At 63.0% G+C, this 57,671-nt stretch carries 45 protein-coding genes, 1 tRNA gene, 2 rRNA genes and 1 pseudogene (1 of these 49 running past the window's edge); 11 read left to right on the top strand and 38 right to left on the bottom strand.

Annotation, left to right across the window (positions count from 1 at the left end):
- On the bottom strand, positions 1–1,153 hold the beginning of the coding sequence (locus E4634_RS03230; RefSeq protein WP_167854753.1) for a putative bifunctional diguanylate cyclase/phosphodiesterase. 1,178 nt of this gene lie to the left of the window's left edge; the window shows 1,153 of its 2,331 coding nt (coding positions 1–1,153); it begins with the start codon at positions 1,151–1,153; its stop codon lies beyond the left edge, outside the window.
- Positions 1,143–1,787, bottom strand: coding sequence for a methylamine utilization protein (locus E4634_RS21425; protein ID WP_167854752.1), 645 nt, complete (start codon positions 1,785–1,787; stop codon positions 1,143–1,145). Before E4634_RS21425 ends, E4634_RS03230 begins: the two co-directional genes overlap by 11 nt.
- Before the next feature lie 326 nt (positions 1,788–2,113).
- Between E4634_RS21425 and E4634_RS03225 the strand changes: the two genes are divergently transcribed.
- Entirely contained in the window at positions 2,114–3,745 is a 1,632-nt protein-coding gene (locus E4634_RS03225) for a DUF5050 domain-containing protein (protein WP_167854751.1), read from the top strand.
- A 432-nt stretch (positions 3,746–4,177) separates the two neighbouring features.
- Positions 4,178–5,593, top strand: coding sequence for a hypothetical protein (locus E4634_RS03220; RefSeq protein ID WP_135441173.1), 1,416 nt, complete (start codon positions 4,178–4,180; stop codon positions 5,591–5,593).
- Between the two features lie 10 nt (positions 5,594–5,603).
- Here the strand turns inward: E4634_RS03220 and E4634_RS03215 are convergent, their stop codons facing one another.
- The 8 genes from E4634_RS03215 to E4634_RS03180 all read right to left on the bottom strand — a co-directional run bounded on the left by E4634_RS03215 (position 5,604) and on the right by E4634_RS03180 (position 20,854).
- Positions 5,604–6,428 (bottom strand): CheR family methyltransferase, encoded by an 825-nt coding sequence (locus tag E4634_RS03215; protein WP_135441172.1) that lies wholly within the window; start codon positions 6,426–6,428, stop codon positions 5,604–5,606.
- A 2-nt stretch (positions 6,429–6,430) separates the two neighbouring features.
- On the bottom strand, positions 6,431–7,525 hold the full coding sequence (locus tag E4634_RS03210) for a protein-glutamate methylesterase/protein-glutamine glutaminase (protein ID WP_135441171.1): 1,095 nt from the start codon (positions 7,523–7,525) through the stop codon (positions 6,431–6,433).
- A gap of 17 nt (positions 7,526–7,542) precedes the next feature.
- Positions 7,543–9,663, bottom strand: coding sequence for a methyl-accepting chemotaxis protein (locus E4634_RS03205; RefSeq protein ID WP_135441170.1), 2,121 nt, complete (start codon positions 9,661–9,663; stop codon positions 7,543–7,545).
- A 58-nt stretch (positions 9,664–9,721) separates the two neighbouring features.
- The gene (locus tag E4634_RS03200; protein WP_135441169.1) at positions 9,722–10,198 is read right to left on the bottom strand and encodes a chemotaxis protein CheW; all 477 of its coding nucleotides are present in this window, start codon (positions 10,196–10,198) and stop codon (positions 9,722–9,724) included.
- 12 nt (positions 10,199–10,210) lie between these two features.
- Positions 10,211–13,453 carry a hybrid sensor histidine kinase/response regulator gene (locus E4634_RS03195; protein WP_135441168.1) on the bottom strand — a complete coding sequence of 1,081 codons (3,243 nt, stop codon included), beginning with the start codon at positions 13,451–13,453 and terminating at the stop codon, positions 10,211–10,213.
- Between the two features lie 331 nt (positions 13,454–13,784).
- Complete coding sequence (locus tag E4634_RS03190; RefSeq protein WP_135441167.1) at positions 13,785–14,177, bottom strand: bacteriohemerythrin; 393 nt, start codon at positions 14,175–14,177, stop codon at positions 13,785–13,787.
- 210 nt (positions 14,178–14,387) lie between these two features.
- Positions 14,388–17,903: an ATP-binding protein gene (locus E4634_RS03185; protein WP_167854750.1), complete on the bottom strand. Its 3,516-nt coding sequence runs from the start codon at positions 17,901–17,903 to the stop codon at positions 14,388–14,390.
- 59 nt (positions 17,904–17,962) lie between these two features.
- Positions 17,963–20,854: a GGDEF/EAL domain-containing response regulator gene (locus E4634_RS03180; RefSeq protein WP_135441165.1), complete on the bottom strand. Its 2,892-nt coding sequence runs from the start codon at positions 20,852–20,854 to the stop codon at positions 17,963–17,965.
- Between the two features lie 447 nt (positions 20,855–21,301).
- Between E4634_RS03180 and E4634_RS03175 the strand changes: the two genes are divergently transcribed.
- Positions 21,302–21,880, top strand: a complete 579-nt coding sequence (locus E4634_RS03175) for a DUF3617 domain-containing protein (RefSeq protein ID WP_167854749.1) — start codon at positions 21,302–21,304, stop codon at positions 21,878–21,880.
- Between the two features lie 53 nt (positions 21,881–21,933).
- Here E4634_RS03175 and E4634_RS03170 read toward each other — a convergent pair whose 3' ends face one another.
- Positions 21,934–23,544, bottom strand: coding sequence for a bifunctional AfsR/SARP family transcriptional regulator/alpha/beta hydrolase (locus E4634_RS03170; RefSeq protein ID WP_135441163.1), 1,611 nt, complete (start codon positions 23,542–23,544; stop codon positions 21,934–21,936).
- A gap of 147 nt (positions 23,545–23,691) precedes the next feature.
- Between E4634_RS03170 and E4634_RS03165 the strand changes: the two genes are divergently transcribed.
- A complete protein-coding gene (locus tag E4634_RS03165; RefSeq protein WP_135441162.1) occupies positions 23,692–23,985 on the top strand; it encodes a hypothetical protein in 294 nt (97 codons plus the stop codon).
- Positions 23,986–24,130: 145 nt separating this feature from the next.
- Here the strand turns inward: E4634_RS03165 and E4634_RS03160 are convergent.
- The 17 genes from E4634_RS03160 to E4634_RS03080 form a co-directional block, all read right to left on the bottom strand.
- Positions 24,131–24,206 (bottom strand) — tRNA-Lys (locus E4634_RS03160).
- Positions 24,207–24,298: 92 nt separating this feature from the next.
- Positions 24,299–24,985: a 7-cyano-7-deazaguanine synthase QueC gene (gene queC, locus E4634_RS03155; RefSeq protein ID WP_135441161.1), complete on the bottom strand. Its 687-nt coding sequence runs from the start codon at positions 24,983–24,985 to the stop codon at positions 24,299–24,301.
- Positions 24,986–25,654: a 7-carboxy-7-deazaguanine synthase QueE gene (gene queE / locus E4634_RS03150; RefSeq protein WP_135441160.1), complete on the bottom strand. Its 669-nt coding sequence runs from the start codon at positions 25,652–25,654 to the stop codon at positions 24,986–24,988.
- Between the two features lie 21 nt (positions 25,655–25,675).
- Positions 25,676–26,653 (bottom strand): tol-pal system protein YbgF, encoded by a 978-nt coding sequence (gene ybgF / locus E4634_RS03145; RefSeq protein WP_135441159.1) that lies wholly within the window; start codon positions 26,651–26,653, stop codon positions 25,676–25,678.
- Between the two features lie 7 nt (positions 26,654–26,660).
- Entirely contained in the window at positions 26,661–27,182 is a 522-nt protein-coding gene (gene pal, locus E4634_RS03140; protein WP_135441158.1) for a peptidoglycan-associated lipoprotein Pal, read from the bottom strand.
- A gap of 53 nt (positions 27,183–27,235) precedes the next feature.
- Positions 27,236–28,537, bottom strand: coding sequence for a Tol-Pal system beta propeller repeat protein TolB (tolB, locus tag E4634_RS03135; protein ID WP_135441157.1), 1,302 nt, complete (start codon positions 28,535–28,537; stop codon positions 27,236–27,238).
- Positions 28,537–29,295: an energy transducer TonB gene (locus tag E4634_RS03130; RefSeq protein WP_135441156.1), complete on the bottom strand. Its 759-nt coding sequence runs from the start codon at positions 29,293–29,295 to the stop codon at positions 28,537–28,539. Before E4634_RS03130 ends, tolB begins: the two co-directional genes overlap by 1 nt.
- Positions 29,292–29,681 carry a protein TolR gene (tolR, locus tag E4634_RS03125; protein WP_135441197.1) on the bottom strand — a complete coding sequence of 130 codons (390 nt, stop codon included), beginning with the start codon at positions 29,679–29,681 and terminating at the stop codon, positions 29,292–29,294. The genes E4634_RS03130 and tolR overlap by 4 nt, the downstream gene beginning before the upstream one ends.
- A gap of 35 nt (positions 29,682–29,716) precedes the next feature.
- On the bottom strand, positions 29,717–30,427 hold the full coding sequence (tolQ, locus tag E4634_RS03120; protein ID WP_135441155.1) for a protein TolQ: 711 nt from the start codon (positions 30,425–30,427) through the stop codon (positions 29,717–29,719).
- Between the two features lie 3 nt (positions 30,428–30,430).
- A complete protein-coding gene (gene ybgC, locus E4634_RS03115) occupies positions 30,431–30,880 on the bottom strand; it encodes a tol-pal system-associated acyl-CoA thioesterase (RefSeq protein WP_135441154.1) in 450 nt (149 codons plus the stop codon).
- The gene (gene ruvB, locus E4634_RS03110; RefSeq protein WP_135441153.1) at positions 30,880–31,935 is read right to left on the bottom strand and encodes a Holliday junction branch migration DNA helicase RuvB; all 1,056 of its coding nucleotides are present in this window, start codon (positions 31,933–31,935) and stop codon (positions 30,880–30,882) included. The genes ybgC and ruvB overlap by 1 nt, the downstream gene beginning before the upstream one ends.
- On the bottom strand, positions 31,935–32,549 hold the full coding sequence (gene ruvA / locus E4634_RS03105) for a Holliday junction branch migration protein RuvA (RefSeq protein WP_135441152.1): 615 nt from the start codon (positions 32,547–32,549) through the stop codon (positions 31,935–31,937). Before ruvA ends, ruvB begins: the two co-directional genes overlap by 1 nt.
- A gap of 14 nt (positions 32,550–32,563) precedes the next feature.
- Positions 32,564–33,082, bottom strand: coding sequence for a crossover junction endodeoxyribonuclease RuvC (gene ruvC / locus E4634_RS03100; RefSeq protein WP_135441151.1), 519 nt, complete (start codon positions 33,080–33,082; stop codon positions 32,564–32,566).
- 78 nt (positions 33,083–33,160) lie between these two features.
- On the bottom strand, positions 33,161–33,904 hold the full coding sequence (locus E4634_RS03095; RefSeq protein WP_135441150.1) for a YebC/PmpR family DNA-binding transcriptional regulator: 744 nt from the start codon (positions 33,902–33,904) through the stop codon (positions 33,161–33,163).
- Between the two features lie 60 nt (positions 33,905–33,964).
- Complete coding sequence (aspS, locus tag E4634_RS03090) at positions 33,965–35,755, bottom strand: aspartate--tRNA ligase (RefSeq protein ID WP_135441149.1); 1,791 nt, start codon at positions 35,753–35,755, stop codon at positions 33,965–33,967.
- A gap of 42 nt (positions 35,756–35,797) precedes the next feature.
- Entirely contained in the window at positions 35,798–36,130 is a 333-nt protein-coding gene (locus tag E4634_RS03085; protein ID WP_135441148.1) for an FmdB family zinc ribbon protein, read from the bottom strand.
- A gap of 189 nt (positions 36,131–36,319) precedes the next feature.
- Entirely contained in the window at positions 36,320–36,775 is a 456-nt protein-coding gene (locus tag E4634_RS03080; RefSeq protein ID WP_135441147.1) for an HU family DNA-binding protein, read from the bottom strand.
- Positions 36,776–37,062: 287 nt separating this feature from the next.
- On the opposite strand from E4634_RS03080, the gene E4634_RS03075 reads away from it, so the two are divergent.
- The 5 genes from E4634_RS03075 (at position 37,063) to E4634_RS03055 (ending at position 41,609) form a co-directional block, all read left to right on the top strand.
- On the top strand, positions 37,063–38,772 hold the full coding sequence (locus tag E4634_RS03075) for a proline--tRNA ligase (protein WP_135441146.1): 1,710 nt from the start codon (positions 37,063–37,065) through the stop codon (positions 38,770–38,772).
- A 5-nt stretch (positions 38,773–38,777) separates the two neighbouring features.
- Complete coding sequence (locus E4634_RS03070; protein WP_434783493.1) at positions 38,778–39,371, top strand: lytic transglycosylase domain-containing protein; 594 nt, start codon at positions 38,778–38,780, stop codon at positions 39,369–39,371.
- A gap of 87 nt (positions 39,372–39,458) precedes the next feature.
- The gene (locus tag E4634_RS03065) at positions 39,459–40,304 is read left to right on the top strand and encodes a helix-turn-helix transcriptional regulator (RefSeq protein ID WP_135441145.1); all 846 of its coding nucleotides are present in this window, start codon (positions 39,459–39,461) and stop codon (positions 40,302–40,304) included.
- Between the two features lie 110 nt (positions 40,305–40,414).
- A complete protein-coding gene (locus E4634_RS03060) occupies positions 40,415–41,245 on the top strand; it encodes an endonuclease/exonuclease/phosphatase family protein (RefSeq protein ID WP_167854748.1) in 831 nt (276 codons plus the stop codon).
- Positions 41,246–41,255: 10 nt separating this feature from the next.
- On the top strand, positions 41,256–41,609 hold the full coding sequence (locus tag E4634_RS03055) for a DUF5329 family protein (RefSeq protein ID WP_135441143.1): 354 nt from the start codon (positions 41,256–41,258) through the stop codon (positions 41,607–41,609).
- An 11-nt stretch (positions 41,610–41,620) separates the two neighbouring features.
- On the opposite strand, the gene E4634_RS03050 is transcribed toward E4634_RS03055, so the two are convergent.
- Positions 41,621–43,012, bottom strand: coding sequence for an MATE family efflux transporter (locus E4634_RS03050; RefSeq protein WP_135441142.1), 1,392 nt, complete (start codon positions 43,010–43,012; stop codon positions 41,621–41,623).
- Positions 43,013–43,191: 179 nt separating this feature from the next.
- Here E4634_RS03050 and E4634_RS03045 point away from each other — a divergent pair, with 179 nt between their 5' ends.
- Together E4634_RS03045 and E4634_RS03040 are read left to right on the top strand one after the other, a co-directional pair.
- A complete protein-coding gene (locus E4634_RS03045) occupies positions 43,192–44,364 on the top strand; it encodes an acyl-CoA desaturase (protein WP_135441141.1) in 1,173 nt (390 codons plus the stop codon).
- Positions 44,365–44,461: 97 nt separating this feature from the next.
- A complete protein-coding gene (locus tag E4634_RS03040; RefSeq protein WP_135441140.1) occupies positions 44,462–44,947 on the top strand; it encodes a glutathione peroxidase in 486 nt (161 codons plus the stop codon).
- A gap of 253 nt (positions 44,948–45,200) precedes the next feature.
- Here E4634_RS03040 and E4634_RS03035 read toward each other — a convergent pair.
- From E4634_RS03035 to E4634_RS02995, 9 genes and pseudogenes are all read right to left on the bottom strand, one after another.
- A pseudogene (locus E4634_RS03035) lies at positions 45,201–46,146 on the bottom strand (GTP-binding protein).
- A gap of 114 nt (positions 46,147–46,260) precedes the next feature.
- The gene (fusA, locus tag E4634_RS03030; protein WP_135441139.1) at positions 46,261–48,372 is read right to left on the bottom strand and encodes an elongation factor G; all 2,112 of its coding nucleotides are present in this window, start codon (positions 48,370–48,372) and stop codon (positions 46,261–46,263) included.
- 36 nt (positions 48,373–48,408) lie between these two features.
- The gene (gene rpsG / locus E4634_RS03025) at positions 48,409–48,879 is read right to left on the bottom strand and encodes a 30S ribosomal protein S7 (RefSeq protein WP_135441138.1); all 471 of its coding nucleotides are present in this window, start codon (positions 48,877–48,879) and stop codon (positions 48,409–48,411) included.
- 115 nt (positions 48,880–48,994) lie between these two features.
- A complete protein-coding gene (gene rpsL / locus E4634_RS03020; RefSeq protein ID WP_135441137.1) occupies positions 48,995–49,366 on the bottom strand; it encodes a 30S ribosomal protein S12 in 372 nt (123 codons plus the stop codon).
- A 237-nt stretch (positions 49,367–49,603) separates the two neighbouring features.
- Positions 49,604–51,748, bottom strand: a complete 2,145-nt coding sequence (locus E4634_RS03015; RefSeq protein ID WP_135441136.1) for a thrombospondin type 3 repeat-containing protein — start codon at positions 51,746–51,748, stop codon at positions 49,604–49,606.
- Positions 51,749–51,970: 222 nt separating this feature from the next.
- Positions 51,971–52,564 carry a cohesin domain-containing protein gene (locus E4634_RS03010; protein WP_135441135.1) on the bottom strand — a complete coding sequence of 198 codons (594 nt, stop codon included), beginning with the start codon at positions 52,562–52,564 and terminating at the stop codon, positions 51,971–51,973.
- 446 nt (positions 52,565–53,010) lie between these two features.
- Positions 53,011–53,784: a VPLPA-CTERM sorting domain-containing protein gene (locus tag E4634_RS03005; protein ID WP_135441134.1), complete on the bottom strand. Its 774-nt coding sequence runs from the start codon at positions 53,782–53,784 to the stop codon at positions 53,011–53,013.
- 340 nt (positions 53,785–54,124) lie between these two features.
- A 5S ribosomal RNA gene (rrf, locus tag E4634_RS03000) occupies positions 54,125–54,240 on the bottom strand.
- 213 nt (positions 54,241–54,453) lie between these two features.
- Positions 54,454–57,360 (bottom strand): 23S ribosomal RNA (locus E4634_RS02995).
- Between the last annotated feature and the right edge of the window lie 311 nt (positions 57,361–57,671).

Genomic DNA, 57,671 nt, shown 5'->3' with positions numbered 1-57,671 from the left:
GAAAGCGCAGGATATTCACGCCCAGCAGCAGTAGAGTCTGGCCGGCGTGCAGCGCATCGTCCAGGCGCGCCAGCAGGGTGTTGCGGCCGAGCGCCCCGGTGAGCAGGTCGTGCTCGGCCTGGTAGATGATCTCGTTCTCGCGCCGCTCGATTTCGCCGCCCATCCTGAGAAAGGCCTGGTTGAGCTCGCGAAACTCCGCCGCCGCGGGTGCGGTGGAGGCCTGCAGGTTGAAATCGCCCTGTGCCACCTGCCGGGTCAGCCCGACCAGGTGGTGCAGTGGCCGGGTGATGCCGCGCAGGATGACCTGCGAAAAAAGCAGCGACAGCGCCAGGATGCCGCCGCCGATCAGCGCGATGGACGCCAGCAGCCGGTTGAACCCGGCGCGGGCCTCCGCCAGGCTCGCCGAGAGCAGGACGCGCACATTGCCCAGGGTCTCCAGGGTGAAATCGCGATACACATAGCTGGCGCCGCCGAGCAGGCCCGCCGCCTCGCCCGAGCCGGCCTCGGCCAGCGCCCGGCGCATGTCCACCCCGGGTTCGAAAGTAGTGGCCAGCGGATCACCGCCGGGCGCGAGCAGGGTGATGTCCATGCCGGTGAGGCGCTTCAGTTCCTGCAGCGCGGACCGGTCGGCGCGAAAGCCGATGACGGTATAGGCGATTGGCCGCGGCGCCAGCACCGGTAGAGCGAACACCTGATAGAAACCGGCCTCGGTGCGCAGCAATTGGGAGTGTTGCGGACGCAGCGGCAGGGCGCCGATGGCCGCGGCCAGTTCGGGGGCGGCGAGCGCGTGGCCGCCGGCGCTGGCCGAGAGAATCGCACCGTCCAACCCGGTAAGCACCATGAGGTCGGCATCGATACGCTCGCCGTGGTTGAGCAGCACGCTGTTGATGGTCTCCGTGTCCAGCGTCGCCACCGCCTGCTTGAAGCCGAAATCCGCGGTGAGCACACGGGCGGCGGTCACCAGGAGTTTCTCGCGGGAAAGCAGGTACTGCTCCAGCACGCTCTGTGCGCTGTCCATACGGTGCTCGATCTGCTGCCGGGTGTAATCGCCGGTGCGCACCCAGTAGGCGGCCAGCAGGGCGATCACCGTCGCCAGGATCAGGCCGCTGGCGAGCAGCGTGATCTGCGCGCGCAGGCTGCGGTCAGTCAGCATGGCGGAACAGGTCCTCGAAGGTGTCGCGCGGACTCGGCTCGGTGGTGTCCAGGCGCACCTCGACCACCTCGTCTGGCGCATCGCCGGCGGGCGCCAGTTCGACCCTGGCATCCGGCCCGGCGGCAAGTTCCGGGTGCCAGACCGCGATGGAGGTCACCGCGCCGGGCAGTTCGGAGAAGCTGGCGCGGCCATCCGCACCGGTGATCGCGGTGTAGGGGCTGTCGGCCACATAGATGTAGCCGACCATGGCGTCGTGGATGTTGCAGCCAAGCACTACCACGCCGGGCTGCGGGAAGGCGACCGGGGCCTTCGGCTGGCCCGCGTAGAGCTTGATCTCGAAGACGTTGGCGCGGGAGAAGGAGTACACGTGGTGGCGGATGTCGTCGCTGTTGGGGAAGCTCACCGCGGCGCCGCGCGGCACTACCAGCACCCGCGGCACGAAGGTCTTGTCGACCTGGTCCATGACGAACACGCCGTCCGGCGAGGCCGGCCCCGCCCCGGCCAGGCCGAGTTCGACCACCGCGTCCGCAAGCGGCTGGCCGCGCTGGTCGGTGACCAGGAACTGCGTCTGCGCGCCCAGGCCGCGGGACGCTAGCAGCAGAAGCAAGCCCAGCCACGGGGCAATCTTTGTCATGCGAACACAACCGGGCCGACAGGCGGATCGAGGGGTGGGTGGGCGCGGCGCGGGCGGCGAGGCACCGCTGAGCGCCGGTTATAGGGGTACATACGTCCGATACTGCCACGGCGGGTCTCCGGGAACGACTGGCAGTCCGCGGAAACGGGAGACAGCGCACAGTTTCGCGGGGCTAATATGACAAGCAGGCATGACAAGCGGGCACGACAGGCGGACGCGCAGGGCCAGCGCCGAGGATAAAGAAAAGGTTAGTACTCGAAACTGCCATGATCTGGGCGCACAATAGGAATTGCGATCAATCCGTATCATTCCACAGGAGATCAACCATGCGATTTATGGTTCGCAGTTTCATCCTATGTCTCAGCTTCCTGCTCTTTGCCACCGGCGCCACGGCGGCGCCGGCCGACTCCCGCGGCGTCTACTGGACCGAGTTCGACCGCGTGCGCAGCGCCAACCTCAACGGCAGCAACCCGCAGACCCTGACCAGCGCCATCCTGACCTCCCCGGTCGCGCTGACCCTGGAGCCGGCCAGCGCCAAACTCTACTGGGTGGACGCCACCAGCCGCGAAATCAGCCGCTCCAACCTCGATGGCAGCGACATCGAGTTCGTGTTCAAGCCGGCGCCGCTGCCCGGCGGCGGCGGCCTGCGTGACGTGCAACTGGACGTCGCCGCCGGCCAGTTGTACATCGTCGACATCGGCTACAACCGCATCCAGCGCGCCGACCTGGACGGCAGCAACGTGGTCACCCTGGTGCGCACCCCTGGCGGCAATACCGCGCGCCTCGCCCTGGACTTGCCCGCGGGCAAGATGTACTGGACCAACCACGGCGAGTTCGGCAGCGGCCAGGGCATCTTCCGCGCCAACCTCGACGGCACCGGGGTGGAAGAACTGCCGATTCCCGGCCTCGCCGAGCCCTGGGGCATCGCCCTGGACACCGCCGCGGGGAAAGTCTACTGGACCGACTCCGGCAGCGGCACGATCAACCGCGCCAATCTCGACGGCAGCGGCGCCGAAACCCTGCTCAGCGGGCTCAGCGCTCCCTGGGAACTGGAGCTCGACCTGGCCAATGGCCGCATCTTCTGGGCCGACATCCTGGCCAACAAGATCCAGAGCGCGAATCTCGACGGCAGCGGCCTCACCGACCTGGTCGACACCGGCCTGGTCGACCCCAGCGGCGTGGCCTACGACGCGCAGCAGGACGTCCTGTATTTCTCCGACGGCGACGGCAGCCGCATCTACCAGGTGAAGCCCGACGGCAGCGACCTGGCGGTACTGATCGACGCCGGCGTGTCCTCTCCCTTCCAGGTGGCGGTGGACCCCCTGCGCGAGAAGGTCTACTGGTCCGAGGCCAGCGGCAACATCTGGCGCTCGGACCTCGACGGCAGCGCGGCGGAAATACTGTTTGGGGGTCTCGGCGCAGTCACCGACGTTGAGGTGGACCCGCTGCGCGGCTACCTCTACTGGGGCGGTGTGGGCGGCATCTACCGCGCCCGCCTGGACGGCAGCGGGCAACGGCTGCTGACCCCCGGATTCGACGTATTCGGCATCGGCCTGGATAACGCCAACGGCAAGATCTACTGGACCGAGACCAGCCCGAACCGGGCTGTCGTGAAGCGCGCCAACCTCAATGGCAGCAACCAGGAGGAGTTGTACTCCGAGGTCGGCTTCAGCGCCTTCGCCGGCGACATCGCCGTGGACGGTCGCGGCGGTCGCATCTACTTCAGCAACATCCTGGGCATCCTCAGCGCGGATCTCGACGGCCAGAACGTCAGCACCCTGGTACCCGGACTGCAGGCACCCATCGGCGTGGACCTGGACCTGCGCCGCGGCAAGGTCTACTGGGCGGAGTCCGGCCGCGGCCGCATCGCCCGCGCCAACCTGGATGGCTCCAATGTGACACCGGTTGTCCTGCTGGCGCCGTTCACTATCGGGCTCGACGTCCAGCCCCTGCCCTGACCCCGACCGGCCACTACCTTCGCGCAGGGAACGCGCGATGGGTGGTGGCCGGACCTATTCTCTACCGGCGCTAATCCCTACCGGCGCTCTTAGCCAGCGGTACGCTTCGCAACCAACCCTGTTCTCGACAGGCATTCTTCACGACCAACACCAGCCGCAGCCGTCACCCGGGGCGCCAGCACCCGCCTGGGCGGGCCACATTCGATCGCTGGCCGGCAGGCACACGGGCATCTACACTGACAACCAGCTATACGGCTGCTGTCCGGCGGGAGTAACTGTCCAACCCATCACAAGGACGTGACGTAGATGCAACGACATAACATAGAGCAGGGAATGCCAGCGCCAACCTCACGACTGGCCACTTCTTTTGGCGCGACATATGCCGCCACTATCGCCACCACTCTCGCCACAACAATGGCGTGGGCGTGCCTGTTGGCGAGCACAGCCGCACGCGCGGACTTCGAGGCGTGGCAGGCGGCCAGCGATGCCTTCGAGCAGCGCCTGCAGGCCACTGACGCGGTCGCGGACCACCAGGTTGGCGAGTGGATCACCTTCGACCTCGAAACCTGTTTCGAGACCAACTCCTTCTGCTTCGGTAACAACCCGGAGTCCGGCTATTCCTTCGCCCACCTGCCCTGGCGCAGCCCGGAGCTGATCCGCTACTCCACCGGCTTCATGCTCGACGACAACGAGGCCGTCGTCCTGCTGCTGCAGACGCCGCCGCAGCTGGCCTACTTCGGGTTCACGCCCTACGTACAGGATCGCTGGGTGCCGGAAACGGACAACCAGCGCATCGAGGTCGCCGCCTCCCTGGCGGACTCGATCAACCACTTGCGCCTGGGCGCCTATCCCGCCGCGATACCCGGCGCGGCGCCCTATCCCTTCGAGCGGATCAGCGCGGTTGTCATGAGCGCCAACCAGCGCGCGGTGGCCGCGGTCAGTTCCCTGCTGGTGGCCAGCGGCATACCGGCACGCGCGGTCAATGTTTTCCGTATCCCCACCGGGGCAATCGAGCTGCCACTGGTCACCGGCTACACCGAGCGCTCCGACGAGTTCGCGATCATGGCGCGCTACACCCTGCCCGCGGACCGCGCGACCTTCGAGGCGTGGCTGGCAGCCAACCCGGTCTCGGTCTATCGCATCACGCTGGATACGCCGGAGTTCGAGAGCTTTCCGTTTACCGGCTACCGCGAGCGCGTCACCGGCATCTCCGAATACGACGATGCGGTCATGCCGCAGGTGATGTCACGGCTGGGCAAGGTGGTCGCCGCCCTGGTGCAGCGTCACCCGGAGGCGACGCCGGAAATCTACCTGCGCGGTATCGGGCACGCCGGCCTCGGCCACGAGTGCATCAACGACTACAGCTCCTGCATCTACGATAACCAGGACGCCCTGTACTACCGCCACGAGGTCTCTCCCCCGGTGTATCGCCTGACCTCGGACCCGGGCAACTTCTGGTACGCCGTCGGCGTCGAACACCAGCGCACCAGCAAGGCGCTCTACACCAGTCACTCGGTGTACATGGCGCGCAATGCGGGTGGGGTGGCCAGTATCAACACGGGTACTGCGAGGGGCAGCGTAGAGTTCTACGCCGGCGATTGGCTGGGAAACATGGACATCGGCGACCCCAACGACTTCTACATCTTCCGCATCGCGCGGCAGTGCGGACTCGCCGAACTGGAGCTGGGCTATTGCGTGGAAGTGCCCTACCCCACGCCGCTCAGTCCGGTGGGCGTGGAGGATACCGACCCCCTGACCTTCGTCACCCGCTACTACGTGGAAATGAATTCGGGGGTTGGGCCGGCGCAGAGCGAAATCGCCCCGCCGGTATTCGTCGTCTACGAGTAAGCGCTCCCCGCTAGACGGAGTAGAACACGCTGCGCTGGTAATCGTTGCGCTTGTAGATGCCTTCCATGCCGGGAGGCAGGTTCTCGGTGGAACCGATCACCAGTACGCCGCCGGGCTTGAGCTGGCGCGACAGCTTCGTATACAACAGCTTGCGCACGTCCATATCGAAATAGATCATGACGTTGCGGCAGAAAATGATGTCGTACTTGCCGAGGGCAGTGAGGTCGTCGAGCAGGTTCTGGCGGCGGAACGTCGCCATCGCGCGGTACTGATCGCGCACCTTCCACATGCGCCCTTCCTGGGTGAAATACTTGGCACGCCGATCCGGACTCATGCCGCGGCCCAACTCGAGGTCCGAGTAGTAGGCAGCACTGGCATAGCGGATCGCCGCGTCCGAAATATCGGTGCCCATGATCTTGATATGCCACTGGCTCAGGTTGGGCAGGATCTCGCCCAGCGAGATCGCGATGCTGTACACCTCCTGGCCGGTGGACGACGCCGCGCTCCAGATCGAGATCGGCTGCTTGGCGCCGCCCATGCGATCGACGAGGTCCGGGATGAGCTTGAACTTCAGCAGGTCGAAGGGCGAGGTATCGCGAAAGAACGAGGTCTCGTTGGTGCTGATGGCATCGAGAATATCCAGCCGCAGCTTGCTGTCGAGCTTCGCCTTGTTGCACAGGGCCGAGTAGTTGCGCGCCTCATAGCGCTGCAGCAGCGGGCCGAGGCGACTGGAGATCAGGTAACCCTTGGACGAATCCAGGACGATACCGGAGATGGACCTGACAAAACTGGCGACTTCCGGCAGTTCTGAGTCCTGGACTTGTGGGTAGGTCATTGTCAGTTAACCAGTTCAAGGATCTTGGGAGCTACTTTTTGCAGCGGCAGCACGGCGTCGACGACACCTTTGCTGATCGCCTCCTTGGGCATGCCGAACACGACACTGGTCTCCTCGTCCTGGGCCAGGGAGGTGGCGCCAGCCTGCTTCATCGCGGCCAGGCCATCGGCGCCGTCACTGCCCATGCCGGTCAGGATGACGCCCAGCGCGTTCTGCTTGTAGACCTGCGCCACCGAGCGGAACAGGTAGTTCACCGCGGGCTTGCAAAAGTGCTCCGCGGGGTCGTCGGTGATAACCACCTGGCCTTGCCCGCCCTTGTCGCGCAGCTTCATCTGCTTGCCACCGGGGGCGATGTAGACGTGGCCGGCCTGCAGCGGTTCGCCATCCACCGCTTCGCTGATTTCCAGCGCACAGTTGCGGTTCAGGCTCTTGGCCAGTTCCGCAGTGAACAGCTCCGGCATGTGTTGCACCACGACCACCGGCACGCGCAGGTTGGCGGGCAGTTTGCCCAGCACTTCCGACAGCGCGTTGGGGCCGCCGGTAGAGGTGCCGATGGCAACCAGTTGGATGCGTGCCGACGGCGCCTTGAGCACCCGCGTGGGCACCGCAATCTTGCTGGCCGTCTGCGCCCTGGCCGCCGTCTGCGGGCGCTCCGCAGCCGCCGCGCGGACCTGGTGGCGATGCAACAGCGGACGCAGCTTCTCGCCCAGTTGCTGCACCAGGACTTTCTGGTTCTCGCCGATCGAGCCGGTGTCAGGCTTGCAGATGAAATCCATCGCGCCCTTGCGCAGGGCATCGACCGTCACCGCGGCACCGGCCTTGGTCAGTGAGCTGACCATCAGCACCTGGACCTTGGGAAAACGCTTGCGCATCTCGCCCAGTGCCGCGATGCCATCCATAACCGGCATCTCGACATCCAGGGTTACCACGTCCGGCTGCAGGGACTCGATCATCTCCAGGGCCTGCTTGCCATTGATGGCCTTGCCCACGACGACCGCACCGCCGATGTCGTTGACCACGTGGCCGACGACATCGCGGTACAGCAGCGAGTCGTCGACGACGAGGACTTTCAGGGTTTTGAGGCTTTTAAGTTCCATTTTTCAGCCGCTCGCTCTCAGCCGTTGACCTTGAAGCTGCTGACCAGTTGCTCCAGGTCGTTGCCCATCACCGCTAGCGATTCGGCGTCGGAGGACACGTCGCTCATGGAGGCGCTGATCTCGCGGATCGAGGAGTCGACCACCGAGATATCCTGGGCGATTTCCTGCGACGCATTGCTGGCCTCGCGCACGCTGTTGCCCATGTCATTGATGCCCATGGCTGCCTGGCTGATGTTGCGCGCGATGTCCTGGGTGGTGGCCGACTGCTCTTCCACCGCGGAGGCGATGGTCGAGACGATAGCGCTCACCTCGTCGATGACTTCGCTGATGTTTCCGATCTGGTCCACGGTCTCACCAGTGGAGTTCTGGATCGCCTCGATGCTGTTACGGATCTCCTCGGTAGCCTTGTTGGTCTGCTGGGCCAGTTCCTTGACCTCGGAGGCCACCACCGCGAAGCCCTTGCCCGCCTCGCCGGCGCGCGCCGCCTCGATGGTGGCGTTGAGTGCCAGCAGCTTGGTCTGCTCGGCGATCTCCAGGATCACGTCGATAACGGTATTGATCTTGCGCGAGGCGTCGCTCAGCGTGCTCACCTTGTCCGAAGCTTCGTTCACGTTGTGCACGGCCTTGGTAGTGATACCGCGTGCGCGCTCGGCGTTCTCGGCGATCTCGCGAATGGTCGCGGTCATCTCCTCGGCGGCGGCGGACACGGTGTTGACGTTGGCGCCGGATTCCTCGGCGGCGGTGGAGACGGACATCATGGTCACACTCATCTCTTCCGCCGCGGAGGCCACGTTGCTGGCCCGGGCCGCGGTGTCGTCGGTGCGGGCACGCACGGTGGACGCGGAGGACGACAGCGAGCTGGAGGTGGCGTTCAGGGTACCGGCGTTGCGCGACAGGTTCTCCACCACGCCCTCGAGGCTCTCGGCCATGGTGTTCATGCTCGAGGCCAGCTGGCCCATCTCGTCGCTGGAGCTGTGGTCCACTCGGTGGGACAGGTCGCGCTCGGCGAAGAAGGCCGCCACTTTTGACATCTTGGACAGCGGGCCGCTGAAGCGCCACTGGAAGAATACGGCGCCGATCACCAGGATGACGATGCTGATCCCCGCGCGGATGGCGAAGGACCAGCGCGCGTCGTAGACCTCTGCCAGCGCTTCTTCTGCCGGGTCGCGTACCAGTACCGCCCAGTTCATGCCCGGGTAGCCCATGGCGCCGCGCAGGTGAGCATAACCGGCGACCTGCTCGTTGTCCTTGCGCTCGTTGTGCGAAACGATGGCGCCACTCTTGCCGGCCACTGCCTCGATGGCGGATTCGGCGCCCGACTGCACCAGGTTGAGGCTCATGAAGGCGCTGGTCTTGGTGGCGGTTTCGCTGCCAGTGACCGCGGGATCGAGATCGACGAGCACCAGGCCATCGTCGTTGATGACCGTCAGTTCTGCATCGTGGAGGCCCCAGGCTTTCATCTGCGCGTACTGGGCTTCGAGGATTTCCTCGACAGCGGCCAGGTCGGCCATGTTGTACCAGTAACCCACGGTCTCGCCGTCGCGCTCGATCGGCGTGGCGAATCCGAGGACCGCACCACTGTGTCGCGGATAGACCTTCTTGATCATCGGCTCGATATAGACATCGACAATCACCGTACCATCGGAAACATCATTGCCGGGTGCGGTGTGAGTGCGCCGGGTGGTGTAGCGACCTGCTGCCACATCCTGGAACCAGGATTCCCCGCTTACATTTCTGCCGATCAGTCCTGAGGTATCAATCGACTGCCCCTTGGCGTCCTTGGTATTGGCCGCGACAACCGCGCCATCCGGCGAGGTGATCAGCATGAGCGGGTACAGGCCGTACGCCTTGGCGTAACCATTGAGCGCGGACTCGAGCTCGATGTTGCCCGGGATCAGATCGTCCTCGGAGATGATCGCGCGGTTCAGCGCGAATGCCTGCACGTCGCCATAGCGCTCGAACAGGTTGCGGTCGATCTTGTCGGCCAGCTGGCCGGCGATCAACTCGTAGTAGTGCAGCACCTCTTCCTTCTGGTGTTCAGTACTGCTCCAGATGGTCGTACCAATCAGTACGACCGGGAGCAGTGCGATCACTACCAACAGCCCGGAAAGCTTACTGGTTACGTTGAAGCTACTCATTGTCCAATTCCTCTACCTGTCTTCACTAATCCGTGGAACAGCCGCTTCCAGCCGTTATTCATTGGCGACCCAGTACCTGATCGAGATTGATCAGGCCGGCGACATCGCCATCCTTTTTGTAAATCGCAGTAAAAAATTCGCCGGGTATGCCCGAGAGATTCGCCGGCGGCGGGTGCAGTTCGTCCGGCACCGCATAGACGATGTCATCGACATAATCGACAAGCAGGCCGACTTCCTCGGACGCCGAATGGATCACGATGACCTGGTTGAGGCCGCCCTCTTCGCGCGGCTGGATACCGAACACGACACGCAGGTCGACAACGGTAATGACCTTGCCGCGCAGATTGGCCACGCCCTTCACATGCACCGGCGCCTCGGGGACAGCGGTGATGGAGAGGTTGCGGTTGATCTCCTGCGCCTGGCGGATGTTCAGGGCGCACTTGAGTTCGTCGATCTGGAAGACGACGATCTCGCAGGCGTCTGCCATACCGGCATCGTCTTCGCTCTCGGTGGAACGGGTCTTTCTGTCACTCACGATGTCGCCCTCCTAGGCCTTGGCGGTGACTTTCTTCAAGTGCCGTGACAGGCACTCGAGAATCTGCTCGCGGTCGAGTTTGATCAGGTACTCGTCGATACCCGCGTTCTTGCCGATCTGCTCGTTGAGTTCGCCAGCGATACTGGTACAGGCGATGATCGGCAGGTCTTTGGTGCGCGGGTCCGCGCGCACGGCGCGGGCGAAGGACAAGCCATCCATGTTCGGCATCTCGATGTCGGTGATAATCCCCTCCACCACATCGAGGTTTTCCATCAGCGTGCTCAGGCCCTCCTGGCCATCCTCGGTGGGCAGCACCTTGTAGCCCTCCTCTTCCAGCAGACTGGTCATCTGCGCCAGGAAGAACTTGGAGTCCTCGGCCACCAGCAGGGTGATTGCGTTGTGCTCCTCGATCGACGCCTCGCTGGTCTGGGTGACCCACTCCGGCTCCTGCTGGCGCACGATGCCCAGCGGGTCGAGCAACAGCGTGGTCTGCTCGCGGATGATCGCCGAGCCAAAGATGCCGGGCTGGCTGTAGGTGTCGCGGTCGAATTCCACGGCGATGTTCACCGTGTCGACAATCGACGAGAACAGCAGGCCCACTTCCCGGCGACCGACCTTGAACACCACCACGTAGTAGTGCGAGCTCTCGGGGAGCAGGGCAAACGAGCCGATATCGCTGGTGCGGAACAGCACCAGGCTCTCGCCGTGGTAGGTGATGCTGCAGCGGCTGCCGGTGTAGTCCAGGCGGTCCGCGTTGATTTTCTCGATACGGGTAATAAGCCCCAGCGGTACGGCGAAGGTCTCTTTCTCGCCGCCCTTCACCAGCAGCAGGGAATGGCGATCCCCGGACTGCGTGGCATCGTGGATATCCGGCTTGAGATCGCCCTGCGCCTTGTGGCACTCGTCGATGCGCGCCAGGCGACCGACCTCGACCACGTCCAGGATCATGGCCACGCGGCCATCGCCCTGGATGGTCGCGCCGGCGTAGATGTTGCTGTGCTGCAGGTGCTTGCCCAGCGGCTTGACCACGATCTCCTCGGAGTCGAGCAGTTCGTCCACCACCACGCCGTAGCGCATGGCCCCGGCCACCACGACCACCACGTTCACCGCGCTGGAGAACGCGCGGCGGCGGGTCGGCCCGTTGCGGCGCTCACTGGCGCCCTCACCGTCGTCGTCTGTTACCTCGCTGGAGCGGCGGTCGTAGACGTGGGCGCGACGGTTGCGCTTGAGTTCACCGGTCTCGGTATCGCGGTAGACGCTCTCCACCTTGACGATATCGCCGAGCTGGATCAGCGGCAGCAGTTCGCCGCGCAGCCACATCATGACCGCGTCGCCCATGCGATGGATGCGCTCCTCGACGTCCACCGCCGGAATACGCACGAGTTCCTGCACGTTCACCTGGGGGATGGCGTACTTGCTACCGCCCAGGCCGATCATCAGGCTGGGGATAATCGCCAGGGTCAGTGGCAGCTTGATGCGCACACAGGTGCCCTTGCCCAGCTGCGAGTCGATCTCGATCACGCCGCCGAGGCGGGTGAGGTTGGTGTTCACCACATCCATGCCCACGCCGCGGCCGGAAATGTCGGTGATCTCCGCGGCGGTGGAGAAACCCGGCTCGAAGATCAGGTTGACGAGTTCCGCGTCGCTCATCGCGTCGAGGGTTTCCTTGTCGCGCAGGCGCATGTCCAGGGCCTTGGCCTTGACCTTCTCGGGGTCGATGCCGCGGCCGTCGTCGGCGATGTCGATCACCACCTGGCCAGCCTCGTGGGAGGCGCGGATGGTCAGTTCCGCCTGCTCCGGCTTGCCGGCGCGGATCCGCTCTTCCGGGGTTTCGATACCGTGGTCTATGCCGTTGCGCACCAGGTGCGTCAGCGGGTCGGAGAGGCCCTCGATGATGGTCTTGTCGAGTTCGACGTCCTCGCCGTCCAGCCTGAGTTCGATGTTCTTGCCCAGGGTGCGCGCCATGTCGCGCACGATGCGACGGAACTTGGAAAACACGATGCCTACCGGCTGCATGCGCGTGCAGGTGATCGCCTCCTGCATTTCCGTGGTGATCAGGTCCAGGCGCTGGGCGGCCTGCTCGATCTGGTTGGCATTGCCGCGCAGGGTGGCTTGCAACAGCTGGTTACGGGTCAGCACCAGTTCGCCCGCCAGGTTCATCAACTGGTCGAGCAGGTTTACGCCAACCCGCAGGGTACTTTCGGTGGTGGGTTTCGCGGCCTTTTTCTCCCCGGCGGGCAGGTCATCCGCGTCCACTGCGGCTACCGGCCTGGGTGCCGGTTGCGGCGGGGGCTCGGCCTTGGCCGGTGCCTTCGCCTTGGCCGGCGCCTTGGCTTTGGCCGGTGCCTTCGCCTTGGCGGGGGCTTTGGCTTTCGCCGGTGCCTTGGCCTTGGCCTTGGCTGGCGCCTTGGCCTTTGCCTTGGCAGCCGGAGCGGATGACGCACCGACAATGTGCGGGTTTTCTAATGCGGAATCGTCCAGCAGGTAGCAGCGCTCCTCCGGAACACCCGCAATCTCGAGCATGGTCTCCGGTTCGATAATGGTCGAGATGACCACGCTGACGATGCCGCCCTTGCCCAGGGACTGCTTGGGGTCGTAACTGGTGCCGACCATGGAACCCAGCGTGCTGAGTTCATCCATGGTGGCGTGGAGTTCACGCTCCTTGGCCAGCAGGTCCTCGCGCAGGTCGAAGTCGATACGGTAGACGTAGCCCGCGGAAAGCGCGTGGCGCAGCTCGTCCGCATCGATCTCCAGCTCCGGGAGATCCGGGCCGGAAGCCACCGGCTCCTCGTGCTCGTAGCCGTCGCCCTCTTCCACCTCTTCGCCGGCGTCGTCCTCGTCGAACTCCTCGGCGGCCTCACCCTCCGCCTCGAGGCTTTCACCGTTGGCGATGCGCTCCAGGGCGTCCAGGTGTCCGCTGATCTGCACCGACTCGCTGTTACCCGAATCGCTGATCATTTCCTTGAGCGTATCGGCGGAATCCAGCAGCACGCTCACGATCTCGCCGGTGGGTACCAGCTCGCGCGAGCGGATCATATTCAGCACGTTCTCCATGCTGTGACCCAGGCGCTTGATGTTCTCGAGCTCAAGGAACCCGGCGCCGCCCTTTACGGAGTGCACGGCGCGAAAGACCTCGTTTACCAGGTCGAGGTCGATATCGGCGCCAGCGGCCTCAATAGCCAGGAGGGATTCTTCGATGTCACCCAGGTGCTCGAGCGACTCCTCCACAAACATTCGAACTGTATCGTCGTCCATATCTCTACCGGTCATCTGGCCGCCACACGCGCGATGCGGCGGACTGTTTTTTTCTGGTGCCGGACTGGGGTGCTGCACAGCCGTCCCGGCCGTATCCCGGGGGAGCCTGTCCGACTTTCCCCCGAAGACGCCTGTACTATCGACGGATTCCGGCGATGCTTTAGTGCCACCAAGGTCGGATAAGGGGGGTGTTTCTATACGTTTTCAGGCGATTGCCGGGCGCGGCAAACTTTAACGGGGAGCGAGGGAGAAAAAGGGAGGGAGGCCCAGGGATGACGGCCTCCCTCCAGAAGTACGCCCCGGGGGGGCCAGGGCGTGCAGGGTCAGTGTGTCAGGGTTGGAAATTGGCGCATTCGATACCGTAGCGCTGGTCGATACCCTTGATGTGTGACTTCAACCACATGCGCAGGAAGGCGAACAGGTCCTCCGTGTTCAGGTCGCCGGCGACCATGGAATCACGGAACTGGCCCACGCGCGCCAGCAACTGCTTGTGGATAATCTTGTGCGAGGACAGGCTGGAGTAGTTGTGGCTCTCCATGTACTTCTCTTCCTCCTGGAAATGACGCACGACGTAGTTGGCCAGTTTGTCGAAGCTGCCCAGTGGGTTCTCGTTGTTCTCGACGTCGTCGGCGACCACGTTGATCAGGTGAATGATCTGCTGGTGTTGCTCGTTCATCCTGTCGACGCCCACGTTCAGGCTGTCGTCCCATTCAAACTGGCTCACTCGAAGGTCCTCCCTGGGAGATCGAATGGTGGCTCTTGAACCTCATATCGGCAGTGGTTGGAGAAACCGTAGGGTAAAGTCACATTTTTTTTGACGGATGTTTGGCAGGGCTGGGGGCAGGGAGAGAGTCACGACCCTGGCTGCGGGGCCGGGCCCGGTAAAAGTGGGGTCAGAGTCTCGACTCTGACCCCACTTTTACCACTTTAACTATCAGGCCTGGCGCTCTCCCGGCGCATCCGCGTCGAAGCCCAGGTTGAGCGCCTCGATCAGCGCCGTCGCCTCGCGCTCGAGCATCGGCGGACACAGGTCCAGCACATCGGCCTGGCCGGAGCGCGCGGTCTGCTCCACGAACAGGCACAAACGGTGCAGGCGGCTCGCCCCGAGACTCGCGGCCGAACCCTTCAGGCAATGCGCCTCCGACGCGACAGCGTCGAAATCCCGCGAGCGCATCGCACAGGTGAGCAGCGCGACCCGCTCCGGGAACAGGTTGAGAAACAGCCGGATCAGGTCAGGCACACGCTCCGCCCGGAAATTCACGTTGCGCAGCAGGCAATCGCGATCCCAGACCGGCTCACCATCCAGGGCCTGCCGGGCGTTGTGGGACAGAGACACACCGGTTTTCACCGCGGTCGGGGGACGCAGAATCGCCGGCAGCGAGCTGCCGTCGTGCTGCAACCAGTAGGCGGCCCGTGCCTCCAGGGCGTCGAAGTCCAGCGGCTTGGTGACGTAGTCGTCCATACCGGCAATCATGCATCGCTCGCGATCCCCGGCCATGGCGCTCGCCGTCATGGCGATGATAGGCACCTCGCGCGCCGCCTCGCCGGCGCCGCCAGCGCGAATCTCGCGACTGGCGGAGTAGCCGTCCAGGATGGGCATCTGGGCATCCATGAAGATCAGCTGGAACTCACCCTCGCGCTGCGCCAGGATCTCGATCGCCTCGCGCCCGTTCCAGGCGGTCTCCACCTCAGCGCCGAGGTCTGTGAGCATACCCACCGCGACCTGCTGGTTAATGTGGTTGTCGTCGACTACCAGTACGCGGGCACCGGCACAACTGAGCTTACCCACGGGCAGCGGCATGGCCCGGTTGGTCGCCTCGCGCTTCTCCCGCCACTCGGGCACCGGTCCGTGGGTAAACCGGGCGCGACGCAGGAGGCTCGCGAGTTCCACCGGCGTGACCGGCTTGAGCAGGGTAAACAGGCCCGGGGCGTGCTCCTCGGACAGCGGGTGGCCTTCCAGCTGCTGCAGCATGACCGCCACCGGGTCTTTTTCGGTCGCCGGCGGCCAGGCTTCCCAGAGTGTCTCGTCGACGATGACAATGTCGAAGTGATCCGCGTCGGCCAGCGCTTGCGACAGCGGCAGTCCATCGCTGTGCTCCACCCGCGTGGCGCCCCAGCTGCGCAGCTGGCGGGACAGCGACTCCGCCCGCGCCGGCAGGGGGTCGACCAGCAGGAACGACAGTCCGGTGAGGACCATGTCCGCAAACGGATCGCCGTGACGGCCGTGGGTTTCCTGGAACAGGGAGAACTCGAAAGTGCTGCCACAGCCCTTTTCGCTGTGCAGCTCGATGTCGCCGCCCATCAAACGACACAGCTGCCGGGTGATGGAAAGCCCCAGGCCGGTACCGCCAAAGCGACGGGTAACGCTGGCATCCTCCTGCGAGAAGGCCTCGAAGATCGCCTGCTGCTTGTCGTCGGCGATGCCCACCCCGGTATCCTGGATCGCGCAGCGGATCTCGACCTGGTCGTGGGCATGCTCCACCGTGCGCAGGCTCACCTTGACCCAGCCGCGCTCGGTGAACTTGAGCGCATTCTCCAGCAGGTTTACCAGGATCTGCCGCAGGCGGTGGGCGTCGCCCAGCAACTGGTGCACCTCGACACCCGAGGCGTCGATGATCAGCTCCAGGCCCTTGTCCCGCGCGCGCATCGACATGGCGGTGCAGGTGTCCGATACCACGTCGAGCAGGTCGTACTCGCCGCGGGTGATCTCCAGCTTGCCCGCTTCGATCTTGCTCAGGTCCAGTACATCGTTGATCAGGGCCGCCAGTGCGCTGGCGCTGCTCTCGGCCATGCCCAGGTAGCGCGTTTGCAGCTCGCGCGAGCTGGCGCGGCGAATCAGCTGCAACATGCCGATGATGCCGTTCAAGGGTGTGCGAATCTCGTGGCTCACGTTGGCGACAAAATTGCTTTTCGCCTCGCTGGCGGACAGGGCCAGGTTGCGCGCCTGCTCCAGTTCCAGCGTGCGCTCGAACACCTGCTGCTCCAGCGTGCTGTTCATTTCCAGCGCCAGCTGCTGCGCCTGGTACAACTCGGTGACGTCGCGCGCAATCGCCGAGACACCGACGATGCCCTGCCCCGAGGTGCGAATAGGCGCCAGCGACAGGGAGACCTTGATCGGTTCGCCGTCACGGCAGACCGCGTCCAGGCGCATCAGCGGGTGGGCCTCGCCCTGCAGGGCACGGGCAATGCCCTGCTCCACCATCTTGCGGTCGTCCTCGCCGACGAACAGTTCAGTCGGCCTGCGCCCCAGTGCCTGCTCCTCGCTGAAGCCGAAAGTCTCCTCGGCGCCGGCGTTCCAGCTTTCGATCCTGCCCTGGGTATTCATGCCGACGATCGCATCCACCGAGCCATCCACGATGGCTTGGCAGCGCGCCTGGGCCTCGCCCAGCAGCATGCCGCGACGCGCGCTGACCTGCTGGATGGCGAGCATGACCAGCAGCGCGAGGAACACACCGGCGAGCAGGAGCAGTGGCCGCGTGCTCTCTTCGTAGATGCGGGTTGCCCGGTAGCTCTGCGGGGCGGCAACCTGCAACACCAGGTAGCGATCGCTGGCCACTCGCGACAGCGGGTGCACGCTCTCCATGAAGAAGCGCGGCTCCTCGTCGGCCGCCCGCGGCACCATGAGCGACAACGGCGTGTGCCCGCCCAGTTGCAGGACACTGTCCGCGCCCTCGGCGACCGCCGGGGAATCACCGGTCGCAAAAGCGAACGCGCGGCCGTCTTCGGGGTGTACCAGGTAGTCGCGCTCTTCGTTCAGCAGGTAAAGATCGAGATGCTTCGGCAGGTCTCGGGTGATACGCCGGAACAGCTCGTGGGCGTCGTACTCGATGGTTACCACGCCGAACACCCGCTGCAACATGTCGTAAACGGGGACCGCCGCCAGGAAGGCGGGTTCGGGCGGAATAATGATCTCGCCGTGCTCGCGGCGCAGGTTGAAGTCGCTGACGAACACACCGCCCTGGGGAAGTTGTAGCAAAGCCTGGAACGCAGCTTCATCGCCGCGCCGCTGCAGGGTCTCGGCACTGGCGACGCGGATACTGCCCTGGCGTCGTTCGACGCGCGCCAGCTCGCGACCACCGTCCTCGAGACCGATGTAGTTTATCGCCAGGATATCCGAGTTGTTCTCCATGAAGGCGACGACAATAGTCTCCAGGCGCCGGCGCCACAGTTCGAAGGGCGTGCCGTCCATCGGGTCGCTGCCGTCGTTGGCCCTGGCCCGCACCATGCCCTGTATCGGCGGCGTGGACAGCACGAAGCGCACCTGGTCACGCGACCGGCGCAGCGCCTCGTCGAGTAGCCCGCCGCGCGAAGCCAGTTGCTCCTGCAGGCTATGGTAGAGTTCCTGGTCGACCCGGGAGCTCGCTTCCTTCTGCTGCCACCAACCCAGCGCTGCTATCATCGCGACGAGGAATGCCAACAATCCCAGCAGCAGACTGTGCTGGGCGGCCATGTTCCTTAGCCTGTGTAGTTGACTCATAGGTCGATATCCATTCGCTGCCGCGCGGTCCACTAGACGGACACCTGCGCCGCGACCTTCTCAATCTGGTTGATAGCCACTTCCAGCACCGGTGCCGCCACCGCGGGGGAATACAGGAAACCCTGCACCCGGTGGCAGCCGCGGGCACTGATAAATTCCAGCTGCTCGGGCGTCTCCACACCCTCTGCCAACACCTCTACACCGAGCTCACGCGCCACCGCGACCATCGAGGTGACAGTGACCTGGTGCCCTCTCTCACCGGTTGCCAGGAAGCTGCGGTCGATCTTGATCATGTCCAGCGGGTAGCGGCAGGCGTAGGCCGGGGAGGCGTTGGTGGTGCCGAAGTCATCGACCGCCAGCTTCACTCCGCAGGCGTGCAGTTCCTCCAGCTTGGCGCTCACCGCCGGAAGTTCGGTAACCAGCAGGCTCTCCGGCAATTCCAGCATCAGCGATTGCGGTGGCAGGCCGGTGCGCAGCAGCGCCCGCTTCACCGAGTCGACGAAGTCTGCATGCCAGAACTGGCGCTGCGAAATATTCACCGCGACGGAGAAATCGCGATGGCGGCGACGACGCAAAGCCTCAATATCCTCGCAGGCACGACGCATGAGCCAGTCGCCCAGGGTGACGATAAAGCCGGTGGATTCCGCGAGATGGATGAAGCGATCCGGCGGAATCCAGCCGCCATCGGCATCCTCCCAGCGCACCAGTGCTTCCACCCCGGTAACGTGCCCGTCCAGGGTGCTGATCTGCGGCTGGTAGTGAATGCTCAGGCGGTCATTCTGGAACGCGGAATACAGCGCATGCTCGATGGGCTGGGCCGACACCGACTTGCCGTCGTCCTCGGAGCTGAACACCTGGTAGCCGTTACGTCCGCGTTGCTTGGCCTGGTACATGGCGGTGTCCGCGTGTTCCAGCAACTGCTCGATCGTCTCGCCGTGCTGCGGCGCGACGCTGAGCCCGATGCTGGTGCTGACCACGATACGCTGGCCACACAGCTCCACCGGCTCGGCCATGAGTTCGAGGATCTTCTCGCACACCCGCTCGACATCGCTCTCGTCGCGGATCTCCGGCAGGATCACAACGAACTCGTCGCCGCCCATGCGGCACACCGTGTCGCTTTCACGCACGGCGCGCTTCAGGCGTTCGGCGACAACCTTGAGCAACTCGTCCCCGGCCATGTGGCCCAGCGTATCGTTAATGCGCTTGAAGTGATCCAGGTCCAGCACCAGCACACCCACGCGCCCGCCATAGCGCTTGATGCGCAACAGGGCGTGCTGCAGGCGGTCGGTCATCAGTGTGCGGTTGGGCAGGTCGGTCAGGCCGTCGTGGTGCGCGATATGCTCGATGTACTCGTTGGCGGCCTTCTGCTCGGAAATATCGTAGGCGATCAGCAGGTAGCCGCTGATCTCGCCATCCTCCGCCCGCAGCGCGGTCACCGTCAGGTTGACCGGCAGCGTGCTCTCGTCGCTGCGCTGATAGGTCCACTCGCGGCTCTCCACCTCGCCGCGGCGCGCCAGTTCGACCAGGGTGCCGAAGTCGGCGCCAAGCTCGATACCGAGTTCCGCGGAGAGTTCGACGGCGCGCGCCTCCAGTTCGTCTTCGCGGTGGAACAGCAGCGCCGACTCGCGCTCCACCAGTTCCTCGCGAGAGTAGTGCAACAGGCGCTCAAGCGCCGGACTGACCGCGATGATGCGCCCGTCGATGTCTGTAGCCATCAGGCTGAAGGGCGAGTGTTCGATGATCGACTGGGTGAGCTGGTGCGCGCGCAGCATGACCCGCTCGGCCTCCTTGCGCGCGCTGATGTCCACCACCGTGGCCAGCACTGCCTCTTCCTCGCCCATGCGGATGTGATTCAGCGTGATCTCGACCGGCACCTGCTCACCATGCCGGGTCTGCAAATAGACATCGCTCGCGGAGCGCATGCGCCGGGCGGCGCTCTCGCCAAAGAAGCCGCGCATGATGCGTGCATGTCGCCCGCGATCACCGGCCGGCACAAACTCCTCGATATTGCTGCCCACCAGTTCCTGTGATTCAGCGCCCATCAGGAGGCCGGCCCGTTCGTTGGCCAGCAGGATGCGCCCGTCGCGGTCCACGCCAATCATTGCCACCGGCGCCAGGCGAATGATGCAGTCGAGCGTGTCCGCTTCCTGCTTGCGGTGGGTGATGTCGGTGAAGGTCAGCGCGTGACCGGTGTCGTGCAGCGCCGCGCAGTGCAACTCGAGGGTGCTGTCGTACAGGGTGATCTCGAGGCGCTCGTCTTCCTGGGCGATACAGCGGTGCAGCAGGGAAACGACTTCATCGACACCGCTGTGCCCCTCCACCCGGGCGTGAATCAGCAGCAGAGCCGCGAAGTGGGACAGCGACATGCCGCTGGTCTCCACGCTGCCCGGTACCGAGAACAGGTCGCGGAAGCAGCGGTTGCTGTACTTCACGCGGTTTTGCTGGTCCAGCACCACCACACCCTGGCTCAGGGCATCCAGCGTGATAAACGACAGCTGCTTTTCGTACTCGAGCTTTTGCGTGAATTCGCGCGATTGCAGCAGCAGGCAGTGGCGCTCTACAGCGCGCAACAGCACCTGGTAGAGGACCGACAGGTACTCGCCGTCGTCGTCCTTGGAAATGAAGTCCGTGGCACCCTCGCGCAGGGCGTCGAAGGCCAGGCCGAGGTTTTTACCCGCGGTCAGGATCACCACCGGCAGGTCGGTACCGGCGGCGTCGATACGCCGCATCAGTTCGACGCCGTTCATGCCCGGCATATAGTAGTCGGTGAGAACCACGTCGAAATGCGCGACAAACAGTCGGGCCAACGCCTCCTCACCCCCGGCTACGTGCTCGACGGAGACGCCCTTGTCCTCCAGCTGATGCTTTACCAGCATCGCCTGGACGGGATCGTCCTCGACATACAGCACACGTACGCTATCCATTATTATCGCCTCTGCCCCTGACTTGCAGTGTTCCTTTCCGGGGTTGAGCCCATATCCTGGCCCTCACCCTCTCGCGCGAATCAGTCCCGTGGATTCCGCGTCCTGCCTAATTCATCGGCGCCTGCGGAAAAAGATTTATCGGAACAGGGCCAAAATGCGAGCGGTGCACGCCCTCCAGGAGCATTGATAAGCAGCTGTTTTCATTGGCTTTATAGTTTTTCGGCCGAGATATTCCAACAGCGAATGGGGAAGAATGTGACACACGTCCCGTCGCGGCGGGCTAAAGTTGCGTCCCTGCGCGGCAAACCTGTGGTGTTACTCGAGGTCGGCCCCGAACGCGCGCGCGGCTGCGACGACGACGGCAAGCGGTACGGCTGTCACACGCCGGACTCGACCGGCGGGGGAGCGGCTATACTTGTCGCTCACGCACTACGACAGGCACCCCCGATGACCGCGCGCAGATACTTCCGAACCACCCTGGGTTTCCTCGCACTCGGAGGCTGCCTGCTGGCCGCGCCATCCCGGGCGGAGAGCTTCGACGTGGAACCGCGACCCGGCCTGTGGAAAGCCAGCAGCAAGATCCTGATCAACGGGCAGGATTTCATGGAGCAGATGCGCGCCGCCAGGCAGCAGATGCTCGAGCGCCTGCCGCCTGAGGCCCACGCCTCCATCCCCGAAGCCCCTTCAGAGGAACAACTGAGCTGCGTGACCGCGGAAAAGGCGAAGTCCATGAGCGACGTGGATACCTGGCTCCAGGAGCTCTCCGGCGACGGCGGCTGCACGTTCAGCAAAACCGGGGAAACGAGTAACAGCGTCAAATTTGCCGGCAGCTGTGATGGCAGCAGCGGCTACGCGGGCGAGATGTCCGGCGAGCTGGTCGCCGATGGACCCACCGGCTACACCATGAAGATGGAAGGCAGTGGCATGATGAGCGGGCCGGGGGGGATGCAGCAGGAGATGACGCAGCAGATTATGGTGACGGGGAGTTGGGTTGATGGGGATTGCGGGGATGTTGTGCCGGAGTAGGCAGCACGCCCGGTTCACAGCCCCAGAAACAACGCCTGCTGTCCCCCGGTAAATCAGCCTGTTGCGCCGTTGCTGTCCCGCGCCAGAAACTCCCGCACCGCCGCAACAAACTCCTCCGACGCTGGCTCTCTGCCGAGCAGCAGGTGGCCATCACTGTCCAGGCTGAGAAACTCCGCGCCCGGAACGCGCGTGGCAATCTCACGGCCAGTGGCCAGCGGGATGCGCCGGTCACCCGCAGAGTGAATCACCAGCGTGGGCACCCTCACCCGCGCGAGTTGCTCACGTACGTCGATGTCGCCGAAGGCGGAGAGAAAGCGCACGGCGTTTTCCGCGGAGGTGGTGGCGCGCTGGAAGTCGTTAAACCAGGCCAGCTCCCCGGCGGTGGCGCCGGGCATGAAGGTCGATGAGAATATCTGTCGATAGGCGGGGTTGTCTCGCCCCCAGCCGGTCGCTGTGAGGGTCATTACTGCCTCGCGCTCGGCGATCTCGTCGGCACTGGCATCGATGCGCCAGCCGGCGGGATAGCCGCCGAACAGGACCAGGCGCGAAACGCGCTCGGGGTGGCGCACCGCGTACTCGATGGACACCGCCGCCCCCTGGGAAATGCCGAGCAGGGCAAATCGGTCCAGTTCCAGTGTGTCCACCACGGTTTCGAGGTCTGCGACGAAGGCGTCGAAGCTGATATCGCCGACATCCCAATCCGAAAGACCGTTGCCGCGTTCGTCGTAGCGGATGAAGCGGTGGTCACGCGCCAGTTCGCGAAACAGCGGCGACCAGATCGGCGCATCCCAGTCCAGTTCCAGGTGGCTGAGCCAGTTGGCGGCCTTGACGATGGACGGGCCGCTGCCGACGCTGGCGTAGGCGATATTTACCTCATCCGACGCACGACAGAATTGGATTTTCTGCCGCGCCAGCAATTGCCGCGGGGTCGAGCCTGTCCCCGCGGATGTCGAACCTTCCTCCGCCGGGGCGGTTGGCGACTGCGCGGACCAGGCGATGCCGGCATTGTTGAACCGGCGGGTCAATTCCTCGCGCGCCACAGCGGCTTGCTCTGGTTGGCCGAACTGTTCCAGCCTTGCAAGCCACAGATGAGCGGCATCTACACTGAACGGCTCGATATCAAGCCAGCTGCGTGCGAGCGCAACCGCGCGGCCGGGGGGGAGTTGGGAGTGCGTAGCAAGGCGGCTGACGGCGCGGCCTCGCAGCCGCTGCACGTCCTCACGCTCTGCATGCAGCCACTCCTGAAACAGGGGTTGGTCCGGGATATCGATACCTTCCAGCAACCCTTCGGACAGCACCGCGACCAACGCTTCCAGTCGCTGCATGCCAATTGACTCCGCTTCCAGTTCTTGTGCGTAGTTGGCGATGTCCAGGCGTAAATCGTCGGCCTCGAGTTCGACGCGCTCGCGATCCGCCCGGAGACGCTCACATCCCGCATCGTTGACCACCTGACGCAGTTTGCTGAGCGACCAGCGCAGCGCGGCGCGCGGGTCGTCGGGAATTTCCCAGAGCAGTTCACAGAGGCGGTCGCGGCGGTGTGGCCGACCGGTCAGGGCGAGGTAGGCCAGCAGCGCGCGCGTGCGGCGGGACGCGGGCAACTTGAGGGCCTCGCCGTCGCATAGCACGGCGAGTTCGCCGAGCGTGCGTATTTCCAACCCTGACATGAACCCCGCCCAGCCAACAAATTCACAAGTAATTACAACGGCGCTTACCACGGGATCGCCACGCCCGGTCCAACGCCGCATGGACAGACTGGCCGCGCCTGGCACCGGTTAGGTGCCACACCCGATTCGCAAGTTTAGGAGACTAGCATGGATAGCCAGAATGGAAAGTTCGCGCAGACACCGACAATGCCAACACCCTGGATTGGCCCGACGTTGACGGATGCAAGCACGCCACGCCTATGGACAGGGGACATGACCGGCCACGCCACCGTGGCGGATCCGGTACCCACCCAATCGGCGAATGCGCCACAGCATCGGTCACGGAGCAGCCCGAATGGCGCCTGGCCGCAGATCTTCGACATCCTGCCCCTGGCCCTGGTGATCAGCGCAGTCGTCACTGCTTGCGGCAGCTGCGTTCTGCTCCTGGCCACGTCGATCTGAGCGCAGCGGCTAACCCGGGTTCCGTCCCTGCGAGCAGCCCGCCAAAGAAGGCTGAACCGGCGGGCAACGGGCGCGAGATACGGCTGGAGGGGACGGGCCAACAAAAAAGGGCTAGCGGTGATAAACCGCTAACCCTTTCGGAAAATGGTGGGCCGTGCTGGGCTCGAACCAGCGACCAATTGGTTAAAAGCCAACTGCTCTACCAACTGAGCTAACGGCCCGAAAGAGCAGCGTATCTTACGGATTTAGCTCGAAAACACAAGCCCGGGGCGGGCATTTTTTTGGCCGCGGGAAGGCGCTGCCCCGGCCGTTTTCAGCTCGCGCCGGCATAGCGGGTCGGGTCCGTCACCCCCGCGTCGGCGAACCCCTCGCGACGCAGGCGACAGCTGTCGCAGCGGCCGCAGGCCAGCCCGTCTTCCGTCGCCTGGTAGCAGGACACGGTCAGGGCATAATCCACCCCCAGCTCGGTACCGGCGCGGATAATCTGGTCCTTGCCCAGGTCCATCAGCGGGGCGTGGATAGTCAGCTTTTCGCCTTCGACGCCGGCGCGGGTGGCGAGGTTAGCCATGGCCTCGAAGGCCGCGATGTAGGCCGGCCGGCAGTCCGGGTAGCCCGAATAGTCCACGGCATTGACGCCGATGAAGATATCCTGCGCGCCGAGCACTTCGGCCCAGCCCAGGGCGATGGAGAGGAACACGGTATTGCGCGCCGGCACATAGGTGACGGGGATGCCCTCGGTGGCCTCCTCCGGTACGGCGATGCTGTGATCGGTGAGCGCCGAACCGCCGATGCTGTCCAGGTTCAGCTTCACCACTTTGTGCTCGACATCACCGAGGGCCGCGGACACGCGCTCGGCGGCGAGCAATTCGGCGCGGCTGCGCTGGCCGTAGTCGAAGCTCAGGGTATAGCAGGCGTAGCCCTGCTGGCGCGCCATGGCCAGCACGGTGGTGGAGTCGAGTCCGCCGGATACCAGGATCACGGCGCGCGGTTGGTCGCTCATTCAGTGCCCCGGGGCATCGTTCCAGAGAAGTTTATGCAACTGCAGCTGCAGGCGCACCGGCAGGTTGTCCTGCAGTATCCACTCGGCCAGGGTGCGCCCTTCGAGCTGGCCGTGACTGGGGGAGAACAACACGTCGGAGACCCGCTGCGCCAGATCGTACTGGTCCAGCATCAGGCGGGCCCAGTCATAATCCTGACGGTTGCAGATGACGAACTTGACCTGGTCCGCCGGGCCGAGCAGCGCCATGTTGGCGTAGTCGTTGCGCGCCAGTTCGCCGGAGGCCGGTGTCTTCAGGTCCACCACTTTAACTACCCGCGGGTCAACGCCCGCCACGCTGAGCGCGCCGCCGGTTTCCAGCGAGACCTCGTAGCCCGCGTCGCACAGTTGGGTGAGCAGGCGCAGGCAGCCCGGCTGGGCCAGGGGTTCACCGCCGGTCAAGGTGACATAGCGCGGCCGGTAGTTGGCAACAGTTGCGAGGATATCCTCGAAGCTGCGCAGTTCACCGCCGCTGAAAGCGTAGGCGGTGTCGCAGTAGGTACAGCGCAGGGGACAGCCGGTCAGGCGCACGAACACCGTGGGCAGGCCCACGGTGCGCGCCTCTCCCTGCAGGGAGTAGAAGATTTCGGTGATGCGCAGGGCATCGGCGCTGTGCACCAGGGTGTCCGACATACCGCCTCCGGGCCCGCGGGCCTAGAAGTTCTCGTCGATGAAGTCCCGCGCCATCTGCACGGCGGAGTTGCTGGTGCTGCCGTAGTCGCTGATCACGCGATCCAGGTACTCGCGGGATTTCGCCCGGTTGCCCTTGAGGAAATACACCTTGCCCAGCTTGAACATGGCGTCTGGTGCCTTCGGGTTGTCCGGGTACTCGCTGAGCAGCAGGGTGAACGCCTGGCGCGAGGCCTCCGGGTCCGGCGGGTCGATCACCAGGTAGAGCTCGCCGAGCCAGTAGTGGGCGTTGGGCGCGTACTTGCCGTCCGGGTAATCGCGCAGGAACTGGTTGAACGCGTCTACCGCCTTGTCGAAGGACTGGCTGCGCACCAGCGCGTAGGCCGCGCGGTAGGCGTCGGACTCGCCGGGCAGTTCGGCGCTCTTGCCCATGGCCGCGGCACCGCCGCCTGCGGTAATGGTGCTGGTGTTGGTGCTGGTGGTTGGCGCTGCGGCGCCGCCGCCGAGGGCACTGATGCGCTTGTCCATATCGACATAGCGCTCCAGGCTCTGGGCTTTCAATTCGCGCAACTCGTTGGCCTGCTCCTCGACGATACCGTTGAGGCGCATGACGTCCTGGCGCAGTTGCTGTACTTCCAGGAACAGGGTGCCCATGTTGCCGCTGCCGGCTGCGCCTGCCACCGGTGCCGCGCCGGTTGTCGGCGGTGCCGCGGTCACTACCGGGCCGGCGGGTGAGCCGCCAAGACCGTAGCTGGTGGCCGGGGCCGGGCCGCCAGCGTCTGCCGGGGCGGTGCTGAAGGAATCGGGATAGGCGTAGTCGCCCTGGCTCGGGCTGGACGCTTCGGGTGTCGTCGGGGTTGCGGTGTCCGGTGTCGCCGGCGTGGTGCGGCTACCGCGCTCCGCCTCGACATCGACATAGTCCTGTGCCGACGCCATAAAACAGAACGGGCTGGTCACCAGGACCAGCCCGCCTGCTACAAGCCATTTACTCAGGTACGCCATAGGCGGCTTACTTGAGTTCTACGCGCCGGTTCTGGGACCAGTTGGACTCACCGCTGCCCATGGAGATCGGGCGCTCTTCACCGTAGCTCACGGTTTCGATGCGGTAGCTTGGCAGGCCATTCACAACCATGTAGTCGCGTACCGCGTTGGCGCGGCGCTCACCCAGGGCCATGTTGTACTCGCGCGTGCCGCGCTCGTCGGTGTGGCCTTCCAGGCGAACTGCTTCGTCGGTGGTCTTCAGGTAGGCGATGTGCGCGTTCAGTGCCTCGATGGCCTCCGGCTTCAGCGCGTAGCTGTCGAAGTCGAAGTAGAAGACGCTGCCGTAAGCGGCCGCGGCGTCGCGCTTGGCGCGCATTTCGCTCTGGGCGGCGGCTGCTGCTGCAGCGCGCTCCTGCTCGGCCTTGGCGGCGGCTGCGGCGGCGGCCGCTGCCTCTTCATCGTCCTTTTTCGCGCTGCTGGAACACGCGGCCAGGAGCGCGGCGGTGAACATTACGATCACGGCTTTACCAGCAACAGGAAGATATTTCATAGCTTTGTTCCTTGAGATATCAGTAGGTATAGAGTTTGTTTTTAAATGCCCGGTTAACGGCTCATGTAAGGTGACCACGCCGGCTCGCGCACGTCACCTTCCCGTGCCGGCAGCCGGAATTTCACGCCGCCATCTACCGAAACCGCGGCTAATATGCCGCGGCCCTGGTATTTCGTTGCGTACAATACCATAGAGCCATTGGGCGCGATACTGGGACTTTCGTCAAGTTCTGTAGAAGTAAGTACCTGCATGCGCTTGCTTACCAGGTCGTAAACCGCGATGTGGAAACGCCCGCTCTGCTGGTGCACCAGCACCACGTTGCGCCCGTCCTGGGCGACCCTGGCGCGGGCGTTGTAGTTGCCCTCGAAGGTCACCCGTTCGGTGTTGCCGGTGCGCAGATCGTAGCGGTAAATCTGCGGGCGGCCGCCGCGGTCCGAGGTGAACAGCAAGGAGCGGCCGTCGGGCATCCAGGTCGGCTCGGTGTCGATCGCGTAGTGCCGCGTCACCCGGGTGAGTTCCTTGGTGGCAAGGTTCATCAGGTAGATGTCCGGGCTGCCGTCCTTCGACAGCACCATGGCCAGCATCCTGCCGTCCGGCGACCAGGCCGGGGCTCCGTTGAGCCCCTTGAAATTGGTCAACTGCTCGCGCGCGCCGGTCATCAGGTTCTGCCGGTAGATCGCCGGGCGGCCGGTTTCGAAGGAGACATAGGTGATCTGAGTGCCGTCCGGCGACCAGCCCGGCGCCAGCACCGGCTCGCGCGATTCCAGCAGCACGATCGGGCGGGCGCCGTCGGAATCGGCCAGGGTCAGGCGGTAGTAGTCCTTGCCGCCGGGCACGTGGGTCACCGCCACGTACAGCAGGCGGGTGGCGAAGGCGCCGGGAATGCCGGTGAGTTTTTCATAGACCGCGTCGGCCACCCGGTGCGCCAGCATGCGCGCCTCGTTCTCCGGGCCGGTGACCGCGGCGCCGGCGACGCTGGCCTGGCGCACCACGTCGTACAGCTCGTACTCGATGCGCATCTCGCCGGCGCTGGTGGAGGCGCGGCCGATCAACAGGTATTCGGCGCTGATCGCGCGCCAGTCCCGGTAGAAGATGTCCTGCTCGCGGCTGGGCCGGCCGAGCATGTCGGCGCGGTCCACCGGCGAGAACTGGCCGCTGCGGGCAAGGTCCGAGTCGATGATCGCCGCGATATCCTCGGAGGCGGTCCCGCCGCTACCCTGCCAGGCGAACGGCACCACGGCGATCGGCGTGGGGTTGTCGATACCCTGGGTAATCTCGATGGTCAGTTCCGCGCGCGCGGTCTGGGCCAGCAGGGCGAGCAGCAGTGGCGCAAGCGCCAGAATCAGCCGTTTCATCAGTAACGTAGGTCCTCGGGTCTGAATAGCAGGCGGAAGCGCCTGAAAGTACGTTCAAATTCGTCCGGCGGCAGGTTGCGAAGTTCCGGGAAACTGCCGGCTTTTTCCACCGCGTTCATGGCGGAACGGTCAAACGCCGCATTGCCGCTGGAGCGTACCACCTGCACGCTGACAATCTCACCCGTGGGCACCAGTTGCAGGCGCAATTCCACTTCCATGCCGTTGCGCGCACTGGGCGGACGGCTCCAGTAGCCGATCACGGTCTGCTGGATGAGCGCGGCGTAGCTATTGGCCATCTCCTCGGCGGTGGCGGTCGCCTCCAGCGCCTCGTCTTCCTGGGAGATGACCCGCGCCAGGTCCTGGCGGGCAATGGCCGCGAGTTCCTCGTCGGTAATCCGCGGCTCCTGTTTAGGTTCGGGCTTGGGCTCGGGTTTGGCCTCGACCTTGGGTGCCACCTTGGGCGCAGGCTTGGGGGCGGGCTTCGGCGGCACCTTGGCCACCGGCTTCGGCGCAGCTTTCTTCGGCGCCGGCTTTTGCACGGGTTTTGGTTGCGGCTTGGGCTGCAATTCGCTGGCGGACACCAGCCGCGCGTTGATCGCCTTGGGCACCACGCGCGCCTTGATCACTTTTGGCTCGGAGCTGGTGAAGTTCATGGTCAGCGCCGCCAGCAGCAGGGCATGCAGGGCGAGTGTCGCCAGCGCCGGGCGCAGGATGATCCGCGGCACCACCGGTCGGGCATAGACCGACTCGGCATTCACTGCGGGTCCTCGGTCACCAGGCCGACACTGGGGGCGCCCGCCTGTTGCAGTTCGACCATGACAGTGACCACCTGGCCATAGGGTACCGCCTCGTCACCCCAGATCAGCACCGGCTTGTCCTTGTTGCGCCGCAGCACGGCGGCCACGCGCTCGCGGATCGTCGCCAGTTCCAGCACCTGCTTTTCGTTGCCAAGGTTCAGGTACAGCAGCCCCTGGGCATCGATGGAGACGATCAGCGGCTCGCTGTCCTGGTTTTCCACCGGGTTGGCGGTGGCCTCGGGCAGGTCTACCTTCACCCCCTGCATGAGCATGGGCGCGGTGACCATGAAGATGATCAGCAGGACCAGCATCACGTCGATATACGGCACGACGTTGATCTGCGACATCGGTTTGCGTTTGTTACGGGTGCGCAGCACGTGGATTACCCCGCCTTGCGTTCCTTGGCGCGCAGGGCGTAGGCCTGGCGGTAGAGGATGCTGGAGAATTCATCGCCGAAGGTGTCGTAGCGGTTGCTGAACACCTCGACCTTGGCGGCAAAGCGGTTGTAGGCGAGTACCGCGGGAATCGCGGCAAACAGCCCCATCGCGGTGGCCACCAGCGCCTCGGAGATACCCGGCGCTACCGTGGCCAGGGTCGCCTGGGTGGCGTTGGCCAACCCGCGAAAGGAATGCATGATGCCCCAGACGGTGCCGAAGAGGCCGATATAGGGGCTGGTGGATCCCACCGAGGCGAGAAACGCCAGGTGTCGTTCCAGGCGCTCTTCCTCGCGCAGCATGGCCACGCGCATGGCGCGGCGCGCACCCTCGACGATCGCCTCGGAATCCATTTCCGACTGCTGCGCCAGGCGCGAGAACTCCTTGAAGCCGGCGCGGAAGATGCTCTCCATACCCAGGATGGCGTGGCCGTCGGCGGTTTTCTCACTGCCCTCGCGGTACAACTGGGCGAGGTCGATGCCGGACCAGAAACGCTCCTCGAAATCGTAGGCTTCCTCCTTCGCATTGCGCAGGTAGATGAAGCGCTGCACGATCATGTACCAGGACAGCATGGACGCCGCGAGCAGGATACCCATGACCAACTGCACGGTGAAACTGGCCCCGAGGACCAGTTCCAGCAGGCTCAACTGTTCTTCCAATGTTCAGCTCCCATTACTGTCGTTGTGCTGTTCTATGTGATTGTCGTTTTGCTGCGTGCCGCGCAGGCGGCCGCTGATTTCCTTTGGAATACGCCGCGGACGCACCCCGTCGCGGTCGACGCAGGCGATGGTCACCGCTCCCTCGGCCAGGGTTTCATCGCCGCGGCGCACCGCCTGGTGCAGGGACATCGACGCCCCGCGCAACTCGCCCACGCTGACCGTCGCCTCGATTTCGTCGTCCAGACGCGCCGGGCGCAGGTAGTTCACCGCCACATCGCGCACGACGAACATGAGGTTGCGGTTGAAGATGAACTCCCGGCCGAACCCGAGCGAGCGCAGGAACTCCGTGCGCGCCCGCTCCATGAACTTGAGGTAGTTGACGTAATAGACGATGCCGCCGGCATCAGTGTCCTCGATGTAGACGCGCAGGGGCAGGGAAAATTCCACCGCCATCAGGGTGCGCCTTCGCCGCCGAGATCGAGGTCCAGGTTGGGTTCGCGGCCACCCGGCTGGGGCAGCCCGAAATGCAGGTAGGCATTGCGCGTGACCATCCGCCCGCGCGGGGTGCGGATGATGTACCCCTGTTGGATCAGGTAGGGCTCGAGCACGTCCTCGATGGTACCGCGCTCCTCGGAGATCGCCGCCGCCAGGCTGTCCACCCCCACCGGGCCGCCGTCGAATTTCTCGATCATGGCCAGCAGCAGGCGCCGGTCCTGGTGGTCGAAGCCGCGCTGGTCGACGCTGAGCATGTCCAGCGCGCGGTCCGCGACGCTGTCGGTGATGTGGCCGTCCGCCTTCACCTGGGCATAGTCGCGCACTCGCCGCAGCAGGCGGTTGGCGATACGCGGCGTGCCGCGCGAGCGCCGGGCGATTTCCCGCGCGCCCTGGGCGTCGATGCCGATATCGAGGATACGCGCCGAGCGCTCGACGATATGGGCGAGGTCGCCGACCTCATAGAACTCCAGGCGCTGCACAATACCGAAACGATCGCGCAGCGGCGATGTGAGCAGGCCGGCGCGGGTGGTGGCGCCGACCAGGGTGAACGGCGGCAGGTCCAGCTTGATCGAGCGCGCCGCCGGGCCCTCACCGATCATGATATCGAGCTGGTAGTCCTCCATCGCCGGGTACAGCACTTCCTCGACGTAGGGACTGAGGCGGTGGATCTCGTCGATGAACAGCACATCGCCGGGTTCCAGGTTGGTCATCAGCGCGGCGATATCGCCGGCTTTCTCCAGCACCGGGCCGGAGGTGGTTTTCAAGGACACGCCCATCTCGTTGGCGATGATGCTGGCCAGGGTGGTTTTACCAAGGCCCGGCGGGCCGAAAATCAAGGTGTGATCCAGGGGCTCGCCGCGCCCTTTGGCCGCCTCGAGGAAGATCGACATCTGCTCGCGCACCGTGGGCTGGCCCACGTACTCGTCCAGGGATTTCGGGCGGATGGCGCGGTCCATCGCGTCCTCGCCGGGCCCGGAGGCCTGCGGGGCGATCAGGCGGTCGGTCTCGATCATCAGGCGCTCACCATGGATTTCAGCGCGCGGCGGATCAGCTCTTCGCTATCCGTCACGGCGTCGTCGTTGACCGCAGCCACGGCCTTCGCCGCCTCGGCGGGCTTGTAGCCCAGTGAAATAAGGGCGCTCTCGGCGTCGGCGACCATGCTGCTGGCCGTGGGGGCTGCATTGGCGCCGGCCACCGCCACACTGCCGCCGGCGGGCTGCAGCCAGGCGTCGAGCTTGTCGCGCATTTCCATCACCAGTCGTTCCGCGGTCTTGCGGCCGACACCGGGCAGCGCTACCAGTGTGCCAATATCCTCGCGCTGGATGCAGTGGGCGAAGGCACTGGCGTCCATGCCCGAGAGTATCGCCAGTGCCAGCTTGGGACCGACGTTACTGACGCGAATCAGCAGGCGAAACAGTTCGCGGTCGCGCTCGTCGTAGAAGCCGAACAGGACCTGGGCATCCTCGCGCACCACCAGGTGGGTGACCAGGTGCACGTCCCCGCCCGGCTGCGGCAGCTGGAACAGGGTGCTCATGGGGACCTGGATTTCATAGCCGACACCGCCCACGTCCACCAGGATTTCCGGTGGGCGCTTGTGCACCAGCTTGCCGCGAATACTTCCTATCATTATGTCCGATCCGGCTAACGCAACCGCCGCCGGCGCACAGAGCGGGCGCCGGCCATGTGTATCATACTCTGCCGCGTGTGCGCGTGGCACAGCGCCGCGGCCAGCGCATCGGCGGCATCTTCCTGCGGCTCGCCGGGCAGTTTCAACAGCACTTTTACCATGTGCTGCACCTGCACCTTCTCGGCGGCACCGGTGCCGACCACGGATTGCTTGATCTGCCGCGCGGAATATTCCGACACTTCCATGCCGCGGGTGGCGCAGGCCACGATGGCCGCGCCGCGGGCCTGGCCCAGCTTCAGGGCCGAACCGGCACTGCGCGCCATGAACACCTGCTCGATGGCCAGGCACTGGGGGGAATGCAGCTCGACCAGTTCGGCCACGCTGTCGTGAATGATGCGTAAACGCTCAGCCAGTTCGCCGTCCGGCAGGCGAATGACACCGCTGGTGACGTATTGGCTGCGGCCGGCCTCAAACTCGATGATGCCAAAGCCGGTTTTGCGGGAACCCGGATCGATTCCCAGAATTAGCGACATGGAAGATTCCGCGCCCTGTGCCCCGTTACCTTATTATGTACAAATTTACAGGTGTGGTCAGCACGCGCAAGGGATGGATCAGAGACTGGCGAGCACCTCGTCGGGAATATCGACGTTGGTGTAGACGTTTTGCACGTCGTCGAGGTCCTCCAAAGCATCCACCAGACCCATCAGTTTCTCGGCGCCGTCGGCGTCGACTTCCACCGTGGTGGAGGCGAGCATGGTCACCTCACCGCCCTCGGGGACCAGGCCGGCCTCCTCCAGCGCAGCCTTTACGGCGGAGAAGTCCTCCCAGGCTGTGGTGACATCGATGGAACCGTCGCGGTTGCTGACCACGTCCTCGGCGCCGGCTTCCAGCGCCGCCTCCATGACCGCCTCTTCATCGGCGCCGGGGGCGAAGCTGATCTGACCGACCCGGTTGAACAGGTAGGCGACCGAGCCGTCCGTACCCAGGTTGCCGCCGCGTTTACTGAAGGCGTGGCGCACCTCGGCGACTGTGCGGTTGCGGTTGTCGGTCATGGCCTCCACGAGCACCGCGATACCACCGGCGGCGTAACCCTCGTAGGTCAGCTCCTCCATGTTCTCGGTGTCGTTGCTGCCGGCACCGCGGGCGATGGCGCGGTCGATGGTGTCGCGGGTCATGTTGGCGCCCAGCGCCTTGTCGACCGCGGCGCGCAGGCGCGGATTGTCCTCGGGCAGTGGACCGCCGAGTTTGGCGGCAATCACCAGCTCACGGATCAGCTTGGTGAAGATCTTGCCCCGCTTGGCATCCTGGGCCGCCTTGCGGTGCTTGATATTGGCCCATTTACTGTGCCCCGCCATGTCTGCCTCTTGCTTCTATATCCTTCTTTTATTACCCACGCGATGTTGCCCGCCAGTAACTCAGCCCTGCTCCTGGCCACCGGATTCCGCGGCGGACTGGCGCAGGCGGATGTTCAGCTCGCGCAGCTGCTGCGCATTCACCGCGCCGGGCGCGTCGGTCATCAGGCAGGCCGCGGTCTGGGTCTTGGGGAAGGCGATCACGTCGCGGATGGAACTGACACCGCACATCAGCATCACCAGGCGATCGAGGCCGAAGGCCAGGCCGCCGTGGGGCGGTGCGCCGTACTGCAGCGCCTGCAGCAGGAAGCCGAATTTCTCGGAAGCCTCCTCGTCACTGATCTCGAGCACGCGGAATACCGCTTCCTGCATATCGCGCTGGTGGATACGCACGCTGCCGCCGCCGATTTCGTAGCCGTTGAGCACCATGTCGTAGGCGCGCGAGAGCGCGGTTGCCGGCTGTGCCGCCAGTTCCTCGGCGCTGCAGGAGGGTGCGGTAAAGGGGTGGTGCAAGGGCGTCAGCCCACCGTTGCCGTCGTCCTCGAACATGGGGAAGTCGACCACCCACAGGGGGGCCCAGCCCTCCCCGACCAGGCCCTGGGCCTCGGCGACCTTCAGGCGCAGTGCGCCCAGGGACTCATTGACGATACCCGCCTTGTCGGCACCGAAGAAAACGATGTCGCCGTTTACCGCGCCCAGGCGCTGCATCATCTGCAGCACCACGTCTTCCGGCATGAACTTGAGGATCGGCGATTGCAGGCCCTCGACGCCCGCGGCGAGGTCGTTGACCTTGACCCAGGCCAGGCCCTTGGCGCCGAAGATCGACACGTACTTGGTGTAGTCGTCGATCTCCTTGCGGCTGATAGTGGCGCCGCCCGGTACTTTCAGCGCGGCCACACGGCCTTCCGCGTCGTCCGCCGGGCCGCGGAACACCTTGAAATCCACCTGCTGCATCAGGTCGTCGACACTGACCAGTTCCATGTCGATACGCAGGTCCGGTTTGTCCGAACCGAAGCGCTCCATGGCCTCGGCGTAGGGCATTGAGGGAAATGCCGGGAGCTCCACGCCGAGTACGTCGCTGAACAACTCACGCACCATGCGCTCGGCGATGTCCATGATCGCGGCCTCGTCGAGGAACGAGGTCTCGATATCGATCTGGGTGAATTCCGGCTGGCGATCGGCGCGCAGATCCTCGTCGCGGAAACACTTGGCGACCTGGTAGTAGCGGTCGAAGCCGGCCACCATCAGCAACTGCTTGAACAGCTGCGGGGACTGCGGCAGGGCGAAGAACTGGCCGGGATGGGTGCGGCTGGGAACGAGGTAGTCGCGCGCGCCCTCCGGAGTGGCCCGGGTGAGGATCGGCGTCTCGATGTCGAGGAAACCCTCGGCCTCGAGGAACTGGCGCACCCCCGAGGTGATTTTCGAGCGCAGGGCGAGACGCTCCTGCATTTCCTGCCGGCGCAGGTCCATGTAGCGGTAGCGCAGGCGCACTTCCTCGCCCACCGCGGTGTGCTCGTCGAGCTGGAACGGTGGGGTGGCGGCGCTGTTGAGAATCTCCAGCTCCTTGCCGAGAATCTCGATCTCGCCGGTGGCCATGGCCGGATTGACCGTGCCCTCGCCACGGGCGCGCACGCGGCCGGTGATCTTCAGCACGTACTCGCTGCGCACACGGTCGGCGCGCTGGAAGTGCTCCTCGGTATCGGGGTCAAAGACGACCTGCACCACGCCCTGGCGATCGCGCATATCGAGGAAGATTACGCCCCCGTGGTCACGGCGCCGGTCAACCCAGCCACAGATAGTGACCGTCTCGTCGATGTTGGCGGTGGAAAGGACGCCACAAAAATGACTGCGCATAACTCGGATTCCGTGTGGTGTTGCGGCCCTGTCGGGCCGGTGTCAGGCGGATTTCTCGCCGCCGCTGGGCTTTTTCTCGCCGCCGGACTTTTTCTCGCCGCCGCTCTTGGCACCGCCCGCCGCATCGCCAGAACCCGACTTGCCGCCGCTATCGGCCTTGGCAGCGTCGCCATGCAGGTTCTTTTTCTTGTCGCCGGATTTGAAGTCGGTCTCATACCAACCGCCGCCCTTCAGGCGAAACGCCGCTGCCGACACCAGTTTCTTCATGGCGGACTCGCCGCATTCCGGGCAATCGGTTAAAGGGGCGTCACTGATCTTCTGGATCACCTCAAGCTGGTGACCGCATTTCTGGCACTGGTACTCGTAGATCGGCATGGTCCTAAGCCACCAATAATCAGCAGGTTAGCGAAAAATTGAGGCGCGGATTTTAACCCAAGCAAAAGGTAGAGTCCAAGCTCGGGGAGGCAGGATTGACGGGGGGAGCGAGGCCCCCACCGTCAGGTGCTTGAAGGGAGTTTGCCGACCGCCGCGAAGCCCGCGTGCGGTCAGCGATACTGCCAGCCGTCAGGAGGCGGCGTATTCCTTCAGCTTCTTCAGCGGGCGAATCTTGACAGCAATGCTGGCCGGCTTCGCCTTGAATACGGTCTCCTCACCGGTGAAGGGGTTGATACCCTTGCGCGCCTTGCGAGCGGGCTTCTTCACGGTGGTGATTTTCATAACGCCCGGGATGGTGAACTCACCAACGCCGCGCTTCTTGATGCTGCGCTCGATCAGCTCATTCAGGCCGTCGAGAACATCGTTGACCTGCTTCTTGCTCAGCTCGGTGCTCTCGGACAGCGTGGCAACGATCTGGCTCTTGGTCATTTTGTCGGTAATCGCAGTCGCCTTTTTAACGGGCGCTTTGGCTGCTGCCTTCTTGGCGGGCGCTTTCTTGGCCGGAGCCTTTTTAGCCGGAGCCTTTTTGGCTACTGCCTTCTTCTTGGCCGGAGCCTTTTTTGCTGCTGCTTTAGTAGTCGCCATTGTATTTCGACCTTCCCTAATAGTAATAATGGTTCAAGTGTGTGCCTCGGCGTTCCGCATCCCCTACTTCACGGGCGGCACCACCAGTCACGGGAAACATATAAAGCAGAATACGCTACAATACAAGCGTTTTCGGGGATCGACGCCAAAAATACCCTGTTTTTCCAGTACTATCGCGCCACCTCGAGTTTACACTGCGAAAAAGCGCGCGATTCGTTGGCATTTACCGACCGCTGCATCGGCTCTAAAATGGGCGCCCTCATTCCATTGCCCGAGCGTATTTCGCCATGCGCACCAGCCAGTTTCTTATCGCTACACTGAAGGAAAACCCCTCCGACGCCGAGGTCATCAGCCACCAGTTGATGCTGCGCGCCGGCCTCATTCGCAAGCTCGCTTCCGGCTTGTATACCTGGCTGCCACTGGGGCTGCGTGTCCTGCGCAAGGTCGAGCAGGTCGTTCGCGAAGAAATGGATGCCGCGGGGGCGCAGGAGGTCAGCATGCCCATCGTGCAGCCGGCGGAACTGTGGCAGGAATCCGGCCGCTGGGAGCAATACGGCCCCGAGCTGCTGCGCATCCAGGACCGGCAGGGACGCGACTTCTGTCTCGGCCCCACCCATGAAGAGGTCATCACGGACCTGGTGCGCAACGAAATCAAAAGCTACAAGCAGCTGCCGATCAACCTGTACCAGATCCAGACCAAAGTGCGCGACGAGATTCGCCCGCGATTCGGCATCATGCGTTCCCGCGAATTCCTGATGAAGGATGCGTACTCCTTTCACGTCGGCCAGGCATCCCTGGAGGAGACCTACCTGGCCATGCACCGCGCCTACACCAATATCTTTACCCGGCTTGGGCTGGATTTCCGGCCGGTGATTGCGGATACCGGCAGCATCGGTGGCAGCGCCTCCCATGAATTCCACGTGCTCGCCGGCTCCGGCGAAGACGACATCGCGTTTTCCGACAGCAGCGATTACGCCGCCAACGTGGAAATGGCCGAAGCGGTGGCCCCCGGTGCCGCCCCCGCTCCCACTGCCGACATGGAGGAAGTCGCCACCCCTGACGTGAAATCCATCGAGGACGTCGCACAGTTCCTGCAGCGGGATCCGGCCACCACGGTAAAAACCCTGGTCGTCGATGGTGAGGAAGAAGGCGCGCTGGTGGCGCTGGTACTGCGCGGCGATCACCAACTGAATGCGATCAAGGCGGAAAAACTCCCCGGCGTCGCCACACCGCTTTCCATGGCGGACGAAGCGAAAGTGCGCAAACTGTGCGGGGCAGGTTTTGGCTCCCTTGGTCCGGTGGGCCTGCCCATGGAAGTGATCGTTGATCGCAGCGCCGCAGCCCTCGCCGATTTTTGCTGTGGCGCCAACCGCGACGACGCCCACCTGGTGGGCGTGAACTGGCAGCGCGACGTGCCGCTCGGGCGTGTCGAAGACCTGCGTGACGTGGTCGAGGGCGACCCCAGCCCGGACGGCCAGGGCACGCTGTTGATCCGTCGCGGCATCGAGGTAGGTCACATCTTCCAGCTCGGCACCAAGTACAGCGAGGCGATGCAGGCACAAGTGCTCGACGAGAACGGCAAGAACGTAACCATGACCATGGGCTGCTACGGCATCGGCGTGAGCCGGGTGGTGGCCGCCGCCATCGAGCAGAACCACGACGACAGCGGCATCATCTGGCCCGCAGCGATGGCGCCGTTCCAGCTGGCCATCGTGCCGCTGAACATGCACAAGTCAGAGGCGGTGGCACAGTGTGCAGAGGAGTTGTACAGCGCGCTGCGCGAGGCCGGTGTCGACGTGTTGATGGACGATCGCAACGAACGCCCGGGCGTGAAGTTTGCCGACATGGAGCTGGTTGGCATCCCCCACCGGCTGGTCATCGGTGACCGCGCCCTGGCCGACGGCAAGCTGGAATACAAGGGCCGCCGCGACGCCGACTCGCAACTGGTTGAGCGCGAGGCCTGCGTCGATTTCCTGCTGGAGCGCCTGCGGGGCTAGGCGGCGTGCGCCGACTCGCCGCTGTTGCTGTCCTCCTCGCCCTGGGCCTTGCGGGCGGTGCACTGGCGCAACCCGAGGACCCGGCGGAGCGCGAGGCCCTGCGCAGTTTCCTCGAGGAAACCATCACCGATGCCAACAGTTTCGTCGACCGCTACGATGCCGAGGTGTGGCTGGTCGACATGTCCGGCCGTCTGGCGCGCTATGTCGATGATCCGCGCCACCGCCTGAAACTCCTGAAACAGATCCACGCCGCTGCCGCGCAGTCACAGCTACCGCCGGAACTGGTGCTGGCGGTAATCGAAGTGGAAAGCCACTTCGATCGTTTCGCGGTTTCCCGCGCCGGCGCCCAGGGCATGATGCAGGTGATGCCGTTCTGGAAGAACGAGATCGGCCGCCCGGACGACAACCTCACCATGAACGAGACCAACTTCACCTACGGCTGCCGTATCCTGCAGTTCTATATGCAGCGCGAGAAAGGCCACATCGAACGCGCCCTGGCCCGCTACAACGGATCGCTGGGCAGCGACGTCTACCCGGAGAAGGTCTATCGCGCCTGGCGCGACCACTGGCGCACCGAACCACTGGACTGGAGCCGGTAAAAAAAGACCGTCTTGTTTGACAAGTTACCGCCCACTCACCAATATGACCCATAAGGGGTAGGCGGTGATTTACGGCACACAAGGCAAATGGACGGGATAAAACAGCTCAGCAGGTGGAATCGGGACATCTCCCAGGCCATCGCGGCGCTCGGCACAGCGCAGTTTTTTCCTGCCCTGGTGGACGCGGTCAATGCCCAGGTCGCCATCGACTATCCCCAGGTCTGGCTGTACCACCGCGACCTTCCACCGCGGGTACTCTTCCACCGCATTCCCGCGGATGCCACCAGCACGCAGATCGATGAATACCGCAACGGCCACTACCTGGGGGATCCGTTCTACCAGACCTCCATGCGCGCGCCGAAGTCGCGGATATACCGACTGTCGCGGGTCACGCTGGGGCGCCTGGAGCACTCGGAGTACTATCGCGAATACTATTGCCGCACCGGCACCGCCGATGAAGCGGTATTCGTATCCCGCCTGCAGGGCGGCAACGTGGTGAACCTGTGCATGATGCGGCGCGCCGAACACGGCCCGTTCAGCGACGAGGAATACGCCAGCCTCTACCTGCTGGCGGACCCGGTGGCGGAACTGCTCAAGAGCCACAGCCAGCACAGCGAGTTCGCGATCAACAACCTGATCCAGCCGGGGATCAACCACCAGATCGACCTCGCCTTCCGCACCTTTGGTTCCTCGTTGCTGTCACCGCGCGAGAAGGACGTGCTGGAGTTGATGTTGCGCGGCTACAGCACCGACGCCTCGGCGGACAAACTGGACATCGCCGTGGAGACCGTGCGCCGGCACCGCAAGAACATCTACCGCAAACTGGACGTCAATTCCCAGACCGACCTGTTCTCCCTGTTCATCAACGCCATGTCCTGCCTCGGCGAGGCCGCCGGGGAAGACCCCCTCAAGGTGTACATGGCACCGCGCTAGAGACGACAGACCCGGGGCGCCACCGCCGCGCCGAAATGGCGCCAATGGTCATGGCGCGCCCGCCCGGCGGATGCGAGTATCAACCCATGCAATTCACTCACCTGCTTCGTGTGAAAAACACGCTCCGCCCACTGGCCTGGCTGCTGCTGTGCACCATCGCCAGTCCGGGGGGAAGCGCGATTGCCGCCGGTGAACCCCATGCCGATGCGGCGTACGGCTGCCTCAGCCATCTGGGCACGCTGCCGGCCGCGACCGGCCAGGTACTCCCGGAACAACTGCGGGTACTGAGCTGGAACATCCACAAATCCCGCGATGCCGGCTGGAGCGAGGATCTGCGGCGACTGGGCGACAGCGCCGATCTCGGGTTCATCCAGGAGGCGGCGCTGCACACCCAACTCGGCGAGCTATGGCTGGGCGGCCCGCGCTACCAGTCCTTCGCACCGGGCTACAGCGCAGGGGGGACACGCACCGGCGTAATGACCATCAGCCGCTTCGCACCCACGATGCAATGCAATTTCACGCGTACCGAACCCTGGCTGGGCACGCCCAAGGCGATCGCAGTAACCGAACACGCCATACAGGGCCGCGAACAGCGGCTGCTGGCGATCAACATCCACGCGATCAACTTCACCCTGGGCATCGACGATTTCGCGGCGCAACTCGACACCGTCGCGCAACTGGTCGCGGTGCACAGCGGGCCGGTGATCCTCGCCGGCGACCTGAACACCTGGAGCGCTGCGCGCAAGACGCTGGTGGAGCGCGTCCTGGCCCCGCTGCAACTGGCGCCGCTGAGCTTCCAACCGGACTTGCGCACGCGCGCCTTCGGTCACGCACTCGACCATATCTACGTGCGCGGGCTGACGGTGGAATCGACTGAAGTGGTTGCCGTGGACAGCTCCGACCACAACCCGCTTATCGCCAGCCTGCGTTTCCTGATGTGAAGTCCGAATCGTGCCCAGACTCCTGACCCTGATATTGCTGCTGGCACTGAGTACACCAAGCCTGGCCGGGAGCAACCCGGAGCGGGAAATCCAGCAATTGATCGATTTCGTCGCCGCCAGCGGCTGCGTGTTCCACCGCAACGGCAGCGACTACAGCGCCGAAGCCGCGGCCGAGCACCTGCAGCTGAAATACCGGCGCGGCCGCAAGTACGCGGACACCGCCGAACATTTCATCGACCGCCTGGCCAGCGCGAGTTCGTTCAGCGGCAAGCCCTACACGGTGACCTGTGCGGGGGAGACCCAAACCGCGAGCCAGTGGCTGCACCGCGAATTGCTGGACCAACGTGGGAGTCCGCAGTCGTGAACGGCTGGCAACTACACGGGCGGCGGACGCTCGACCTCGCTGGCCTCCGCGCGACCGGTCACCGCCAGCGGCACGTGCTCGCGCTCCAGGCGGCCGACCAGGTAAAAGGCGGCGAGCACGGCGCATACCCCGAACAGCAGGGAGCCCATGGCCTCCCCTGCCATCACCCCGCGCGCGCCGTACCACTGGGCCCCGAAATAGACCGCCGGGATCGTACCGAGCAGCGCGCGGCCGAAGTTGAAACCGGTCGCCCAGTGCGGGTGGTGCAGGTTGTTGAAGCTGGCGTTGGCGACGAACAGGATGCCGTTGAAGGCGAAGGCCCAGGTCAGGCCGCGGCAATAAAAGCCGATGAGATCCGCCGCGGGTCCGGTGGCAGAGAAAGCTGCCACGATGAAATCTGCCGCCAGCCACAGCAGCAACCACACCACCAGGGTGTAGGCGAAATTGAATTTCATCGCATCGCGCAGGGTGCTGCGCACCCGGTCGTAGCGCACCGCGCCCGCGTTCTGGCCGATGATCGGCCCGACCGCGCTGGACAGGGCAAAAATGGCGCAGAAGGCCACCGGTGTGATGCGTCCCATGATCGCCGCCCCGGCTACCGCGCTGTCGCCGAACTGGGACATGATGCGCAGCACGAAGCCGCCGCCGATCGGTGTGGCCAGGTTGGTGAGAATCGCCGGTGTGGCGATGGCCAGGATGGGGCGCAGGTCGGCGACGAACTCGGTCCGAGAGATCCTGCGCGGCAGGCCGTGTACACGGTGCAGCGCGTGCCAGGCCACCGCGAACACCACCATGCGCGACACCGCCGAGGCCCAGGCGGCGCCCTCCAGGCCCCAGTCCAGGGCAAAAATGAAGATGGGGTCGAGTATGGCGTTGACCAGCGAGCCGATGATAGTCGCCCACATGGAGCGCCGCGCGTCGCCGACAGCGCGCACACCGGCGGCGCAACTCATGCCCAGCACCAGGATCGGCATGTTCGGCAGCAGGATACCCGCATAGGCCAGGGCATACTCCAACGTCAGGCCGCTGGCGCCGAGCAGGCGCAGCAACTCCTCCAGGTACAGCCAGCCAATGCAGCTGATGACCACCGAGGCGAGGAAGCTGAACAACAGCGCGCTGGTACAGTAGCGCCGGGCAAGGTCGCGGCGATGCGCCCCTTCGGCGCGCGCCACCAGTGCGCCCAGGGCGATCTGCAGGCCGATGCTGACCGAGACCAGGAAGAAGATGATAGTGCCGGCGAAGCCCACCGCGGCGGCCAGTTCCTGCTCCCCGAGCATGGACAGGAAATACATATCCACCATGTCCACGCCGAACATGGTCAGCAAGCCCAGCGCGCTGGCCGCAGTCATGTTCAGCACGTGGCGCATGGTCGAGCCGCGAGTGAATACCGCCTGGTTAGTCATTTGCACACATTTCGGGTCTGTCCCGGGGCGGAGCATGATACTTTAGATTCAAGTTGGGCACCGGCATGTCGATAGACCAATCACCAGCCTGTACACGGCGCGGCCGGAAGGCGACAAGCCTGGCCGAAATCGCTACCATTACGACCCCGTTTCATCAGGAAGGAGGCCAGGCGTAGGCCATGAGCAAGAGCTTACCCCCACTGAACCCCATCAACGTCAGTATTTTCGTGGGTTTGCCCATCGCGGCGCTGATCCTGGTTCCCGCCTGGGGAATCTACCACGGTTTCAGCGTTGCACAGTGGCTGTGGGCCCTGGCCTTCCTGTACCTCAACGGCATGTCGATTACCGGCGGCTATCACCGGTTGTGGTCGCACAAGGCCTACGAAGCGCACCCGGCGCTGAAGTGGTTTTTCGCCCTGTGGGGCGCCGGCGCGCTGCAGAACAGCATTCTCATCTGGTCCTCTGACCACCGCCGCCACCACCGCCACGTCGACGACAACGACAAAGACCCCTATTCCGCCGGCCGCGGCCTGTGGTTCAGCCACATGGGCTGGATGCTGCGTGAGTACCGCAGCAACGAGCCGGACTTCCGCAACGCCACCGACCTGCAGGCCGATCCGATCGTGATGTTCCAGCACCGCCACTACATCGCGCTCACCGTGTTGATGAACGTGGGTGCACCGCTGTTGCTGGGCCTGGCGCTGGGCGATGTTATCGGCACGCTGCTGCTGGTAGGCCTGCTGCGGCTGGTAGTGAATCATCACTTCACGTTCTTCATCAATTCGCTGGCCCATTTCTGGGGGCGCCGCCCGTATACCGAGGAAAACAGCGCCCGTGACAACGACCTGCTGGCGTTCCTGACCTACGGCGAGGGCTACCACAACTTCCACCACCTGTTTGCTCGCGACTACCGCAACGGCATTCGCTGGTGGCACTGGGACCCGACCAAGTGGATGATCAACCTGTGCTCGCGACTGGGCCTTGCCAGCAACCTGCACCGGGAACCCAACTTCCGCATCCAGCGGGCGATTCTCGACACCCAGTTCCGCAAGGCCCGTACCGCGCTGGCGTCCACCCGCGACGACGGCTCCCTGCTGGGCGCACTGGAGCGCGAATACCAGCTGTACAAGGAATCCATCAATACCTGGGCCAGCCTGCAGGCGGAGCGTGTCGAGCGCAAGAAGTCCGCCCTCGGTGACGCCCTCGGCGAGAAAAAACTGCAACTGGCGGACAAGTGGGAGAAAGCCGCGCTGCGCACCAAACTGCAGGCGCTCGAATACTCCATGCTGATGCAGCGCAAGCGTCTGGAACTGCTGATCGCCCAGGTTCGCCTGCAATCCCAACCCGCCTGAGAACCACCCTTCCTCCCCGGGGCTGATACGCGCGGCGCTGCCGCGCGTACACACATCAGTGCTATGCTAGCCACGTCCCGGAATCGAGGAGAGAGCCATGCCCGGCAGCGTCTACGACTTCACCTGTCGCACCATGAGCGGAGAAGAAAAGCCCCTGGCCGACTTCAAGGGCAAGGTGTTGCTGATTGTGAATACCGCGTCCAAGTGCGGCTTTACGCCCCAGTTCGAAGGACTCGAGTCGCTGTATGAGCAATACCGCGATCGCGGACTCGAAGTGCTGGGCTTTCCCTGCAACCAGTTCGGCAAGCAGGACCCGGGCAGTGACAGCGAGATTCAGGAATTCTGCCAGCTGAACTACGGCGTGAGCTTCCCTATGTTCAGCAAGATTGACGTCAACGGCTCTACGGCCGACCCCCTCTATGATTTCCTGAAGAAAGCAGCCCCGGGCAAACTCGGCACCAAGGCCATCAAGTGGAACTTCACCAAGTTCCTCGTCGACAGCGAGGGCAACGTCGTGCGCCGCTATGCCCCCCTGGACAAGCCCGCAAGCATCGCCGCGGACATCGAGTCGCTCCTCGCCTGAAACAGCAACGACTTTAGACGATGTCAGGCATATCGGCCGTACAGACCCTCCCAGGCCTCAACCATCCTGCCATCATCTAAAGTCGTAGCTGACCCCACATTTTGGGCAGATATATCAGCCGCCAGGGCCCAATCGAGGCCTCAATTTCCTGGCATCATTTAAAGGCGCATCTGACCCCACTTTTCTGGAGGCAAAAAAAAGCCCGGCTGGTGCCGGGCTTTTTGGGGTTAGGCTAGACGCCCTATTCGATGCCTTATTCGATGATCTTGGCGACGACGCCAGCACCAACGGTACGGCCACCTTCGCGGATCGCGAAGCGCAGGCCTTCTTCCATGGCGATCGGCGCGATCAGCGTCACAACCATCTGGATGTTGTCACCCGGCATCACCATCTCGACACCTTCGGGCAGCTCGACCGAACCGGTCACGTCCGTGGTGCGGAAGTAGAACTGCGGACGGTAGCCCTTGAAGAACGGGGTGTGACGACCGCCTTCTTCCTTGGACAGTACGTAAACCTCAGACTCGAACTTGGTGTGCGGGGTTACAGAACCCGGCTTCGACAGCACCTGCCCACGCTCGACTTCGTCGCGCCTTCACCGCGGTGGTGCCCAGCTCGTTCTCGTCTTCGCCGTTCAGCGCCATCAGCGCGGAACCGCAGATGATCGGGGTGTCGTCGCCCGGGAACTCGTACTGGTCCAGCAGCTCGCGCAGCTCCATCTCGACCAGTTCTTTCATCTCTTCGTACTCCTCGGAGTCCGCACCGCCGCAGTCTTCTGCCAGCAGGTCGGCCTTGTTCAGGAACACGACGATGTAGGGTACGCCAACCTGGCGGGACAGCAGGATGTGCTCGCGGGTCTGCGGCATCGGGCCGTCGGTGGCGCCACACACCAGGATCGCGCCGTCCATCTGCGCGGCACCGGTGATCATGTTCTTCACGTAGTCGGCGTGTCCGGGACAGTCGACGTGCGCGTAGTGGCGGGTCGGGGAGTCGTACTCCACGTGGGAAGTCGCGATGGTGATGCCACGCTCTTTCTCTTCCGGCGCGTTGTCGATACCGTCAAACGCGACGGCAGCGCCGCCCCAGGTTTCCGAGCACACGCGGGTGAGGGCGGCGGTCAGTGTGGTCTTGCCGTGGTCCACGTGACCGATGGTGCCCACGTTGACGTGCGGCTTGGTACGTTCAAAAGTAGCTTTGCCCATTTTCGGGTTCCTCTAGTTCGAATTCCGGTTTGCGGCCCGCCTTATGGGGTCAGAGCCCTTTTCCGGCAAGCCGGAAAAGGGCTCTGACCCCGAGCATAAGACGAGTCCCGTCAGTTACTTGGTTGCAGTCTTGGCAATGACTTCCTGAGCGACGTTGTTCGGCGCCTCGGCGTACTTGCTGAACTCCATGGTGTAGGTCGCACGGCCCTGGGTTGCTGAACGCAGGTCGGTGGCGTAGCCGAACATCTCGGCCAGCGGCACTTCCGCGGTCACAACCTTGCCGGACGGGTTCTCGTCCATGCCGCCGATCAGGCCGCGGCGACGGTTGAGGTCACCGACCACATCACCCATGTTTTCTTCGGGCGTTACCACTTCTACGGCCATGATCGGCTCGAGCAGTACCGCACCGCCCTGCTCTGCCAGCTTCTTGGTGGCCATGGATGCGGCGATCTTGAACGCCATTTCGTTGGAGTCCACGTCGTGGAACGAGCCATCGTACAGGGAAGCTTTCAGGCCGAGCAGCGGGTAGCCGGCGAGTACGCCGTTCTGCATCTGCTCCTCGATACCCTTCTGCACCGCGGGGATGTATTCCTTGGGAACCACACCACCGACGATCTCGTTGACGAATTCCAGGCCTTCGGCGTCGGCGTCTTCCGCCGGCTCGAAACGCACCCAGACGTGACCGTATTGACCGCGACCACCGGACTGGCGCACAAACTTGCCTTCGATTTCGCACTTGTTGCGGATCGCTTCGCGGTAAGCCACCTGCGGCTTACCGATGTTGGCTTCCACGTTGAACTCGCGACGCATACGATCGACGATGATGTCCAGGTGCAGTTCGCCCATACCGGAGATAATGGTCTGGCCGGTCTCTTCGTCGGTCTTCACACGGAAGGAGGGGTCTTCCTGGGCCAGCTTGCTCAGGGCGATACCCATTTTCTCCTGGTCCGGCTTGGACTTCGGCTCAACAGCAACCGAGATAACCGGCTCGGGGAATTCCATACGCTCGAGAACAATCGGCTCGTCCTGGCTGCACAGGGTGTCACCCGTGGTCACATCCTTGAGGCCGACCGCAGCGGCGATGTCGCCCGCCAGTACTTCCTTGATTTCCTCGCGGCTGTTGGAGTGCATCTGCACCATACGGCCTACACGCTCTTTCTTTTCCTTCACCGAGTTGTACACACCGGTGCCGGACTCCAGCTTGCCGGAGTACACGCGGAAGAAGGTCAGGGTACCGACGAAGGGGTCGGTGGCGATCTTGAACGCCAGCGCGGCGAACGGAGCGTCGTCGTCAGCTTCACGGGTCGCGGGGGTTTCGTCGCGGTCCAGCAGGTGACCTTCGATCGCCTTCACCTCGGTGGGTGACGGCATGTACTCGATCACCGCGTCGAGCACGGCCTGTACACCCTTGTTCTTGAACGCGGAGCCGCCCAGGACCGGGATGATCTCGTTGGCCAGGGTGCGCGCACGCAGGCCGGCCTTGATCTCGGCTTCGGTCAGTTCGCCTTCCTCGAGGTACTTCTCCATGAGCTCTTCGGTCGCTTCAGCAGCGGCCTCGATCATGAATTCGCGCATTTCCTCGACTTCATCGACCATGTCTTCCGGTACGTCCGCGTACTCGAAAGTCATGCCCATGTCTTCCTCGCTCCAGATGATGGCCTTGTTCTTGACCAGGTCGACAACGCCCTTGAACTCGTCCTCGGCGCCGATGGTCATCTGGATGGGCACGGCGTTGGCGCCGAGACGATCCTTGAGCTGCTTGATGACCATTTTGAAGTTGGCGCCCGCACGGTCCATCTTGTTGACGAATACCATGCGCGGAACTTCGTACTTGTTGGCCTGGCGCCAGACAGTCTCGGTCTGCGGCTGCACACCGGAGGAGCCGCACAGTACCACTACGGCACCGTCCAGTACGCGCAGGGAACGCTCCACCTCGATGGTGAAGTCCACGTGTCCGGGGGTGTCGATGATGTTGATGCGGTGCTCATCAAACTGGGCGTCCATACCGCGCCAGAAGCAGGTGGTCGCAGCGGAGGTAATGGTGATACCGCGCTCCTGTTCCTGCTCCATCCAGTCCATGGTGGCCGCGCCATCGTGCACTTCACCGATTTTGTGCGACAGGCCGGTGTAGAAAAGAACGCGCTCGGTGGTAGTGGTTTTACCAGCATCCACGTGAGCGCAGATACCGATATTGCGGTATCGCTTGATAGGTGTTTTGCGTGCCACGATTGACTCCCGGTTACAAAGTGGTTGGGCAGTAGATTAGAAACGGTAGTGAGAGAAAGCCTTGTTGGCTTCCGCCATGCGGTGCACGTCTTCGCGCTTCTTCACAGCGTTTCCCTTGCCCTGGGAGGCGTCGATAATCTCGCCCGCCAGGCGCTGGCGCATGGACTTCTCGCCGCGGTTGCGCGCGTACTCTACCAGCCAGCGCATGGACAGCGCTACGCGACGGGAGGGACGTACCTCGACCGGCACCTGGTAGGTAGCACCACCGACGCGGCGTGACTTCACCTCCACCATGGGGGCGATGTTTTCCAGCGCTTCGTCGAAGGCTTCGATGGGATCTTTGTTCAGTTTTTCCTGAACGATGTCCAGAGCACCATAAACAATGGTTTCTGCGACTGATTTTTTACCACTGACCATCACGTGGTTCATGAATTTCGCCAGGGTCACATTGCCAAATTTGGGATCAGGCAATACCTCGCGCTTGGCGACTACTCGTCTTCTCGGCATCTTGGGCCTCTCTATGCTTCAGGTTGATCCGAACACCGACCTGCCACAAAGGCGGGGGAGGCAGGGGTTCGGCCTTACTTTGTACTTTCTATAAGCCGGCTTACGCTCGCAGGACTTACTTGGGACGCTTGGCACCGTACTTGGAACGACCGTTGCGGCGATCTGCCACACCGGAGGTATCCAGGCTGCCGCGTACGGTGTGATAACGCACACCGGGCAAGTCCTTTACACGACCGCCGCGAATTAGAACCACACTGTGCTCCTGCAGGTTGTGGCCTTCACCGCCGATGTACGAGGAAACCTCGTAACCGTTGGTCAGGCGCACACGGCAGACTTTACGCAGTGCGGAGTTCGGCTTCTTCGGGGTCGTGGTGTAGACGCGAGTGCAAACGCCGCGGCGCTGGGGGCAACCCTGCAGAGCCGGTACGTCGCTCTTGTCTACTTTGCGTTTTCTCGGCTTACGAACCAATTGGTTGATCGTTGCCATTACGTTGAACTCCAGAAAATCGTGTAAATACGTGGCGTTATAACCACTTCCCATTGCCGGTTGATGACAGCCAGCGAACCTGTTCAACAGGACGCAAAAGACCACCCCGGAAAGAGGAGGCGGCATTCTATAGATGCGCAGTGACGTAGTCAACCGCCCCCAGGGCCTGGATTGGATGAAAAATGGCCGCCCGCAGCTGGGCTGCGGGCGGCCGGGGAGCGTCGGTGGCCGGCCGACTCAGGGCGCGATGCCGCTGGGTCCGGGCGGGCCGCCGAACAGCGACTTCAGGGGACCGATATCCAGGCTGTTGACGATACCGTCGCAGTTGAGGTCGACGATCTTGTCGGAGGTACCGAATGCCTTCTTGAGCGGACCGACATCCAGGCCGTTGACGATCCCGTCGTTGTTGAAATCCGGGTCGCAGTGGTTGCCGAAACCGTCGCCATCGCCGTCGCACTGGCTCGGGTTGGGGACTTTGACGCAGTTGTCCTTGTAGTCCGGCACCCCGTCCCGGTCGGAATCAGTGTCGTCCATCGTGGTAGCGCAGAAGCTACGCGAAGGCTGGGTCTGGTTCGAGTACGTATCCCGGGCATACACGCGGTAACAGTAGTTGTGGTTGCGCTGCAGCAAGCCGTCCGTGTAGACCGGACTGTCCTGCCAGCCGGAGTCGCTGCCACCGGTCCCGCCCGTGGGGCTGGAGGTGAAGTCAAAGTAGTACTGCACACCGCCGGAGGGGTCGGTCGCCGTCAACGCCGTCATATTGATCTGGTTGGTATCCAGCGCATAGGGGACGACGGAGAAGCCCATCGGGTTGGGGGTCGGCGGGTTGGTCTCCTGGGTAACAGTCACCTGCACCGCATCCCAGTAGGACGAGTCGTTGTTGCTGCTGTTCCCGTCCGTGGCGCCATCGTACAGCACGCCCAGCCAGTAGGTCCCCGGGGGAACACCTTCCGGGATGCTCACCTGGCCCATATTGACCCGCACCGAGCCCACACCGGCGAAATTCCAGGCATAGGTCTGCTGACTCAGCAGGGTATCACCGGCGCTGATCAGGTCGTTGGTGGAGAGGCGCACATCGAAACCGTGGGTCGCATTCTTGCTGCCGTTGGTACCGTTTGCCGCCAGGTGGTTGAGCACACTGGTCGCACTGCCACCCGCCTGCAGCACCGTCGGAGACACGTTCATGTCCAGCGCCTCGAGGTCAAAGGTCGCGCCGCGGCCGTAATTGGGCAGGAAGTCGCCGTTTACGTAGTCCACCCAGGACTGCAGGATGTTGACGTAGCGGCCGATGGTGGTGCGATTCGAGGTGGAGGCGATACCCCGCACATAACGATTGTCGCCATCGATGAGGTACAGGTTGCTACCACTCTCACCTCCCCACAGCGCGCTGAAACAACCGGGCGTGGTGTCGATTTCCAGTTGGTTGCCCGGGCAGGAGTCGATGGTGCCCGACCAGTAATACATGTCGCGACCATTGTGCAGGCCCGGCGTACCGCAGCCTTCAGATGGATAGGGCGCCACGTTGAACACGTTGGAGGGGCAATTGGTGCCATAGGCCCAACCAAACCAGCCGGTGAGGAAGCCCACCGAACGGTCGAGTTCGACCACGGCCCAGTCGTAGTCGAAATTGCCGTTTTGCGTCCAACCCGTCCAGGAGGCGAGGATCTGGCCGCGAGCGGCACCGAAGTGTTGCAGCCGGTACTCGTCCCCGGAGTCGGTGATATCGCCAACGCCATCCCAGGCGGGGAACACCCAGGTTTCGTCGTTCCAGTTGCCGCCGCTGCCCTCGTGTACGCAGTGACCGGCGAGTTGCACGGTACGCGCGTCGCGCATGGCGCCTGAGCACACGAACCAGGACGTCCCGCGGCGGAACGCGACTTTCACGTTCATCCGCCAGGGAAACGAACCCTCATTGGTGACCAGCGACTTGGAGCCGAAAGACGCGGGCCCCAGTTCAGCGCTGCTACTGCCACCGTCCGAACCGGCGTAAAAGCCGCCCTGGCCGGAGCCGCCCGAGGCAGCCGGGATAGGTGAGCCCAACTGCACCCGACCAGTATCCGGGGAATAGGACACACCGATTCCCGGTCCGGCCAGCGCTGGCTGGGTACCTGCCGCCGGCGGTTCCGGCATCGGTACCGGCGGGATCGATGACAATGGCGGCATCGTGGTGGGCGGTCCAGCCGGCTCCCCCTGGGCCGGCCTGAATTCGTCGAACTCCTCTGGCCCGCTGATTTCCGTGGCAATCGCGGTGTCCACGGGCCCCGGCTTTAACGCCGCACTGGCGACGAACGAATACATACCCAGTATCGCCGCCGACATGACCAGCAGGTTGCGCGGTTTCGCGCGGGTGCCAGCCAGGATTCCTTTCGTATCGCAAAGCATATCTACTACCCTCGTTGCATGAATGAACAAGCTCTCCGCGATTCACCATCGGGCGAATCTCGGCGCTCTTGGCACGGGGGGATTCCAGTCCGCTATGGCTCTACGTCCACAGGGCTTTTTCAGCGAACTTCACTCGTACTGCGCTTGCGGGACAACACTGTTTACTGGTGCTGTCAGCCGCGACCGGGGGCGAAGACAACTTTCCCCGGCCGCGTTTTATCGTTATGCGTTGGCCGATTTCTTGCGGCGGCTCAAACTACCCAGGCCCAACAGGCCAGAACCGAACAGCCAGGCGGCTGCGGGTACGGGAACCGGATTGACTGCCACCTTGCCGTCGTAGAACAACGGATTGGTGTCGTTGAAACCGGTTGCATCAGCCCACACGCGAGGGCTGCCACCGGGGAAGGTGCCAATGGCAAGGTCTAGCAGGGTGTTACCGGTACCGATTGCCGCAAAGGTGATCGAGGCAATCTGGAAGGCCGCGTTGGCAGTGCCATTGAGGCTGGTCACATCAGCGTTCATCAAAGTGCCCGCGACATTGTCCAGCGTACCCGCCTGGCCGAAGGTCTGGTCACCGACGAAGGTGAGGGTATAGCTTTGCACCTCCAGCACGCTGGCATCCCAGCTCAGGCTGAAACCACCACCGATAGTACCGTCGGTAAAATCGGTTCCTTCGATAGTGACGTCGAATACATCCCCTTCGGTGACAACCGAAGCTGATGGGGTGACGCTGATTGAGGCGGCGTGCAACATGCCGGCCCCCAGCGTGAGGATTAGCGCCGTACACCAGCGCGTAAACAGTGAGACAGGGGTCATGGTCAGCAAACTCCATTTACAGTGGTCGAAACATGGACCGAACGCCGCCTTCCTGGCGACCGCTACGTCGTTGCGAAAGCAGCGACGCTCGGGTGGGGGAAACGTAGTCTAGAGCTGCAGAAACACAATCGACCAAGACGGCCCCTTGCGTGACCGCTGCTACAAATTTCACGACTATTCACTAGCCAACCGCGCACGGCCCCACGCACAACTTCCGGACAGTGATCCTATCTTATTGTTATTACTTACTTTTGTTTAAATCCAAAACCCTAGTTAATAGTAGAACTCCAGGCCGGGGAATATAGCGGCCCCTAAGTTTTGTGTAATGAGATGTAAGTCGACGGGCCGCGAATTTTTCAGTTTTTTTGTATCGGGAGTCGCGGAGGCAGCGGCGCCCTCCCAGCCCGCACTCAAGCACGAGTACGTGTCACGGACTCGGCTTCCGGTTAAGTTACTCGCAGACCGACGACAGTCCGGAAGCCGTCGTATATCCGGCGCGCTCGACGCAACAACGTCAAAACCAGCATAGAAACTGCAAATAGCCACATCGTCGCAGGCAGTGGGACCGGTGACATGGTGATATTCAGGTTGTCGAGGTAAACAGCAACCGCGGGATCCGGGCTGGTGCCGGCGATGGAAGGCGAAAGATTAAAGTTGATGGAACTCAACTCCCCGTCCCCCGCATAGAATTCGTCATCCAGGAGACTTCCTGATGAACCTTCCCCTGCGAGCAGGATTGACCATTTTCCGAGAACCATATCGATGTCGATCTCGACATGAATCGACTGGCCATCAATGAGAGTAGCGATACTATCAAATGGGGTCGAAGTTTGCGGATTGTAGGTGTCGATCCGGTTGTAGCAGCACCCGGTGAAGTTGAGATTCTGTACCGGGCTGTTACTCATCAAAACACTAAACGCATGATCCGAACCCACCAGATTCTCGGTTAGCAGATCAAATTCAACATGGTACGCCGCCGCAACGCCACTGGTGTAAAGGCGTACCTGCTCATACGAACCCTGGTCGAGATTGAATTTTAGTGCGCCGTTTTCGATTGAGGGATTTCCCGCCCAGGTATCCAGTACATAGCCTCCGTCTACGATATCGCCAACGTCCTCGGCCGAACTGAAATCGCTGTCGAAAAGTACGATTGGGGCTGCCGTCGCGGTAAACGGAAACAGACAAACGAGTGAACACAAAATTCTAACTAGTCGCACCATGACTACCTCCTTGTAATGGTCAATACCGGAATACCACGGGGCACTAGCCACAAGGCGTCATGTAGATCTTCCGAGAATTGCTTAAAGGCTACTGGAAATCGGGCCAGAGGTACACCAACGCACCGCCCCAGGTGGATGCTTTGTATTTCCCATGACCTTGTGGGTCCCAAGCGTTGCTTGTGATCGCTGTGCCCGGGGTCGCGCTCGACCGCCTGCGGCGCCCAACCCCGCACCTGCGGTGCAGGGTCGCTCACATGGACCCTTTGTAGTAACAGCAGATCCTCACTTCCAAAATGCAAAAGGGCCACCCCAGACGGGGTGGCCCTTTTCCATTTTAGGAGCCTGGCGATGACCTACTCTCACATGGGGAGACCCCACACTACCATCGGCGATGCATCGTTTCACTACTGAGTTCGGGATGGGGTCAGGTGGTTCCAATGCTCTATGGTCGCCAGGCAAACTGGCTTGACGGGATTCGGTCTTACCTGCTGTCGCAGTGCCTACTGGCCGTCAAATAAGGCGGTAAATCAAGCTGTCTGTCCTTCGGTGTACTCACACCATGACTTGTCACAACATCCGTCGTCGTCTTCTTCGGCTTACCCGGTCGCGGCAACAACGACCGTCAGGTCCGTTGCTTGACGCTCGGTCAGCACAAATAACTTAGGATATATGGTCAAGCCTCACGGGCAATTAGTACTGGTTAGCTTAACGCCTTACAACGCTTCCACACCCAGCCTATCAACGTGGTGGTCTTCCACGGCCCTTTAGGGGGATCAAGTCCCCAGGGAGAACTCATCTTGGGAGGGGCTTCCCGCTTAGATGCTTTCAGCGGTTATCCCGTCCGAACATAGCTACCCGGCAATGCATCTGGCGATACAACCGGAACACCAGAGGTTCGTCCACTCCGGTCCTCTCGTACTAGGAGCAGCTTCCCTCAATTCTCCAACGCCCACGGCAGATAGGGACCGAACTGTCTCACGACGTTCTAAACCCAGCTCGCGTACCACTTTAAATGGCGAACAGCCATACCCTTGGGACCGGCTTCAGCCCCAGGATGTGATGAGCCGACATCGAGGTGCCAAACACCGCCGTCGATGTGAACTCTTGGGCGGTATCAGCCTGTTATCCCCGGAGTACCTTTTATCCGTTGAGCGATGGCCCTTCCATACAGAACCACCGGATCACTAAGACCTACTTTCGTACCTGCTCGTCTTGTCAGACTCGCAGTCAAGCGCGCTTGTGCCTTTACACTAACCTCATGATTTCCGACCATGATTAGCGCACCTTCGTGCTCCTCCGTTACACTTTGGGAGGAGACCGCCCCAGTCAAACTACCCACCATACACTGTCCCCGATCCCGATAAGGGACCCAGGTTAGAACCCCAACATTACCAGGCTGGTATTTCAAGGTCGGCTCCACAATGGCTGGCGCCACTGCTTCAAAGCCTCCCAGCTATCCTACACAAGTAAGGTCAAAGTCCAGTGCAAAGCTGTAGTAAAGGTTCACGGGGTCTTTCCGTCTAGCCGCGGGTACACTGCATCTTAACAGCGATTTCAATTTCACTGAGTCTCGGGTGGAGACAGTGTGGCCATCGTTACGCCATTCGTGCAGGTCGGAACTTACCCGACAAGGAATTTCGCTACCTTAGGACCGTTATAGTTACGGCCGCCGTTTACCGGGGCTTCGATCAAGAGCTTCGCCGAAGCTAACCCCATCAATTAACCTTCCGGCACCGGGCAGGCGTCACACCCTATACGTCCACTTACGTGTTTGCAGAGTGCTATGTTTTTAATAAACAGTCGCAGCCACCTGGTCACTTCGGCCAGCCTCAGCTCAGGGAGCAAGTCCCATCACCAAAACCGGCGTACCTTCTCCCGAAGTTACGGTACCATTTTGCCTAGTTCCTTCACCCGAGTTCTCTCAAGCGCCTTGGTATTCTCTACCTGATCACCTGTGTCGGTTTACAGTACGGTTCCTTGTTACCTGAAGCTTAGAAGCTTTTCCTGGAAGCAGGGCATCAACCACTTCATCCGCGGGTCTCCCCTTGGACTCGTCATCAGCTCTCGGCCTTAAGGCAACCCGGATTTACCTAAGTCACCAGCCTACAACCTTAAACGCGGACAACCAACGCCGCGCTGGCCTAGCCTTCTCCGTCCCTCCATCGCAATAACAAGAAGTGCAGGAATATTAACCTGCTTCCCATCGACTACGCATTTCTGCCTCGCCTTAGGGGCCGACTCACCCTGCGCCGATTAGCGTTGCGCAGGAAACCTTGATCTTCCGGCGGGGAGGTTTTTCACCCCCCTTGTCGTTACTCATGTCAGCATTCGCACTTCTGATACCTCCAGCAAACCTCCCGGTTCACCTTCAACGGCTTACAGAACGCTCCTCTACCATGCCACAAAGTGGCATCCGCAGCTTCGGTACACTATTTAGCCCCGTTACATCTTCCGCGCAGGCCGACTCGACTAGTGAGCTATTACGCTTTCTTTAAAGGGTGGCTGCTTCTAAGCCAACCTCCTAGCTGTCTAAGCCTTCCCACATCGTTTCCCACTTAATAGTGTTTGGGGACCTTAGCTGGCGGTCTGGGTTGTTGCCCTCTCGACGACGGACGTTAGCACCCGCCGTCTGTCTGCCGTGATTGAACTCCTGGGTATTCGGAGTTTGCATGGGGTTGGTAAGTCGGGATGACCCCCTAGCCCAAACAGTGCTCTACCCCCCAGGGTTAGACACGACGCTCTACCTAAATAGATTTCGAGGAGAACCAGCTATCTCCGGGCTTGATTAGCCTTTCACTCCGATCCACAGCTCATCCCCTAATTTTTCAACATTAGTGGGTTCGGCCCTCCAGTTAGTGTTACCCAACCTTCAGCCTGGCCATGGATAGATCGCCCGGTTTCGGGTCTATTGCCTGCAACTGAATCGCCCTATTAAGACTCGGTTTCCCTACGCCTCCCCTAAACGGTTAAGCTTGCTACAGACAATAAGTCGCTGACCCATTATACAAAAGGTACGCAGTCACCCCACGAAGGGGCTCCCACTGCTTGTACGTATACGGTTTCAGGTTCTATTTCACTCCCCTCTCCGGGGTTCTTTTCGCCTTTCCCTCACGGTACTGGTTCACTATCGGTCAGTCAGGAGTATTTAGCCTTGGAGGATGGTCCCCCCATCTTCAGACAACATATCACGTGTGCCGTCCTACTTGTCGCAAGCTCAGTACCACAAGCGCGTTTTCGTGTACGGGGCTATCACCCTCTATCGCCGGACTTTCCAGACCGTTCCACTAACGCACAAGCTATCACTTGCAGGCTCCTCCCCGGTCGCTCGCCGCTACTGGGGGAATCTCAATTGATTTCTGTTCCTACGGGTACTTAGATGTTTCAGTTCCCCGCGTTCGCCTCGTTAACCTATGTATTCAGTTAACGATACCTGCCTTACAACAGGTGGGTTTCCCCATTCGGACATTCCCGGATCAAAGGTTGGTTGCCACCTCCCCGAGACTTTTCGCAGGCTCCAACGTCCTTCATCGCCTCTGACTGCCAAGGCATCCACCGTATACGCTTAGTCACTTGACCATATAACCAAAGTTATCTGGACGCCCCCTTATACCAACAGGGACTTCAAGAAGACTCCACCCGACCCCCTTATGCATTAGGCCGGATGGTGAGACACATACCGATCAAAGTATGTGCCCGCCGGATGTTGTGACGCTTAAGTCACAGTGTGTATTACAACTCGTGTGACACCGCCGAATTGAGTAAGCGGCGTCACAGAACATTTATCTATGAACTGTATCCTCCACCACGCCCTCCCAAGAAAGACCTGGTGCCGAACCTCAGTCCAAAGCCCCAGCTTTACTTACCTTGTTCAAGAACAATTCGTGTTG

This window comes from Mangrovimicrobium sediminis (genome assembly GCF_004745945.1).
In the GTDB taxonomy this organism is placed as follows: domain Bacteria; phylum Pseudomonadota; class Gammaproteobacteria; order Pseudomonadales; family Halieaceae; genus Mangrovimicrobium; species Mangrovimicrobium sediminis.
Note: the sequence above shows the minus strand (reverse complement) of the source record. Positions and strands in the feature narration are given on the sequence as shown.

What these genes read in the sequence shown, in the direction of transcription:
- E4634_RS21425 (WP_167854752.1), bottom strand. Translation starts at nt 1,787, where the DNA reads ATGACAAAGATTGCCCCGTGGCTGGGCTTGCTTCTGCTGCTAGCGTCC.
- E4634_RS03225 (WP_167854751.1), top strand. Translation starts at nt 2,114, where the DNA reads ATGCGATTTATGGTTCGCAGTTTCATCCTATGTCTCAGCTTCCTGCTC.
- E4634_RS03215 (WP_135441172.1), bottom strand. Translation starts at nt 6,428, where the DNA reads ATGACCTACCCACAAGTCCAGGACTCAGAACTGCCGGAAGTCGCCAGT.
- E4634_RS03210 (WP_135441171.1), bottom strand. Translation starts at nt 7,525, where the DNA reads ATGGAACTTAAAAGCCTCAAAACCCTGAAAGTCCTCGTCGTCGACGAC.
- E4634_RS03205 (WP_135441170.1), bottom strand. Translation starts at nt 9,663, where the DNA reads ATGAGTAGCTTCAACGTAACCAGTAAGCTTTCCGGGCTGTTGGTAGTG.
- E4634_RS03195 (WP_135441168.1), bottom strand. Translation starts at nt 13,453, where the DNA reads ATGGACGACGATACAGTTCGAATGTTTGTGGAGGAGTCGCTCGAGCAC.
- E4634_RS03185 (WP_167854750.1), bottom strand. Translation starts at nt 17,903, where the DNA reads ATGGCCGCCCAGCACAGTCTGCTGCTGGGATTGTTGGCATTCCTCGTC.
- E4634_RS03180 (WP_135441165.1), bottom strand. Translation starts at nt 20,854, where the DNA reads ATGGATAGCGTACGTGTGCTGTATGTCGAGGACGATCCCGTCCAGGCG.
- E4634_RS03175 (WP_167854749.1), top strand. Translation starts at nt 21,302, where the DNA reads ATGACCGCGCGCAGATACTTCCGAACCACCCTGGGTTTCCTCGCACTC.
- E4634_RS03170 (WP_135441163.1), bottom strand. Translation starts at nt 23,544, where the DNA reads ATGTCAGGGTTGGAAATACGCACGCTCGGCGAACTCGCCGTGCTATGC.
- E4634_RS03165 (WP_135441162.1), top strand. Translation starts at nt 23,692, where the DNA reads ATGGATAGCCAGAATGGAAAGTTCGCGCAGACACCGACAATGCCAACA.
- queC (WP_135441161.1), bottom strand. Translation starts at nt 24,985, where the DNA reads ATGAGCGACCAACCGCGCGCCGTGATCCTGGTATCCGGCGGACTCGAC.
- queE (WP_135441160.1), bottom strand. Translation starts at nt 25,654, where the DNA reads ATGTCGGACACCCTGGTGCACAGCGCCGATGCCCTGCGCATCACCGAA.
- ybgF (WP_135441159.1), bottom strand. Translation starts at nt 26,653, where the DNA reads ATGGCGTACCTGAGTAAATGGCTTGTAGCAGGCGGGCTGGTCCTGGTG.
- pal (WP_135441158.1), bottom strand. Translation starts at nt 27,182, where the DNA reads ATGAAATATCTTCCTGTTGCTGGTAAAGCCGTGATCGTAATGTTCACC.
- tolB (WP_135441157.1), bottom strand. Translation starts at nt 28,537, where the DNA reads ATGAAACGGCTGATTCTGGCGCTTGCGCCACTGCTGCTCGCCCTGCTG.
- tolR (WP_135441197.1), bottom strand. Translation starts at nt 29,681, where the DNA reads ATGTCGCAGATCAACGTCGTGCCGTATATCGACGTGATGCTGGTCCTG.
- ybgC (WP_135441154.1), bottom strand. Translation starts at nt 30,880, where the DNA reads ATGGCGGTGGAATTTTCCCTGCCCCTGCGCGTCTACATCGAGGACACT.
- ruvB (WP_135441153.1), bottom strand. Translation starts at nt 31,935, where the DNA reads ATGATCGAGACCGACCGCCTGATCGCCCCGCAGGCCTCCGGGCCCGGC.
- ruvA (WP_135441152.1), bottom strand. Translation starts at nt 32,549, where the DNA reads ATGATAGGAAGTATTCGCGGCAAGCTGGTGCACAAGCGCCCACCGGAA.
- ruvC (WP_135441151.1), bottom strand. Translation starts at nt 33,082, where the DNA reads ATGTCGCTAATTCTGGGAATCGATCCGGGTTCCCGCAAAACCGGCTTT.
- E4634_RS03095 (WP_135441150.1), bottom strand. Translation starts at nt 33,904, where the DNA reads ATGGCGGGGCACAGTAAATGGGCCAATATCAAGCACCGCAAGGCGGCC.
- aspS (WP_135441149.1), bottom strand. Translation starts at nt 35,755, where the DNA reads ATGCGCAGTCATTTTTGTGGCGTCCTTTCCACCGCCAACATCGACGAG.
- E4634_RS03085 (WP_135441148.1), bottom strand. Translation starts at nt 36,130, where the DNA reads ATGCCGATCTACGAGTACCAGTGCCAGAAATGCGGTCACCAGCTTGAG.
- E4634_RS03080 (WP_135441147.1), bottom strand. Translation starts at nt 36,775, where the DNA reads ATGGCGACTACTAAAGCAGCAGCAAAAAAGGCTCCGGCCAAGAAGAAG.
- E4634_RS03075 (WP_135441146.1), top strand. Translation starts at nt 37,063, where the DNA reads ATGCGCACCAGCCAGTTTCTTATCGCTACACTGAAGGAAAACCCCTCC.
- E4634_RS03065 (WP_135441145.1), top strand. Translation starts at nt 39,459, where the DNA reads ATGGACGGGATAAAACAGCTCAGCAGGTGGAATCGGGACATCTCCCAG.
- E4634_RS03050 (WP_135441142.1), bottom strand. Translation starts at nt 43,012, where the DNA reads ATGACTAACCAGGCGGTATTCACTCGCGGCTCGACCATGCGCCACGTG.
- E4634_RS03045 (WP_135441141.1), top strand. Translation starts at nt 43,192, where the DNA reads ATGAGCAAGAGCTTACCCCCACTGAACCCCATCAACGTCAGTATTTTC.
- E4634_RS03040 (WP_135441140.1), top strand. Translation starts at nt 44,462, where the DNA reads ATGCCCGGCAGCGTCTACGACTTCACCTGTCGCACCATGAGCGGAGAA.
- rpsG (WP_135441138.1), bottom strand. Translation starts at nt 48,879, where the DNA reads ATGCCGAGAAGACGAGTAGTCGCCAAGCGCGAGGTATTGCCTGATCCC.
- rpsL (WP_135441137.1), bottom strand. Translation starts at nt 49,366, where the DNA reads ATGGCAACGATCAACCAATTGGTTCGTAAGCCGAGAAAACGCAAAGTA.
- E4634_RS03015 (WP_135441136.1), bottom strand. Translation starts at nt 51,748, where the DNA reads ATGCTTTGCGATACGAAAGGAATCCTGGCTGGCACCCGCGCGAAACCG.
- E4634_RS03010 (WP_135441135.1), bottom strand. Translation starts at nt 52,564, where the DNA reads ATGACCCCTGTCTCACTGTTTACGCGCTGGTGTACGGCGCTAATCCTC.
- E4634_RS03005 (WP_135441134.1), bottom strand. Translation starts at nt 53,784, where the DNA reads ATGGTGCGACTAGTTAGAATTTTGTGTTCACTCGTTTGTCTGTTTCCG.